The sequence below is a fragment of the Oceanobacter mangrovi genome, assembly GCF_019740315.1.
GTDB lineage: Bacteria > Pseudomonadota > Gammaproteobacteria > Pseudomonadales > Oceanobacteraceae > Oceanobacter > Oceanobacter mangrovi.
In genome coordinates this window covers 1-57671 of the sequence record NZ_JAHXZR010000001.1, presented here as the reverse complement: position 1 = coordinate 57671, position 57671 = coordinate 1, and the positions used below count along the sequence as shown (strand labels likewise).

47 protein-coding genes are annotated in these 57671 nt (G+C 55.4%); 27 read left to right on the top strand and 20 right to left on the bottom strand.

The genetic code is table 11. From position 1 onward, the window contains the following. Nucleotides 1-43: 43 nt before the first annotated feature. From ectA to K6123_RS00205, 7 genes are all read left to right on the top strand, one after another. Nucleotides 44-574 (top strand): diaminobutyrate acetyltransferase, encoded by a 531-nt coding sequence (gene ectA, locus K6123_RS00235; protein ID WP_221792970.1) that lies wholly within the window; start codon nt 44-46, stop codon nt 572-574. A 96-nt stretch (nt 575-670) separates the two neighbouring features. Further along, nucleotides 671-1936, top strand: coding sequence for a diaminobutyrate--2-oxoglutarate transaminase (ectB, locus tag K6123_RS00230; protein WP_221792969.1), 1266 nt, complete (start codon nt 671-673; stop codon nt 1934-1936). Between the two features lie 104 nt (nt 1937-2040). Next, nucleotides 2041-2439: an ectoine synthase gene (locus K6123_RS00225; protein WP_221792968.1), complete on the top strand. Its 399-nt coding sequence runs from the start codon at nt 2041-2043 to the stop codon at nt 2437-2439. 63 nt (nt 2440-2502) lie between these two features. Further along, nucleotides 2503-3963, top strand: a complete 1461-nt coding sequence (locus tag K6123_RS00220) for an aspartate kinase (protein WP_221792967.1) — start codon at nt 2503-2505, stop codon at nt 3961-3963. Further along, nucleotides 3939-4883 carry a TPR end-of-group domain-containing protein gene (locus K6123_RS00215; RefSeq protein ID WP_221792966.1) on the top strand — a complete coding sequence of 315 codons (945 nt, stop codon included), beginning with the start codon at nt 3939-3941 and terminating at the stop codon, nt 4881-4883. Before K6123_RS00220 ends, K6123_RS00215 begins: the two co-directional genes overlap by 25 nt. 182 nt (nt 4884-5065) lie before the next feature. Then, entirely contained in the window at nt 5066-8452 is a 3387-nt protein-coding gene (locus K6123_RS00210) for a hypothetical protein (RefSeq protein ID WP_221792965.1), read from the top strand. Nucleotides 8453-8529: 77 nt separating this feature from the next. Next, complete coding sequence (locus K6123_RS00205; RefSeq protein ID WP_221792964.1) at nt 8530-9633, top strand: hypothetical protein; 1104 nt, start codon at nt 8530-8532, stop codon at nt 9631-9633. A 10-nt stretch (nt 9634-9643) separates the two neighbouring features. Here K6123_RS00205 and K6123_RS00200 read toward each other — a convergent pair whose 3' ends face one another. Continuing rightward, a complete protein-coding gene (locus tag K6123_RS00200) occupies nt 9644-10618 on the bottom strand; it encodes a carbohydrate kinase family protein (RefSeq protein ID WP_221792963.1) in 975 nt (324 codons plus the stop codon). Between the two features lie 92 nt (nt 10619-10710). Between K6123_RS00200 and K6123_RS00195 the strand changes: the two genes are divergently transcribed. Both K6123_RS00195 and tal read left to right on the top strand, forming a co-directional pair. Beyond that, nucleotides 10711-12075, top strand: coding sequence for an ABC transporter substrate-binding protein (locus K6123_RS00195; protein WP_221792962.1), 1365 nt, complete (start codon nt 10711-10713; stop codon nt 12073-12075). A gap of 181 nt (nt 12076-12256) precedes the next feature. Next, nucleotides 12257-13207, top strand: a complete 951-nt coding sequence (gene tal / locus K6123_RS00190; protein ID WP_221792961.1) for a transaldolase — start codon at nt 12257-12259, stop codon at nt 13205-13207. A 54-nt stretch (nt 13208-13261) separates the two neighbouring features. Here tal and K6123_RS00185 read toward each other — a convergent pair whose 3' ends face one another. The 4 genes from K6123_RS00185 to K6123_RS00170 form a co-directional block, all read right to left on the bottom strand. After that, on the bottom strand, nt 13262-14386 hold the full coding sequence (locus K6123_RS00185) for a lipase family protein (protein ID WP_221792960.1): 1125 nt from the start codon (nt 14384-14386) through the stop codon (nt 13262-13264). Beyond that, nucleotides 14379-14783, bottom strand: coding sequence for a DUF6795 domain-containing protein (locus K6123_RS00180; protein ID WP_221792959.1), 405 nt, complete (start codon nt 14781-14783; stop codon nt 14379-14381). Before K6123_RS00180 ends, K6123_RS00185 begins: the two co-directional genes overlap by 8 nt. Nucleotides 14784-15222: 439 nt before the next feature. After that, complete coding sequence (locus K6123_RS00175; RefSeq protein WP_221792958.1) at nt 15223-15615, bottom strand: DUF6795 domain-containing protein; 393 nt, start codon at nt 15613-15615, stop codon at nt 15223-15225. Further along, the gene (locus K6123_RS00170) at nt 15612-16154 is read right to left on the bottom strand and encodes a DUF6795 domain-containing protein (protein ID WP_221792957.1); all 543 of its coding nucleotides are present in this window, start codon (nt 16152-16154) and stop codon (nt 15612-15614) included. The genes K6123_RS00175 and K6123_RS00170 overlap by 4 nt, the downstream gene beginning before the upstream one ends. Nucleotides 16155-16430: 276 nt before the next feature. Between K6123_RS00170 and aptA the strand changes: the two genes are divergently transcribed. The 5 genes from aptA (at nt 16431) to K6123_RS00145 (ending at nt 23340) form a co-directional block, all read left to right on the top strand. Continuing rightward, nucleotides 16431-17783: an omega-aminotransferase AptA gene (gene aptA, locus K6123_RS00165; protein WP_221792956.1), complete on the top strand. Its 1353-nt coding sequence runs from the start codon at nt 16431-16433 to the stop codon at nt 17781-17783. A 104-nt stretch (nt 17784-17887) separates the two neighbouring features. Further along, entirely contained in the window at nt 17888-19378 is a 1491-nt protein-coding gene (locus K6123_RS00160; protein ID WP_221792955.1) for a CoA-acylating methylmalonate-semialdehyde dehydrogenase, read from the top strand. A gap of 368 nt (nt 19379-19746) precedes the next feature. Next, on the top strand, nt 19747-20646 hold the full coding sequence (locus K6123_RS00155) for a LysR family transcriptional regulator (RefSeq protein WP_281423872.1): 900 nt from the start codon (nt 19747-19749) through the stop codon (nt 20644-20646). 93 nt (nt 20647-20739) lie between these two features. Next, on the top strand, nt 20740-22221 hold the full coding sequence (locus K6123_RS00150; protein WP_221792954.1) for an aldehyde dehydrogenase family protein: 1482 nt from the start codon (nt 20740-20742) through the stop codon (nt 22219-22221). Nucleotides 22222-22425: 204 nt separating this feature from the next. Beyond that, entirely contained in the window at nt 22426-23340 is a 915-nt protein-coding gene (locus tag K6123_RS00145) for a DMT family transporter (protein WP_221792953.1), read from the top strand. On the opposite strand, the gene K6123_RS00140 is transcribed toward K6123_RS00145, so the two are convergent. Then, on the bottom strand, nt 23337-24143 hold the full coding sequence (locus K6123_RS00140) for a class II glutamine amidotransferase (RefSeq protein WP_221792952.1): 807 nt from the start codon (nt 24141-24143) through the stop codon (nt 23337-23339). The two genes, K6123_RS00145 and K6123_RS00140, sit on opposite strands and share 4 nt — an antisense overlap. A 287-nt stretch (nt 24144-24430) precedes the next feature. Between K6123_RS00140 and sbmA the strand changes: the two genes are divergently transcribed. Further along, entirely contained in the window at nt 24431-25699 is a 1269-nt protein-coding gene (gene sbmA, locus K6123_RS00135; RefSeq protein WP_221792951.1) for a peptide antibiotic transporter SbmA, read from the top strand. A gap of 9 nt (nt 25700-25708) precedes the next feature. Here the strand turns inward: sbmA and K6123_RS00130 are convergent, their stop codons facing one another. Then, nucleotides 25709-26599: a LysR family transcriptional regulator gene (locus K6123_RS00130; protein WP_221792950.1), complete on the bottom strand. Its 891-nt coding sequence runs from the start codon at nt 26597-26599 to the stop codon at nt 25709-25711. Nucleotides 26600-26692: 93 nt separating this feature from the next. Here K6123_RS00130 and K6123_RS00125 point away from each other — a divergent pair, with 93 nt between their 5' ends. Then, nucleotides 26693-27625: a DMT family transporter gene (locus K6123_RS00125; protein WP_221792949.1), complete on the top strand. Its 933-nt coding sequence runs from the start codon at nt 26693-26695 to the stop codon at nt 27623-27625. A gap of 196 nt (nt 27626-27821) precedes the next feature. Next, nucleotides 27822-29246, top strand: a complete 1425-nt coding sequence (locus K6123_RS00120; protein ID WP_221792948.1) for a peptidoglycan DD-metalloendopeptidase family protein — start codon at nt 27822-27824, stop codon at nt 29244-29246. Here the strand turns inward: K6123_RS00120 and K6123_RS00115 are convergent. The 5 genes from K6123_RS00115 to glnE all read right to left on the bottom strand — a co-directional run bounded on the left by K6123_RS00115 (nt 29212) and on the right by glnE (nt 35641). Then, nucleotides 29212-29865 (bottom strand): ABC transporter ATP-binding protein, encoded by a 654-nt coding sequence (locus K6123_RS00115; RefSeq protein WP_221792947.1) that lies wholly within the window; start codon nt 29863-29865, stop codon nt 29212-29214. The two genes, K6123_RS00120 and K6123_RS00115, sit on opposite strands and share 35 nt — an antisense overlap. Continuing rightward, complete coding sequence (locus tag K6123_RS00110) at nt 29843-30655, bottom strand: ABC transporter permease (protein WP_246624584.1); 813 nt, start codon at nt 30653-30655, stop codon at nt 29843-29845. The genes K6123_RS00115 and K6123_RS00110 overlap by 23 nt, the downstream gene beginning before the upstream one ends. An 11-nt stretch (nt 30656-30666) precedes the next feature. Then, nucleotides 30667-31449 carry a molybdate ABC transporter substrate-binding protein gene (modA, locus tag K6123_RS00105; RefSeq protein ID WP_221792944.1) on the bottom strand — a complete coding sequence of 261 codons (783 nt, stop codon included), beginning with the start codon at nt 31447-31449 and terminating at the stop codon, nt 30667-30669. 232 nt (nt 31450-31681) lie between these two features. After that, nucleotides 31682-32611: a branched-chain amino acid transaminase gene (locus K6123_RS00100; RefSeq protein ID WP_221792942.1), complete on the bottom strand. Its 930-nt coding sequence runs from the start codon at nt 32609-32611 to the stop codon at nt 31682-31684. Nucleotides 32612-32659: 48 nt separating this feature from the next. After that, nucleotides 32660-35641 (bottom strand): bifunctional [glutamate--ammonia ligase]-adenylyl-L-tyrosine phosphorylase/[glutamate--ammonia-ligase] adenylyltransferase, encoded by a 2982-nt coding sequence (gene glnE, locus K6123_RS00095; protein ID WP_221792940.1) that lies wholly within the window; start codon nt 35639-35641, stop codon nt 32660-32662. 242 nt (nt 35642-35883) lie between these two features. On the opposite strand from glnE, the gene mrcB reads away from it, so the two are divergent. Then, the gene (mrcB, locus tag K6123_RS00090; protein ID WP_221792938.1) at nt 35884-38337 is read left to right on the top strand and encodes a penicillin-binding protein 1B; all 2454 of its coding nucleotides are present in this window, start codon (nt 35884-35886) and stop codon (nt 38335-38337) included. Beyond that, entirely contained in the window at nt 38325-38840 is a 516-nt protein-coding gene (locus K6123_RS00085; protein ID WP_221792936.1) for a tetratricopeptide repeat protein, read from the top strand. The genes mrcB and K6123_RS00085 overlap by 13 nt, the downstream gene beginning before the upstream one ends. 140 nt (nt 38841-38980) lie before the next feature. Here K6123_RS00085 and K6123_RS00080 read toward each other — a convergent pair whose 3' ends face one another. Continuing rightward, on the bottom strand, nt 38981-40627 hold the full coding sequence (locus tag K6123_RS00080) for an acyl-CoA synthetase (protein ID WP_221792934.1): 1647 nt from the start codon (nt 40625-40627) through the stop codon (nt 38981-38983). Between the two features lie 308 nt (nt 40628-40935). Between K6123_RS00080 and K6123_RS00075 the strand changes: the two genes are divergently transcribed. Together K6123_RS00075 and K6123_RS00070 are read left to right on the top strand one after the other, a co-directional pair. Beyond that, entirely contained in the window at nt 40936-43509 is a 2574-nt protein-coding gene (locus tag K6123_RS00075) for a cache domain-containing protein (RefSeq protein ID WP_221792932.1), read from the top strand. Between the two features lie 35 nt (nt 43510-43544). Continuing rightward, nucleotides 43545-44258: a response regulator transcription factor gene (locus tag K6123_RS00070; RefSeq protein ID WP_221792930.1), complete on the top strand. Its 714-nt coding sequence runs from the start codon at nt 43545-43547 to the stop codon at nt 44256-44258. A 13-nt stretch (nt 44259-44271) separates the two neighbouring features. Here the strand turns inward: K6123_RS00070 and K6123_RS23345 are convergent, their stop codons facing one another. The 5 genes from K6123_RS23345 to K6123_RS00045 all read right to left on the bottom strand — a co-directional run bounded on the left by K6123_RS23345 (nt 44272) and on the right by K6123_RS00045 (nt 50062). Further along, nucleotides 44272-45783 (bottom strand): methyl-accepting chemotaxis protein, encoded by a 1512-nt coding sequence (locus K6123_RS23345; RefSeq protein ID WP_221792928.1) that lies wholly within the window; start codon nt 45781-45783, stop codon nt 44272-44274. 55 nt (nt 45784-45838) lie between these two features. Continuing rightward, a complete protein-coding gene (locus K6123_RS00060; RefSeq protein ID WP_221792926.1) occupies nt 45839-46450 on the bottom strand; it encodes a hypothetical protein in 612 nt (203 codons plus the stop codon). Between the two features lie 29 nt (nt 46451-46479). After that, nucleotides 46480-47763 carry a glutamate-1-semialdehyde 2,1-aminomutase gene (gene hemL / locus K6123_RS00055; protein WP_221794368.1) on the bottom strand — a complete coding sequence of 428 codons (1284 nt, stop codon included), beginning with the start codon at nt 47761-47763 and terminating at the stop codon, nt 46480-46482. Between the two features lie 94 nt (nt 47764-47857). Beyond that, complete coding sequence (hemJ, locus tag K6123_RS00050) at nt 47858-48280, bottom strand: protoporphyrinogen oxidase HemJ (protein ID WP_221792924.1); 423 nt, start codon at nt 48278-48280, stop codon at nt 47858-47860. Between the two features lie 24 nt (nt 48281-48304). Next, nucleotides 48305-50062, bottom strand: coding sequence for a chloride channel protein (locus tag K6123_RS00045; RefSeq protein ID WP_221792923.1), 1758 nt, complete (start codon nt 50060-50062; stop codon nt 48305-48307). A gap of 167 nt (nt 50063-50229) precedes the next feature. Here K6123_RS00045 and argC point away from each other — a divergent pair, with 167 nt between their 5' ends. The 5 genes from argC to K6123_RS00020 are packed head-to-tail and all read left to right on the top strand — an operon-like array spanning nt 50230 to nt 53370. Further along, nucleotides 50230-51267 (top strand): N-acetyl-gamma-glutamyl-phosphate reductase, encoded by a 1038-nt coding sequence (argC, locus tag K6123_RS00040; protein ID WP_221792921.1) that lies wholly within the window; start codon nt 50230-50232, stop codon nt 51265-51267. 25 nt (nt 51268-51292) lie between these two features. After that, on the top strand, nt 51293-52030 hold the full coding sequence (locus K6123_RS00035; RefSeq protein ID WP_221792919.1) for a DUF6776 family protein: 738 nt from the start codon (nt 51293-51295) through the stop codon (nt 52028-52030). A gap of 9 nt (nt 52031-52039) precedes the next feature. Further along, nucleotides 52040-52459: a bactofilin family protein gene (locus K6123_RS00030; RefSeq protein WP_221792917.1), complete on the top strand. Its 420-nt coding sequence runs from the start codon at nt 52040-52042 to the stop codon at nt 52457-52459. A 57-nt stretch (nt 52460-52516) separates the two neighbouring features. Beyond that, nucleotides 52517-52861: an iron-sulfur cluster insertion protein ErpA gene (erpA, locus tag K6123_RS00025; RefSeq protein WP_221792915.1), complete on the top strand. Its 345-nt coding sequence runs from the start codon at nt 52517-52519 to the stop codon at nt 52859-52861. An 8-nt stretch (nt 52862-52869) separates the two neighbouring features. Further along, nucleotides 52870-53370 (top strand): hypothetical protein, encoded by a 501-nt coding sequence (locus K6123_RS00020; RefSeq protein ID WP_221792913.1) that lies wholly within the window; start codon nt 52870-52872, stop codon nt 53368-53370. 19 nt (nt 53371-53389) lie between these two features. Here K6123_RS00020 and K6123_RS00015 read toward each other — a convergent pair whose 3' ends face one another. Continuing rightward, nucleotides 53390-54496 (bottom strand): anhydro-N-acetylmuramic acid kinase, encoded by a 1107-nt coding sequence (locus tag K6123_RS00015; RefSeq protein WP_221792912.1) that lies wholly within the window; start codon nt 54494-54496, stop codon nt 53390-53392. After that, complete coding sequence (locus K6123_RS00010; protein WP_246624540.1) at nt 54493-55680, bottom strand: M23 family metallopeptidase; 1188 nt, start codon at nt 55678-55680, stop codon at nt 54493-54495. The genes K6123_RS00015 and K6123_RS00010 overlap by 4 nt, the downstream gene beginning before the upstream one ends. Before the next feature lie 216 nt (nt 55681-55896). Between K6123_RS00010 and tyrS the strand changes: the two genes are divergently transcribed. Beyond that, nucleotides 55897-57195, top strand: coding sequence for a tyrosine--tRNA ligase (tyrS, locus tag K6123_RS00005; protein WP_221794366.1), 1299 nt, complete (start codon nt 55897-55899; stop codon nt 57193-57195). Nucleotides 57196-57671: the final 476 nt, after the last annotated feature.

The following is a 57671-nucleotide window of genomic DNA, read 5'->3' as shown; positions in this document are numbered from 1 at the left end:
AAAAGCCTGTAAAACAGCTCCGGTACGCGGACCCATTAATAACATGACAGATTCAGACACGAGTTTGGTATCTGAAAATCTTACAGAACGAAAAGATTTTGTTTTCAGGAAACCATCATCAACCGATGGTTCTGCCGTTTTTTGGCTGATTGATCAATGTAAGCCTTTAGACGTCAATTCAATGTACTGCAATCTTCTGCAGTGTTCTCACTTTCGTGATACCGCCATTCTGGCGGAGCAAAATGGCCAGCTGGCCGGATTTGTATCTGGTTATCGGCTGCCTGAACGGCCGGAAGTCTTGTTTGTCTGGCAGCTGGCGGTCGCACCGTCTGCCCGTGGGCAGGGGCTGGCAAGCCAGATGCTGTTGCAGCTGCTGCAACGTCTGGGCGCTGACGTCCGTTATCTCCATACCAGTATCACTCCCTCCAATCTGGCTTCGTGGAACACCTTCCGCAAATTGGCCAGCAGCCTCGACACAGAGCTCAGCACCTCGGTGATGTTCGATCAGCAACAGCACTTTGGTGGCGCTCACGATAGCGAGGAATTACTGGAAATCGGCCCTTTCAGTCTCTGAAACCGATTGCTCCTGCGAGGGAATCCATCACCGGCTCCGTGAATGTCTTGCAAGGCTGCGAGAGCTGGACGAATAACCATTACGAGGAAAAAGCACATGGGTATTTTTAAAGAAATAGAGTCCAACGTTCGAGGTTATTGTCGGTCTTTTCCGGTGGTGTTCCGGGAGGCCCACAATGCCACGCTGATTGATGATGATGGCAAGCAGTACATCGACTTTCTTGGCGGTGCCGGCACGCTTAACTATGGCCACAACAATCCGGCCTTCAAGGATGCGCTGATCGACTATATCCAGCAGGACGGTGTGACCCACGGGCTGGATATGCACACAGAGGCCAAGCGTGATTTTCTGGAGACTTTCCAGCGCAATATCCTCAAGCCGCGCGGCCTCAGCTACAAGGTGCAGTTCACTGGCCCGACCGGCACCAATGCGGTGGAGGCGGCACTCAAGATCGCGCGTAAAAATACTGGCCGCCAGACCATTGTGTCGTTCACCAATGGCTTCCACGGCGTCACCCAGGGTGCTGCTGCCGTCACTGCCAACGGTTATTACAAACAGGCGATTGGTATGCCCCTGCCGGGCGTCCAGTTCATGCCTTACGACGGTTACCTGGGCGACTTCAATACGCTGGAGTATTTCGAAAAGGCGCTGCAGGACGGTTCTTCCGGTCTCGGTCATCCGGCTGCTGTGATTGTTGAATGTATTCAGGGTGAAGGTGGCCTCAACGTGGCTTCCAAAGCCTGGATGCAGGGCCTGCAGAAGCTCTGCCGCAAATACGACATGCTGCTGATTGTGGATGATATCCAGGCTGGCTGTGGCCGCTCCGGCACCTTCTTCAGCTTTGAGGAATTCGATATCCAGCCGGACATAGTCACGCTGTCGAAATCACTGGGTGGTTATGGCCTGCCAATGGCTGTGGTGCTGATGAAAGAGAAGTACGACACCTGGAAGCCGGGTGAACATAACGGCACTTTCCGCGGTAACAACCATGCTTTCGTGACCGCCCGTCGGGCGCTGGAAACCTACTGGGCCGATGACAGTTTCTCCCGTCAGGTCAAACACAAGGCAGAGCTGCTGAAGAAGCGTTTGAATGAAATCCGGGCGCGGGTCGGCGGCGATATCAAACATAAGGGGCGCGGCATTATGCAGGGGCTGGAATTCGCCAATGGCGAGGTCGCTGCCAGCATTACCGAACTGGCGTTCAAACGCGGCCTGGTGATTGAAACCAGTGGTTCTGACGATCAGGTGGTGAAAGTGCTGGCGCCGCTGACGATTGAAGAAGACAAGTTGCTGCGCGGCCTTGAAATCCTCCAGTCCTGCATCGAGGACGTCTTCGAAAGTCGTCTCTCCAAAGCGTCCTGAATCCGCAACGACTGGCCGCCTGAGCCTCTCAATCCCGTCGCGGGCCGGAATGGTCCGTGATTTCTGCACAATTTACTGATTTTCAACCACGTCGAGGTGACAAAATGATTGTTCGTACACTAAAAGATTGTGAAAATTCCAGCCGAAATATTGATGGCGGTACCTGGAAGAGCGTTCGTATGCTGCTGGCCGATGATCAGGTTGGTTTCTCTTTCCACATCACCACCATTTTCAAGGGCACCGAGACGCCGATCTGGTACAAAAACCACTTTGAGTCTGTCTATTGCATCAGCGGTTACGGCGAAATCGAAACCGTTAACGACGGTAAGGTTTATCCAATCGAGCCGGGTACCCTGTATATTCTGGACAAGCACGACCAACACCTGTTGCGCGCCACAACTGAAGACATGCAAATGGCCTGTGTCTTCAACCCTCCTCTGAATGGCAAGGAAATCCACGACGAAGATGGCGCCTACAAGCTGAATGATGAAGCGCTGGCCTGATCGCGGATAGTCCGGGCAGCTTTTGTTATCTCAGCCATCTAAATTTCAGGAGCAAGTGATCTCATGGCACACAGTGTCGAGAAAATCGGCGGAACGTCGATGAGCCAGTACCAACAGGTACTGAACAATATCTGGATGCGCCCACGGGCAGTGGGAGATCAGCCAGCAAGTTTGTATAACCGGATTTTTGTGGTGTCTGCCTACAGCGGCATTACCAACGGTTTGCTGGAGCACAAGAAAACCGGCGAAGCGGGCGTCTATGCGCTGTTTGCCGAGATGGACGAAAGCCGCCCGTGGCAGGGCAAGCTGCAGCAAGTGCTGCAGATGATGCTGGATAAAAACCTCGAGATGTTCGGCCCCGACGGCCTTAATAACGAGATGGTGCGCAAGCGTGCCGACCAGTTTATCGCCGAGCGTATCGAAGATGTGCGTGAATGTCTGGAGCACCTGGAAGCGGTTTGCAGCTTTGGCCACTTCTCGCTGGACGACCACCTGCATCGCGTACGGGAAATGCTCAGTGCCATGGGCGAAGCCCACAGTGCCTACAACTCCGTACTGCTGCTGCGTCAGAACGATGTGAACGCCCGTTTCATCGACTTGACCAACTGGCGTTCAGACAGTCAGCCAACTTTCGAAGACCATATTCTGAAAGCCTTTCAGGGCGTCGATCTGGCCAATGAAATGCCAATTGTGACCGGTTACACCCAGTGCCGTGAAGGCCTGATGCGTACCTACGATCGTGGCTACAGCGAAATTACTTTCAGCAAGATCGCCACCATGACGGACGCGGTTGAAGCGGTTATCCACAAGGAATTCCACCTCAGCACCGCCGACCCGATGCTGGTGGGCGCTGAAAACGTACGCACAATCGGCATGACCAACTTTGATGTTGCCGACCAGCTGGCCAACCTCGGGATGGAAGCGATTCACCCACGGGCTGCGGCAGGTCTGCGCAAGCAGAACATCCGTTTGATTGTGCGTAACACCTTTGAACCGGATCACCGGGGTACCGAAATCCGTCGTGACTATTGCAGTCAGGTGCCAAAAGTGGAAATCATCGCCGGCACCCGCAATGTCTGGGCACTGGAAGTGTTCGACCAGGACATGGTGGGCGACGTCGCCCATGGCCAGAAAATGGCGGATCTGGTGTTTGATGCCGGCATGGCCGTTCTGACCAAGGACTTCAACGCCAACACGGTTACCTACTACATCAAGGGTAACAAGCGACTGGTGAACAGCCTGATGGAGCGTCTGCAGCTGGCCTATCCGATGGCCGAAATCCGGCTCGAGAAACTGGCGCTGGTCAGTGCCATCGGCAGTGATATGAAGGTGCCGGGTCTGTTGCAGTCTGCGGCAGGTGCGCTGTCGGATGCGGGCGTCAACATTCACGCGGTGCACCAGGCGATGCGTCAGGTGGATATGATGTTCCTTGTCAGCGATTCTGACTATAGTGTGGCGGTGAAGGCACTTCACTCACGACTGGTCGAACAGGCAGAGGCATGGCAACAGCAGCAAACCGCGTAAAACCTTCTCGCCGAGCCCGTTTGGGCTCCGTTCTGGTAGCCGTCAGCCTCTGGCTGATGGCGACTCTGGCGGTCGCTGCCGACAGCAGTGACCGTGCTGCTGATGATCAGGCCAGCGCCGATGCCAAGGCCGAACAGACCATCACCCATTTGCAAGAGCCGCTCTATACCGCCTTTACCGAGCGCTACATTCTTGATGAAGTCAAAAACCTGCGGCAGATGTTGGCGGATACCCGGGTTGAGCTGACCGAAAAAATCGTTGATCGCGAAGTGCGGGTGTCTGACCGGGCACTGAGCTATGCCACCGATACCGTGACCTACTTCTTTTATCTGATCGCCGGTGCCTCGACCTTGTTGGTGCTGGTGGGCTGGAACTCGCTACGGGATATCAAGGAACGGGTGGGTGCCTACGCCAACGACGAAATCAAACGCATCACCGATTCCTACGAAGCCCGCCTCGACAAACTTGAGCGCGAGCTGCAAAGCAAATCCCGCCATATCGCGGCAGCGCAGGAAGAAATCGAGCTGACCAACGAGATCCACTCGTTGTGGCTCAAGGCGTCACAGGAAAACAGTCCACAAAGCAAGATTGCCATCTACGACCAGATTCTGGCGTTGCGGCCGGATGATGTCGAAGCGCTGACCTATAAAGCCGATGCCGCGCTGTTACTGGGGCAGGCGCAATGGGCCTGCAGTCTGGCCAACCGGGCACTGGATATTGATCCGGACAACAGCCACGCGCTTTATCAACGGGCCTGTGCCCATGCCGAATCCGGCTTTGTCGACGAAGCCCTGCGGGATCTCGAAGAGGCCATCGCCCGTTCGGAAACCCTGCGACTGCAAGCCAGCGAAGACCCCTCTTTCAGAGCGCTTGAACACAACGAGTTGTTCAACAGTCTGGTAACCCAGAACGTTCGTTGATTCAGAACATCTTTTCAGGTCTTTTCGTAAATTTCCCTCCTTTGGCTGATTGTGCTTCCTGACAATCGGCTTGCCTTTGGCTGTTTTTCAGCCATTATTTATTGCTCTTGTCGACATATCTTTAGGTTATTTGAGTACTAGATAACACAACAATCAGTATTGGTGGTGGGAGAGGGAAGCTTATGAACAAATTCGGTTTGAATCCTTTGGCATTGGCGTTAATGCTGGCTTTGGCTGGTTGTGGCGGCGGAGGTGGCGGCAGTAGCTCAGATTCTGGCGATAACACGGGTGGTGATACCACAGGAGGAGACACTTCTGGTGACGATACTCCCCGTAGCGTTAGCCTGACGGGTCTGGCGGTCAAAGGGATCCTGAAAAATGCTGATATCGCTGTCACCAGTCTGGATGGCCTGACCAGCTACGGCACCACGACCACAAATGCCACTGGCCAATATACTCTGGAAGGTATGGATATTCCGGCCGATGTGCCGATCAAGGTCACCATGACCACCAGCGCCAGTACTGAAGTTAAATGCGATGCGGCTGCTGGTTGTAACTGGAATGACATCCATTATGACTTTGGCATGTTCTACTTCTACAACAATCCTGACTTCAAATTGACCGCGATTCTGCCATCCTATGGTGAAGAAACTGCCAAAACCCTGATGGTGACGCCAGTGACTCACCTGGCAGCAGTCCGTACTGAAGCGGCCTACCCAAGCGGCGCCTCCGCTGCCGAAGTCACAGCCGTTGCCAAGGCAACAGCGACGTTGCTGGGCCTGGATAACATTGATATCGCCAACACTTCACCTGCAGATATTACTGACTCTGCTTCCGCAAGCGCCGACAACGACAGCAAAAAATACGGCGCCATTGTTGCAGCCATAGCGACCGTTGCTACCCAGAAAAATTCTGACATTGCCGATGTGGTAAACAGCCTGGCAGCAGACTACGAAGATGGTGGCGTAGTCAGTAACTCCAGCAGTGATGATACCGTTGACCTGGAAGACATTTTTGCCGGTGCTGGTGATGCTGCCACCACGGCGGGAACCAACCTCGGGGCGACTGGCTCGACCATTGCCGCTGAATATTATCTGGAAGAACTTGAAGCCGGACTGGCGGAAGAAGACGAAGAAGAAGTCGCTGAAATTGTGGTCGAAGACGACACCACAACAGAACTCACGGAAGCAGAGCTGAAGGCAGCCGCCGTTGCTGATGCCATTACTCTGCTTGAAGACCTCAATAACTGGAATGATGCGATTCTGGCGGTTGATGGCGATAGCCTGGTGACCGCGATGACTACCGAAGCGGATGAAACCCAGGCTTTGGTAGAAGCCATGCAGGACACAGCAGATATTTTCCGCGGCTTCCAGGAGCTGGTCGTGGAGAACGATGATATGGGCAATGCCGGTCCAGGCGTGCTGTTCCAGGCAACCAAGGCGATGCTGCAGGCTGCCTCAATGGGTGCCTATATCGTGCAGAACTATGAAAATATCCCCGCCACAGACAATGGCGACGGCACCTACAGCGTGACGGCAAGCGAGCTGCTGGATACTGGTGCTGACCTCAGTATTCTGGACTTCCTTGATGACGACGGTGATGGCCTGGTCGATACCGGTCTGGATGTTACCGCAACCTTCACAACGGCTACTCTGCTCACTGAAACCTATGTCGACTCGATCAGTTTCTCCGGTGAAGGCGTTGGTGCCACCATTGATGCCGGGTCGGAGATGACTGTCTCGGTAACAACAGCAGGCACCATGACCGCCAACATTACCGGCTTCAATATGACTGGTAAGGACAATGGAGAGGATTTCTCGGCAACGGGTGACATAACCGCCGTCTTCGGCACCCTGACAGCCATGCAGGCATTTATTGCTGACGAAGATATCGCTGGCATGGTGTCGCTGGATATTAATCTGACCAGCAGTCTTACCGGTATGTCTGCCCTGGCTGGTGACAGTGACTTTGCACAGGCCACCGCTGTACTGACCAGCAGCTTCAGTGCCAGCAGGGATTCAGACACCTCAACAGACCTCGCAGGCGAACTGGAGTTGGGGGTATCTCTTAACAATGACGCCGGTAACGGTGACAAGATTGAGGGTGCTTTTAGCGCCGGTATCGCCGGTTCTACTACAGACCTGAATTCGCTGGATGAACTCTTTACCATGGATTCCGGCTCCGTCTTGTTCAATGGCGCAGTACAAGCCACCGATTCAGACAGTAATGTGCTGACTTTTGAAGGTGATATTACGGCGTCGCCAATCGTAGTTAATGGTGAAGAAGCTGGTCTTAACGCCAGTCTGGATGGCGTTGCCAAATTGATGAAAGCCAGTGGTTACTACAACCTTTTCGATGGCTCACTGGGTCTTCGTCGTGAAGCTGTGCTGGATGCCAACGGTGAGATAATTGCAGGTGAGGATGGCGGCCCTGTCTATGTGACGAGTGAAGTCTCACTGGCCGGTGATCTGACCGTATCGAATGCCAGCGGAGAAAATACCGCACACTTGTCAGGCTATGCCGGTGCCAACAACCTGCAGGACGTTGCAGCGTTGGCCGGATTTGAAAACGATCCACAATCCATCGAAGAAGGCACTGTGATGGATACCATCACTTTCAGCGGAGCGGATGTCAGCTACAACGACGACAACACCGTTACTATCACTATCCAGAGTGATTACGATGAGACCTTCTCCAGCCTGTTGACCAACTTCGTTGACTACAACTGGACTGCTTATCTGGCTGCCGGCAGCAGTGTCGAAATGCCTTCCCCGGACGGTACGGTGGTGTCGCTGGATAACTGCCTTGATGATGGTAACGGCGGTGCCAACTGCGAAGTAATGGTCGATGGATCCTTTGCTGCGGATATTGCTCTCGCTACTGCCTCGGATGCTGATGATGCAACGGTATGGTGGAGTCAGGTTTCCAATTCTCTCAGCTACTACGAATATGCCTACGCATATATTGGTGTAATCGATCAGGACGGTGCTGAAGCCTGGGTATATGGTAATTCCTACATCTGGCTGGAGGACTTGTTGGCTGGGAATGAAATTACTCTGGATCTGGCAGTGGAATACAGCGATGTGCAAACCGAGAGTGTTGAAACCCGCATTCTGGACGCTGAAACTGCTGAGTCATACCTCGATTTCTCAGTGGCTCTGGAAGCTGATATAGCCGTGCCGGGAGTGGATACTGCCAGTATTCGTCTGGTCGGAGAGCGCAGTGGCATTGATGATGGTATTGGTCTGCTGCGTCTGAACTACGGTGAGCGTCAGGTGACCCTGAACATCGATACCGAAGAGCTGGAAGCAGCCAGTGTCACGAACCTGACCGTTACCAACGGTGATGTGACCATGGCAATCGCGGCAACCTGCGTTGGAGGCGATAATGACGGTGAGAAGATCACCCAGTGCACTGGTGATCTGGAGTTTGCCGGTACTATCAGTTCTGGTGGTTATCAGGTCGGCACGCTGGAAGTGCGTAACGGTATTCCGGTGTTTGTGTTTGATGACGGCAGTCAGTACAACCTGGTGGTAACACCTGAGTTTGTCGTCTCACTGGCGAACTAATCGGTAAGATCAGACAGGACCTGACAGGGAGCTTCGGCTCCCTGTTTTTTTGTTTGGTATATGGGCAGGGAGTATTTATGGGCGCATGGGCACGAGGAATTCAGCCGCTGTTGTTGGCGGGTATAACGGGGCTGTCAGGCTTGGCCTGGGCTCCGTCCTCACTGGCGGCCGACTGGCAGGTGGCGGTTGAACGGGACGTTTATGCCTGGGCCGGGCCAATGGCGGTGGCTGGCCTGATCGACAACTGGAGCGGTTCATTCGAAGATGGTGACGATGGCCTGCTGTGGCTGCAGGATAAAATCAGTGCGGGTTACGGCCCTGTCGTCGTCAGTTATGTACACCGTCATCATGCCGAATACGAGCTGTCGAACCAGCTCGCCAAAGGCTTCTATTATCAGGCCAATGGTATTCAACTGGAGCAGCCTTACAGCGTCACCGATCGGGTACGGGCACGGCATTACGAAGGCGAAGGCATTTCGCTGGCGTGGCAGTTTGAATCGGCGCTTCCGGGTCAGTGGTCGATCACACCATCTGTCACTCAATTGCAGCTGTATCGATTTTTGTGGGGCGAGGTCTCGGGCACTCTCAACTATCAGGACGACGATAACTGGGGCGGTGACCTGTACGTCGATTACGCCTACACCGAAGACAAGATTCCGCCAGCACGCACGCTGGATCAGCGTTCCTATGGCGACTTGTACAGTCTGGATCTGGCCCTGCACTGGGCCTGGCGGTCTTACCAGCTGGATTATCAGGGTTATAACCTGCTGGCTCGCATCGATTGGTCTGAGCTGCCGGTAACCTTTGGTTCAAAGAACTGGCAGTACATCGATGGCCAGCTGACCGCCGATGGCGACTTTCCAGTGATGCAGCGCGAAGGCGAGGTTTTCCGGGTGATGCGACCACCACGATTCCATCAGCTGCATCAGGCACTGGCATTAACCCCGGAACTGGATTTGACCCTCGACAGCTACCTTAACGGCATTCGCAACGGCCATGAAATGGGACTGGCCTGGCAGCCACACAGCATTCGCTGGCAGATCGGTTTTGAGCCGCGCGCCAAAGCCGTGCGACTGGCACTCCAGCATCGCTGGCTGCAGCTGGGGGTTTTGAGCGACAGCCTGGATATTTCCCAAAGTCAGCTGCTGGCCTTGCAGCTGGGGCTCGGCGTCCGTTTCTGAGATGGTGAACTCAAGGCCATTCTGCCAGCTGTTGCTGGTCTGGCATGGCAGCAAAAGCGCCATAATTCCCAGCGGCATAACCACCGCAGCGGGCAGCAAAAAATAATGCCTGCTGCAGGTCGGCTTGATTCTCACAAAACTGCGCCAGCTGATTCGAGCCAATATTCTGGCTGGCGAGCTGGAATAACAGCCCGCCCATAAAAGCATCACCGGCTGCGGTGCTATCAAGGGTGGCTACTTCTGGCGGCAACAGCTCAAAGGGCGGTTGGCCTCGCACAAAACACTGCAGTGGCTGGCTGCCGTCGGTCACGATCAACAAGCGGGTTTGACCTTGCCAGAGCTGATCCAACAGTCCGGTTTCGCTACCCGTTTGCTGCATCCACAGCCATTCTTCCCGACTCATCTTGACCAGCTGGGCACGGCTCAGGAATGGCCGAATACGCTCAATATCGGCTATTCCCGTCGGCCATAAGTTGTGCCTCAGATTGAAATCAAAACTCACTAGCCAGCCGGCTTGTGAAGCCAGCTCAACACCGGCCTGGGTCGCCTGGGTTATCTCCGGATGTGTGAGGGTATTGGAACAAAAATGCAGTATCCCGGTTTGTTCAAACCACTGCGGCTGCCACTCATCGACAGCAAACAGCAGGTCCGCCGAAGGATTGCGGTAAAAGCTGAAAGAGCGTTCGCCAGCCGCGTCCAGCGACACAAATGCCAGCGCGGTATTGGCGTCACTGGTGGATAACAAGCGGCTGGTATCAACACCTGCCTGCTGCATTTGTCGTTGGATAAAGTCGCCGAACATATCCGCTCCGACCTTGCCGACCATCTGTGACTGGCCACCCAGTCGGGCAATCGCCACCGCCACATTGGCGGGTGCGCCACCGGCAAACCGGCTGAAAGACTCGGGTGCATCGGCAGCATCGCCGGGCTGGCGATTCGACAACATATCGATCAGGGCTTCACCAAAACAGATAACAGGCAACATAAACAGCTTCCAAAGCAGGTAAGAGGGCAACTGGCCCGCAGAGCCTGACAATATCTTCTAGACTTGAATAAAAACAAGCGCAGGGGACTGCCATGTCGAAGTCGTGGGTTGCCATATTCAGCGGGTTGCTGACTCTCGCCGTTGCCAGAGCCGAGGCGGCAACCGAGCTGGTGGTGGCAACCGTGAACAACAGCCATATGATCGAGATGCAGAAGCTGTCTTCCTACTTCGAGGCGGCTCATCCGGATATCAAGCTGCGCTGGGTGGTAATGGAGGAAGGCGTACTGCGGCAGCGGGTGACCAACGACGTGGCTTCAGGTGCTGGTCAGTTTGATGTGATGACCATCGGCACCTATGAAGCACCGATCTGGGGTCAGCGCGGCTGGATCATCCCACTGCAGTTCAGCGCCAGCTACGACATTGATGACCTGTTGCCCTCGATCCGCTCGGCGCTGTCGGTGGGTGACCAGCTGGTGGCAGCGCCGTTTTACGGTGAAAGCTCACTGCTGATGTACCGCAAGGACTTGCTCGATGCGCAGGGCTTGCCAATGCCTGAGCGACCAAAGTGGCAATACATTGCGGAAGTGGCGAGCCGGATTCATGACCCCAAAAAAGGCATTTACGGTATTTGTTTGCGTGGCAAACCGGGCTGGGGCGACAACATGGCCCTGTTATCAACCATGGTGAATAGCTGGGGCGGCCAGTGGTTTGATATGAACTGGAAGCCCCAGATCACCAGCCCGCCCTGGCAGCAGGCGGTCAGTTTTTATGTTGAATTGATGAACCAGTACGGCCCGCCAAACGCGTCGGCCAACAGTTTTAATGAGCTGCTGGCGATGTTCAGTGGTGGCCAGTGTGGCATGTGGGTGGATGCCAGTATTGCAGCCTCTTATGTCAGTGATCCGCAACGTTCGCAAGTGGCGGATCAGGTAGCGTTTGCCCAGGCACCGACAGCGGTTACCGATAAGGGAGCCAATTGGCTGTGGTCCTGGGCACTGGCGATTCCGGCCTCCAGCCAGAAGCAGCAAGCAGCGATGGCCTTTGTGCAATGGGCAACGTCCCGGCTTTATATCCGGCTGGTGGGCGAAAAAGCCGGCTGGAGTCATATCCCCACTGGCACCCGCTATTCGACTTACAAGATTCCGGAATTCCTGCAGATTGCCCGTTTTGCCGAAGCCGAGCTGGAAGCCCTCAACAGCGCCAACCCGGACGACAGCACTTTGCCGCCATCGCCGTACCGGGGTGTTCAGATCGTTCCGATCCCGGAATTCCAGACCATAGGTATCGCCGTCGGCCAGCAAATCAGTGCTGCGCTGGCCGGTAAACGCAGCGTGGCGGAAGCACTGGCAACCGGCCAGCGTGCTGCCGAGCGGGAAATGATCCGGCGGGTATTTCAGCCCTACGTAGACAGCCTCAAGGCCAGTGCTGAAGCGGACGGCGATACAACATCGCAATAGTCTGCTTCTGATACGACGGGCAACGCGAAAACAAGACTTTGGAAAGCGGGCTGGCGGGATTCACCCGCTCGGGTGTCACAAGATTGCTCGATTTATGTTATTTAATACGAGGACTACGAGATTCGGGCGCGTTCCCTGACGGTGCGCGCCGCCGACACAAAGACGATAAAAAGGAATTCCCATGGCCAGCCTGCTCGAACAACTCAAACAATACAGCACCATCGTTGCCGACACCGGCGATCTCGCTGCGATCCAGAGCCTCAAGCCACAGGATGCCACCACCAATCCGTCACTGGTGTTAAAAGCCGTGCAGTCCGGCCAGTACGACGCCCTGGTCGACAGCTCATTACAAGCCGCCGTGGGCGACTCGCTGGCAGCCAAAATTGATGACGCCTGTGACCGCTTGTCCGTTGCTATGGGCGCCACCATTGTCCAGCACATTCCCGGCCGTATCTCTACCGAAGTTAATGCCCGGCTATCATTCGACACCAGCGCCAGCATTGAAAAAGCCCGTCGGCTGGTGGCCCTGTACGAAGAACAGGGCGTCGGCCGCGACCGTATCCTGATCAAACTGGCCGCCACCTGGGAAGGCATTCGCGCTGCTGAAGTGCTGGAACAAGAAGGCATCCAGTGCAACCTGACGCTGATCTTCAGCTTTGCCCAGGCGCGCGCCTGTGCCGAAGCCGGAGCCTTCCTGATCTCGCCCTTTGTGGGCCGGATTCTCGACTGGTACAAAAATGCCAACCCTGGCACCGACTACGCCCCGGCCGACGAACCTGGTGTCTTGTCTGTGGCTGGTATCTACCAGTACTTCAAACAGCACGGCTACGCCACCGTGGTCATGGGTGCCAGCTTCCGCAACAGCGGCGAAATCTGTGCGCTGGCCGGTTGTGACCGACTCACCATCAGCCCGGCCTTGCTGAACGAACTGGCCGATACCGAAGGCGAACTGAACCGCGCCCTGAGCTATGACGGCAGCATCAACGAACGCCCGGCCGCCATGACTGAAGCCGAATTCCGCTGGGACCTCAATATGGATGCCATGGCGACGGAAAAACTGGCCGAAGGGATTCGTGGTTTTGAGAAAGACCAGAAGATTCTGGAAGGGCTGTTGGCTGAGAAGCTGGGTTAATGCATCCTTCTTCTGGATGATTGATAGAAGCCGGGCGATGCCCGGCTTTTTGTATTACCTGTTTCTGTCCAAAGCTTCTTTAACCATGATGCTCATACGCTGCATCAGTTTTTCCAGGGCGTTTCTAATGAACTGGACAGATGTTTCCACCACCGTCATACCCAGCGCTTTAGCCAGTTTTTTAATCAACAGACTGGCATCCTCTGAGGCTTCTCCACCACTATTCAGGCCTTTATGGATAATAGATGCCATGACATCAAGGGCGGTGGCCGCAGAACTCACGAGAGAGTTAATTGGGTTTCCAATGATTCTATTGCAAAGATAAATAAACGAATAATAAAGCTTATTCCAAAAGTCGACACCGTTAAAATTGACTACTTTATCTTCTTTTAACCAGTATTTTATTTGCGGGTATAGTATAAGAGGAGCCGGTTGCCTTAAGGTCTTCCATGACCTATGGCTAGATACGGTTGTGACATAGTGCCTCATACCATGCCACTCTCCACCGATTTGATTACCAGTCGCTATGTAGCAAGGAAGCCCACTGGTCGGTGCGTGAAAGAATGGGAAAAGAGGGATCATGGGCACAACATCAGTACCGTGAACGACTCTGTTGATATTCTCCGGCAGCATGGAGACGGTGTGAGCCGTTGCAAATTCATAATGGCCCACTCTTGGAGCCCCAAAAGTGTACAAAATCGGTTTGATTTGGGTATTTGACTTAAACCAATCAGCAGCTAGTGTGGCAAGTGCTCCTCCAAGGCTATGTCCGATGCAGTGAACAGTATCGATGCCTTTCTGTGACCTTACAAAGGACTCTAACTGCCCGACCATACTATTGAACATAGAATTAAAGCCGGCATGTACATAGTGGCCGGTTGATGAAATTGAACAACCAATGTTGAGATTCGTGAGCCAGTCGCCAATACCACTGGTTATATTGGAAGTACCTCTGAATATTACTATCAAGTGGTTTCCATAAATATTACCGGCCCCTCTTGTAAATAAACCAAAAGGCGTTGTTTGACTGAGCGACCCCATTTCCAGCTTCCCTTCAGGAATGAATCGGTTCTTTGAAAATATTGGATTATTAATGAACCGTTGAGCTGCAAATTTATCCCCCTCTGTTAATTCGTAAACGTCCCTTGCGAGGGTCGCTGCTTCATTAGGGCTAAACATGGGGAACCTCCTGTTCCTTAAATGAAGTCATAATCAGGTTGTTTTCTACTGGCCATCCTTTTAATTCATCAGAGACGTCACAGGTTAGAAAAGGCCTTTTTTCACCAAACTCTGAGAATTCGTACGCACATTGTTTAACACCTCCCCAGATAACGTTTTCATCATGCGTGTAAAAAATTCTTTGGGGTATTGAAAAGTGAAACTCAATTATATATTCGTAGTCTTCCCACGCGGACTCAAAGCTGAAATATCCATTTTCATCCGTTGTTGTTTCCTCCCGGTGTATTTTATCAGACCATTCATACTGACGAATCACCTTCTCGTTCGCTAACGGAACACCATTTTTAAACAGTTGCCCATCAAATCCTGAAAAGGCACATATGGTTTCTTTTATCACAGGAGCTGTCCTTCCTCCAAATACAAGCCATGAAATAATTGGCCAAAATAATGGTATGACCCACAGTAGAATGACGAAGATGATGATGATGAATATTGTCATGGGCTGATTGTCGGCAGCAAGGGTATGTATTGCCGGGTAATATGTCTCAAACTGACAATTAGTTGCGAACCGAGCTGTTTATCTGTGAGCGAGTTCTCATCGATAACGTTGTGTATAGAGGAGTTGTATCAGGCTAAACGTTGTTTTCAGAACCTCCCCAGTAGAGAGGCTTTTGGAATAATCCCAATAGTCTTTCAGCATCCATCAGCGGCAGCAGCCGTACCAATATTTATTCCCGAGCATCATCGTCTGCTTCGGCAGGGTTCGCTTTGCGCTCTTCGCACGCAGAGTCGGCGATACTTGAAAAAATTGAGTCTGTTTTCAGAGACTCGCTAATCTATCCCTTGATTTTTCCATTTGAAAGCGATTGGTTTCCAGCTATATCCCATCTGGAAAGTGGCTCAGTGATTTCGAATACGACCAGACAACGATGATCGTTAAACTCTGAGAATTCGTGCTTTCTGAGTTTACCCCCTCCAAAAATGGGGATGAGTTCATCAGTAGTCCTTATTTCCTGAGGTACACAGAAATTAAATTCGATTCTATATTCGTAATTTTCCCAAGCAGACTCAAAGCTAAAATACCCATTCTCATCTGTTGTCGTTTCTTCCTGGTGTATTTCATCAGCCCATTCATACTGACGAATCACCTTCTCGTTCGCTAACGGAACGCCGTTTTTTAACAGTTGCCCATCAAAACCTGAAAAGGCACATATGGTTTCTTTTTTCACAGGAGCTGTCCTTCCTCAAAATACAAGCTACTGTTCTGGTTAACAAAACCGGACACCTTAAATGAAGTCATAATCAGGTTGTCTTTTACCGGCCATCTTTTTAATTCATCAGTGACGTCACTGGTTAGAAAAGGCCTTTTTCCACCAAACTCAGAGAATTCTTCCTTTCTTTGTTTCACACCACCCCAAATTACGTTTTCATCATTATTGTAAAAAATTCTTTGAGATACCGAAAAATAGTATTCAATTTTATATTCGTAATCTTCCCATACAGACTCGAAGCTGAAATATCCATTTTCATCTGTTGTCATTTCTTCCTGATGTATTTCATCAGCCCATTCATACTGACGAATCACCTTTTCATTCGCCAACGGTGTGCCATTTTTTAACAGTTGCCCATCAAATCCTGAAAAGGCACATATTGTTGATTTTATTACAGGAGATCCCCATCCACCGAATAGTAACCAGGAGAATATTGGCCAAAGTGCCACTAAAGCCAATAGAAAAAATCCACAGAGAACGATGCTTAATGTTGTCATGCACGGATTATCGATAGCCAGTGAAGTGATTGCCGGGAGGTATGCCTCAAATTGGGCATCAGCCGCGAAGCCAAGTCTCTCTGTGTGACCGGCTTCTCACTGATTAGAGTAGTGAACGCATGAGTCAGATTGCTCCTGAGGTGAGTCTTACAAAGTTTAGTAAACCTTTAACAAAGCTTGAGCATTTTCAAATTTATTCAACTTTTCCCCACTGCCAAACTGGCTGCAATTGACGATCAATGAGTGATCGCCCTTGTCTTCTTTTTGAGGTGTGTGATGTCAGATCAAGCGTCTTCTCAGGCAGCTTCTTTCCATGGTTTGTCCGCTGAACAGCTGGATGCTCACTGGATGCCGTTTACGGCCAACCGTCAGTTCAAGAAAGACCCGCGCATCATCACGGGTGCTGAAGGTCGTTATTATTTTGATGCCGAAGGTCGCAAGATTTTTGATGGTCTGTCTGGTCTCTGGACCTGTGGCGCTGGCCACAATCGCCCGGAAATCGCGGAAGCCGTTTACAAGCAGCTGCAGACGCTGGATTACGCCCCGGCGTTCCAGTTTGGTCAGCCGAAGTCATTTGAACTGGCGCACCGTATTCGTGGCCTGATGCCTGAAGGGCTGGACTATGTGTTCTTCACCGGTTCCGGTTCTGAAAGCGCCGACACCTCTCTGAAAATTGCCCAGGGTTACTGGAAGAAAAAAGGTCAGGCCTGCAAACGTTTGCTGATTGGCCGGGCCAAGGGTTACCACGGTGTGAACTACGGTGGTATTTCCGTTGGTGGTATTGGCGGTAACCGTGCCCTTTATGGTCAGGGTGTGCCGGTAGATCATCTGTCGCATACCTTGCGCAAGGATTTTGCCTTCACCAAAGGCATGCCGGAACAAGGCGCTGAGATGGCCGACGAGCTGCTGGAACTGATCGCCCTGCACGACGCTTCCAATATTGCCGCTGTGATTGTCGAGCCGGTATCCGGTTCTGCGGGTGTGATTCCACCACCGGTTGGCTACCTCAAGCGTCTGCGTGAAATCTGTACCGCCAACAACATCCTGTTGATCTTCGACGAAGTGATCACTGGTTTTGGCCGTATGGGTGCCATGACCGCGGCCGAACGCTTTGGCGTGACTCCGGATATTCTTAACGTCGCCAAGCAGATTACCAATGGCGCGATTCCAATGGGTGCGGTGATTACCAGTGGTGAGATCTACCAGACCTATATGGATAACGGTGGCCTGGAATACATGCTGGAACTGCCACACGGTTACACCTATTCCGCTCACCCGGTTGCTTGTGCGGCGGCGCTGGCGACACTGGATCTGCTTGAAAGCGAACAGCTGATCGATCGCTCCCGTGAAATGGCGCCGGTATTTGAACAGGCGTTGCATAGCCTCAAGGGCAGCCGTTACATCACGGATATTCGCAACTATGGCCTGGCTGGCGCGCTGCAAATTGAAGCGGCCCCGGGTGAACCCGCACTGCGTCCTTACCAGATTGCCATGAAGTGCTGGGAGAAGGGTTTCTACGTGCGTTACGGCGGCGACACCATCCAGCTGGGTCTGCCATTCACCGTTGAAGCGGATGAAATTGACCGTCTGGTGAACGCCCTTGGCGATTCACTGGCTGAGATTGGTTAAGCGAACAAACTGATCACGCCAACCACAAAAAATTATCCACAGCGGCGGCGGCAAGACAGAGCAACTGGCTGCTGCTGAACAGATTTGAATTCGAGGAGTTAACCATGAAGCTGATTGGTCATTTGATCGACGGTGAAATCATCACTGCTGGCGGCCGCGCCCAGGACGTTTATAACCCGTCCACTGGTGAAGTCAGCAAGCAGGTTGAACTGGCGACCGTTGCGACGGTAGAGCAGGCCATTGCCTCAGCGCAGACGGCCTTCCCTGAGTGGCGTAACACCCCACCGATCAAGCGTGCCCGTGTGATGTTCCGTTTCAAGGAGCTGCTGGAGCAAAACGCTGAAAAGATCTGCGAGATGATCGGTGAAGAACACGGCAAGATTTCTCACGATGCCATGGGCGAACTGCAACGCGGTATCGAAAACGTTGAATACGCCTGTGGTGTGCCGGAATTGCTGAAAGGCGAGTTCAGCCGTAATGCTGGCCCGGGCATCGACAGCTGGAGTGACTTCCAGCCGTTAGGTGTGGTTGCCGGTATTACCCCGTTTAATTTCCCGGCCATGGTGCCGATGTGGATGTTCCCGCTGGCGATTGCCTGCGGCAACACCTTTGTGCTCAAGCCATCCGAGCGCGATCCGTCCTCTACCTTGTACATCGCCCAGCTGCTGCTGGAAGCCGGTTTGCCAAAAGGCGTGCTGAACGTGGTCAACGGTGACAAGGAAGCGGTCGACACGCTGCTGAACGACAGCCGCATCAAGGCCGTCAGCTTTGTCGGTTCTACCCCGATTGCCGAATACATCTACAAAACTGCCAACGCCAATGGCAAGCGTTGTCAGGCTCTGGGTGGTGCCAAGAACCACGCCATCGTGATGCCAGACGCCGACATGGATAACACTGTAAATCAGCTGTTAGGTGCGGCGTTTGGTTCCTCTGGTGAGCGTTGCATGGCGCTGTCCGTGGCGGTGGCGGTCGGTGACGCTGCGGCTGATGCTCTGGTGTCGAAGCTGAAAGAAGCCATGAAAGGACTCAAAGTGGGTGCTTTCTGCGACAGCAGCAACGACTTCGGCCCGGTGATTACCCGTGCCCACGAGCAGAAAGTTTCCGGCTACATCAGCAGTGCGGAAGCCGATGGCGCGACTGTCGTAGTGGATGGCCGCAACCCGGTGGTTGAAGGTTATGCCGAAGGCTTCTTTGTTGGTGCAACCCTGATCGATAACGTCACGCCGGAAATGGAAAGCTACAAAGCCGAAATCTTTGGCCCGGTACTGCAGGTTGTGCGTGCCAAAAGCATGGACGAAGCCATGCAGCTGATCGACGATCATGAATACGGCAACGGCACCTGTATCTTCACCCGTGACGGTGAAGCTGCTCGTTACTTCAGCGATAACATCCAGGTGGGTATGGTCGGTATCAACGTACCGCTGCCAGTACCAGTTGCCTATCACTCGTTCGGTGGCTGGAAGCGCTCCCTGTTTGGTGACCTGCACGCCTACGGCCCGGATGGCGTACGTTTCTACACCAAACGCAAGACCATCACCCAGCGCTGGCCATCCAGCGGTGTACGTGAAGGCGTGAGCTTCTCGTTCCCGTCCTGACTGATGGGCGGGGCCCTCGTTGCGGTGTGCGCCGGAGCCTGGAGTTCGTAGGGTCGGGACATGTCCCGACAGCAGTGGTGGGGTTATTCGCAGCGGTTGTCCAGGCATGCCTGGACCCTACACAAGATTTATCAAATAGCCGTCGTAGGGTCGGGACATGTCCCGACAGCAGCGGAGAGATTATTCGCGGCCGTTGTCCAGGCATGCCTGGACCCTACGGAATAAATACCCCTGTATCACCGGGTTGGGCCGCAGCCAGTCCCCGACCCTACAAGACGACGAATGCTGTACCAGGCGATGCCCATTTTCTGGTTTTATGTTAATTAGATCGAACATAAAAGCAGGATAGTTATTGGGAGCCTCAACTGATGAAGGCCAAACACATGCTGGCGCAGGTAACCGACTTTGACCTCAAGCTGATCCGGTTATTCAAGACGGTGTCTGAATCCGGCGGTTTTGCCGCTGCAGAAAGTACCCTGGGGATCAGCCGTTCAGCCATCAGTTTGCATATGAGTGATCTGGAAAAACGCCTGGGTATGCGGCTGTGTCAGCGCGGCCGTGGTGGTTTTTCTCTCACCGACGAAGGTTTGCAGGTGTTGCAGGCGGCCGATGCCATGCTGGCAGCCATCGAGAACTTCCGTACCGATGTGAATGGCATCAACGAAGAACTTCGGGGTGAGCTGAACATCGGCATCATGAACAGCCTGGTGACCCAGTCGCAGATGCGGATTACCAATGCCCTCAGCCGCTTGCGCTCGAAAGGTGCCGGTGTGCGTATCAATATCAGCATGACTACGCCGAGTGAGATTGAGAAAGGCGTTCTGGATGGCCGCTTCCATGTCGGTGCGGTGCCGTTGATTACGCCGATTTCCGGTCTCGACTATCAGTCGTTATATGAAGAGCACAGCTTTTTATATTGCAGTGACCAGCACCCGCTGTATGAGTGGGCGGCGCAGGTGACGGCCACGGAACTGAAGCAGTTTGACGCCGTAGTACCTTCCTATCGCATGACGCCAGCGGCGATGGCCCAAAACCAACAGCTGCGCCTGAGCGCCACCGCTTCTGACCGGGAAGGCATCGCCTTTCTGGTATTAACCGGCAAATACATTGGCTATCTGCCCGATCATTACGCCAAGCAATGGATCGACAGCGGCCGCATGCGGGCAATCAATCCACAAGAATTCAGCCTGCAGGCCGAACTGGCGATGGTGACCCGTCAGGGCCGACGACCGAATCTGGTGCTGGAAACCTTCCTTGATGCTCTCTAATGGAGCAGCTTTGCCAGACAATCAGACGATTTCTGGCAGGTTGGCCCGGTTCGATACTTGCAGGGCTGAATAGCAGAATCAAGGAGTAACCAGATGCAGTCTTACACCCGTTTATACATCAACGGTACCTGGGTAGAGCCGGCCAAACACGGCACCTTTAAAACCATTAATCCCGCCGATGAAAGTGTCATCGCCGAGGTTGCAGCAGCCACCGCCGAAGACGTCGATCTGGCGGTTAAAGCGGCCCGTAACAAGTTTGATGACGACTCCTGGTCAGGCCTCAGCGGCGCTGAACGGGCAGTCTATTTGCGCCGTATCGCCGCGGGTATTCGCGCCAAGCTGGATTATCTGGCGGCGTTGGAAGTACGTGATAACGGCAAGCCTTTTGCGGAAGCCCAATGGGATATCGAAGACACTGCGGGCACCTTTGAAATGTACGCTGATCTGGCGGAACAGTTGGATCACAACGGCAGTACCGAGGTTGCCCTGCCTGACGAGCGTTTCAGCTCCGTGGCGATCAAGGAACCGGCCGGCGTGGCGGCGGCCATTATTCCGTGGAATTTCCCCATGCTGATGGCTGCCTGGAAAGTCGCCCCGGCGTTGGCCGCTGGTTGCACCATGGTACTGAAACCTTCTGAAGTAACCCCTCTGACGGCGCTGGAGCTGGCCAATATCGCCGACGAATCCGGCCTGCCTGCCGGGGTACTGAATGTGGTTAGCGGGCTTGGCCCGGATGCCGGTGCGCCACTGAGCGAACACCCGGATGTGGATAAGATCGCCTTTACCGGGAGTGTGCCGACCGGCAGTCGCATCATGCAGGCAGCGGCTCGTGATCTGAAAAACGTGTCACTGGAACTGGGTGGCAAGTCGCCGTTTATTATTTTTGATGATGCCGATATTGACGCCGCGGTGGAGTGGATTCTGTTCGGCATTTTCTGGAACAAGGGTGAGGTCTGCTCGGCGACTTCCAGAGTGCTGATTCAGGATGGCATCTACGACCGTCTGATGGCCCGGCTGCTGGAAGAAACCGCCAAAATCCGTATTGGCAACGGCATGGAAGAGGGTGTCCTGATGGGGCCGCTGGTCAACGCCAGTCAATACGACAAGGTCACTTCGATGATTATTCGGGGTGCCAGAGAAGGTGCCACGCTGCTGTATGGAGGCGAACGCCCGGCCGGTTTCGACAAGGGGTATTACCTGCAGCCAACCATCTTTGTTGATGTACCGGACGACTGTTCAGTCTGGACTGAGGAAATCTTTGGCCCGGTAGTCTGTATTCGCAAGTTCAGCGACGAAGGCGAGGCCATTCGGGTTTCCAATAATTCCCGTTTTGGTCTGGCCGGTGCGGTGATGTCGCAAGACATTGAGCGTTGCAACCGGGTGGCTCGCAAGCTGCGCGCCGGCATTGTCTGGATCAACTGCTCGCAGCCGACCTTCAGCCAGGCGCCCTGGGGTGGTTATAAGCACAGTGGCATTGGCCGCGAGCTGGGTATCTGGGGGCTTAACAATTATCTGGAAACCAAGCAAATCACCAGTTTCAACAGTGATGAACCCTGGGGCTGGTACCTCAAATAAGTGGTGAACGCTGGTCGTTAACAGGCTGTTGCTGGTAACAGCCTGTTTCCTCCAACACTCCGCCAGCAAGCTGCCCGTTTTCAGCCCTCAATACTATAATGGCGCGCTGGCGCCGCTTTCCTGCCTGGTTTTTCCTTTCTGCTTGTTTGATCGCCAGCACCTTTGCCGATTTTTCCTAATTTTCCGTTACAGGATCACAATCAGATGATGCAGCAGCGCGTCGGTGAACTCAGCATGGTGGGTGCCGCAGCCCTGTGGGGTTTGTTGCCAGTGGTTTCGAAACAGGCTTACGAGCAGGTGCCGGTACTCTTGTGTGCCGCGTTGAGCGCGCTGGCGGCAGCCTGCTTTTTTGCCTTGCTGCTGACGTTGCGGAGGGAATGGCACGAGCTGCTGTGTAAGCCAGCGCTGACCAGCTCGGTGATTTCCGCGCTGGGCATCGGTGTGGTGTTTTACGGCATGGTGTTCTGGGGGCAGTCGATGGTGCCAGCCAGTACGACCAGTGTGCTGCTGTTGATGGAGCTGTTCTTCTCGATGCTGTTGCTGCGCTGGATGGGGCATGAGCAGTTAAGTCGACGGCAGGTACAGGGCGCGGTGGTGATGGTGATTGGTGCTGTACTGGTATTGGCGCCCAAATCCCTCGGCGACTTTGGCCTCGGTGAGTTGGTGATTCTGCTGGCGGCCGCGGTACCGCCGCTGGCCAATGTGCATATGCAGCGAGCCCGTCAGCATGCCGGTGTCAGCAGCATTATGTTTACCCGCAGCTGCATCAGTTTTTCAATGCTGGCGCTGTTGGCCTGGCTATTTGAGTCGATGCCGAAGGGTGAGGATGTGCTGGCGGTCTGGCCCTGGATTCTGATCAACGGCGTGCTGATTCTGGGGGTTTCCAAAATGCTCTGGATCGAAGCCATTCGCCGTATCCCGATTTCCAAGGCTGTTGCGATGAACTCGATTGCGCCGCTGGTCACACTGGCGACAGCCAGCTGGTTGCTGGGTGAAACCGCCGACTGGTATCAATGGTTTGGCTGTGTGCCACTGAGCCTGGGGTGCTGGTTACTGGTATCGAACCGCAGACAACAAGCCATGCCAGTGGCGACAGCGGTTAGTAGTCGGCCGGATTAAAGCCGCTGGCCATTGTGATATTCAGGTACTTCGACCTGGCCACTGGCGATCACTTCGCCGAGTTGCCACAAGCGCCATTCTCCGCGTTGGTAGATATGCCACTGTTCGTCGCTGGTGAGTGGCTCGGTGGCGATGACGCTGACAACGTCGTTGGGGGTAGTTTCGGCCGCAAAATCGACCGCCACATCCGCGTCGGTCAGGCGCGCCGGGCCAAACGGCGCACGGCGGGTAATACTGGCCATTTTGGTGGTGCAGAAGGTGAACAACCAGTCGCCATTGCTCAACAAGCAGTTAAACACGCCTTGCTGGGCATATTCCTGCGCCAGCCGGGTGAGGGTGGCGGCCAGCTGTAACGGCATGGCGTCACGTGGCAGGTTCTGCCGCAGCTGGTTCATCAGATCACAGAAAATCTCTTCACTGTCGGTATCGCCGACGGCTTCATACATGCCGACATGACGGACAAAATGCGGTAGTTGGCCATTGTGGGCGAAGACCCAATAGCGGCCCCATAACTCGCGGGTGAATGGGTGGGTGTTGGCCAGATTGATCGAACCCACGTTAGCCTGGCGAATATGGCAGATCGCTGTTTTGCTTTTGATCGGCAGTTGCGACACAAAACCGGCAATCGCCGAGGTTGCGCAGGGCTCCGGGTCATGAAACAGGCGTACGCCCTTGCCTTCGTAAAACGCCACGCCCCAGCCGTCCTTGTGGGGGCCGGTTTGACCGCCGCGGCGAGTCAGGCCGGTAAAACTGAAGCAGAGGTCGGTGGGAGTATTGGCACTCATGCCAAGCAGTTCGCACATGGTCGGGTCCGGCGTTTGATTACAGAAGTTGTGAAAGTCTAGCCTGTTTGGCCCGCTTGCGGCAGCGACGGGTGTCATGGCGGTTGTTGATTCCGGGTTTATCCGGTGAGAAGGGATATCCACGTCGGCATGGCCGAACAGAGTCGCCGATCAGACGATTGGCGTTATTGCGCTGGCTGATGTGGCTTTTCACCAGTATAAACTTCTGGCTACCACAACCGCCCGGAACTCATGGACTGGCTGTGGTTCTGACGCTGGGTCCCGATCATCTACCTGAGATAGCTGCTGTGTTCGAATCCTTTTTTATCAAGCCGAAATGGTTTTTCCTCAGTTTTGCCGGCTGGGCGTTGTTGTGCGTGCTGGGCTGGTATTTTGCCTTGCAGGATGCCGGTGGCAGTTTGAGTCTGGGCAGTCTGTTCGGTTTTGAATTCCCGGCGGCGCTGGCGGAAGGAGCCGATGAGGCGGCGCAGGCAGCTTTTGCAGCAGCCAGTGACAGTGCCCAGAGCTTCTGGTTTTATCAATACATGACACTGGCCTATCTGCTGTTTATCGGCAGCTGGCTGTATATCGGCCGTGATAACAAGTGGAGTCGCTGGTCGGTGCTGGGGTCGGCGCTGATTGTGTTTATCACCTGGTATCAGGTGCAGGTCAGTGTGATGCTGAACGAGTGGTACGGTTCTTTTTATGACCTGATTCAGTCGACCCTGAGTAATCCTGGCAGCATTGAGATCAGTGAGTATTACGGCGAGCTGATGTCGGTGGGCATTATCATTATGGTGGCCGTTGCGGTGGCGGTATTTAACCGCTTTTTTGTCAGCCATTTTGTGTTTCGCTGGCGCCAGGCGATGAACGAACATTACACCGGCCGCTGGGCCGAAGTGCGTCATATTGAAGGGGCGTCGCAGCGGATTCAGGAAGACACCATGCGCTTTGCCACTATTATGGAAAATCTCGGCGTCAGCCTGCTGGAGTCGGTGATGACGCTGATCGCTTTCCTGCCGATTCTGTGGGGGCTGTCGTCCTACGTGACCAGTCTGCCGCTGATTGGTGAGGTGCCGCAGGCGCTGGTGTTTGTGGCGATTATCTGGTCGGTGTTTGGCACTCTGTTGCTGGCGCTGGCGGGTATCCGGTTGCCGGGGCTGGAATTCAACAACCAGAAGGTTGAAGCGGCCTATCGCAAGGAGCTGGTATTCGGTGAAGATCACCACGACCGTGCCCATCCGGCAACTCTGGCGGAACTCTTCTCTAACGTGCGGCAGAACTATTTCCGGTTGTACAAGAACTACCTCTATTTCAACGTGGTGCGTTATGGCTATCTGAATATCGGCCAGTTCGTACCGCTGATTGTGCTGGCGCCATCCATCATTGCCGGCGCCTTTACGTTGGGCATCATGCAGCGGATTCTGAATGCCTTTAATCAGGTTGAGGGTTCGTTCCAGTATCTGGTCAACTCTTGGACCACTATTGTCGAACTGCAGTCCATCTACAAACGCCTGCGGGCCTTCGAAAAAGAAACCAACACTGCCACCACGGCGGAACTGGCCGCGGTTCAATAAGCGGCAGGGTCAGCTGGCAAAGCGCTGTAACATAAAATCAATCAACAGCCTCACCCGGTGGGGCATGTTGTGGCGGTCCCGATAGAGTAACTGGCAGCTGCGTGGCTGGTTACTCCAGTCGGGCAGCAAACGCACCAGTTCGCCGGCTTCGATGAGCGGCTGGGCGTGGTAGTCCGGAATAAATCCTACCCCCAGGCCGTCTCGTACCGCGCGGGTGAGCACGGCAATATCATCCACTTCCATGCGGGCATTGGTCGCCGGATCAAAGGTATACAGCTCCCGGCTGCGATTATGTTGCAGTGGCCAGGTCGACATCGGATGGCACATCAACAATGGCAAGCGCGCCAGTTCTGACGGGTGTTCAATTTTTTCCAGTGGCAGCCTGGCGGGGCCACAAATCATAAAACGGAAGTCTGTCAGATGGCGGCCAATCCAGTGGCCAGCGGTGTGTTCTCCGACCCGGAAGGCGATATCTATGGCAGCCTCTTCAAGATCAATATGCTGGTTCGATAGCCGCAGGTCGAGGTTGATGTCCGGGTACTGCTGCAGAAAGGCGTTGAAGTGCGGCGTCAGCACATGGCTGCCAAAGTTAACCGGTGCAGCTACCCGAATCCGTCCACAGGCCTTGTGTTTGTCCTGATAGAGGCTGATGGCGACTTCATTCAATTCATCGAACAGGTGGCAGCAACGGTCGAAGTATTGTTGGCCGGTCAGGGTCATCTGCACCTTGTGGGCGTCACGGTTGAGCAAACGTAACTGCAGATCCTGCTCCAGCTTGGCAATACGCCGACTGAGCGTTGAATGGGGAATACCCAGAACCTCGGATGCTTGTTTAAAACTGCCTGAGCGCACCACGGCGCAGAAGCAACGCATGTCATCGAGTGAATAGTTAAATTTCATATTCGGAATCTTTGGTTTTGAAATCACGTATTTATGCCGGATATGAAATCAATACACTGGTACCGCTCAATCATCAAGTTGCGGGAGAAATTTATGAGCCGCTCAGCCAATACCAATGCCGTAATCGCATTAGTGTTCTGTGCCTTTTTCTGGGGAGCCAGCTTCCCGGTCGGTAAACATGCACTGAGTGAGATGCACGCAGTGACTGTGGTGTTATGGCGTTTTGTCATTGCCGCTGTGTGTCTGCTGGCTTATGCCCGCTGGATGAACATCCGAATGCCACATCTGAACGGCCGCCAGTGGTGGTGGGTGATTGGGGTTTCTGTGATTGGTGTGGGTGGTATTAACCTGGGTCTGTTCACCGGCCTTGAGCACACGGCCGCCAATAACGGTGCGTTGATCATGGCCCTGAGTCCGTTGGTAACCGCGCTGATTGGCTGTCTGGCCCATCGGCAGCTGCCATCAGTGGCGCAGTTTTTCAGTCTGGTGGTGTGTCTGGCTGGCGTGCTGCTGGTGCTGACCAATGGCGAGCTGCAGCGCTTGTTAGGCTTCCAGTTTAACCAGGGCGATCAGATGATTTTTGGCGGTATGCTGTGCTGGAGCCTGTATACCTTCCTGACCCAGAGCATCAGCAAATGGATGCCGATGATTCCCTATACCATTGTCGGCATGTTTGCCGGTATCGCGGTGATGCTGCTGCTGGCGTTCTCCGATCCCCAGATTCAACTGTTGGCAGAGCTGCATACAGCCAGTGCCGAAGTTCTGGCTGACGTGCTGTTTATCGGGCTGTTTGGGACTGTCGGCGGCTATCTGCTGTGGATTTCCGGCGTTAAACAACTGGGGGCGGCGACCGCCTCGCTGTTCTTTAACTTTGTACCGGTGTTTTCGGCTCTGACGGCCTTCCTGTTTGGACAGGATGTGACGGCTTTACAGCTGGCGGGGATGGCGATTGTGATCGCTGGTTTGCTGTTGCCACGATTGGCGGGCTACTTTCAGAATCGTTCAGCACTGGCGGCAGCCAGATAAGCTTTCAGGCTGAGCCAGGGACTGAGTGCGGTATTGTGAGCAATGTTGTGCAGATTGTCGTGAAGTTTGCCGGGAACCGGTGGTTTGCGACATTCAGCCCCATTCCGAAGGGAACCAACCACAGTTACACTCCACTAATCAGGCTTGTTTTGCCCAGTGCAACGGGCGTTTTGTGTAAGTAGTACGAGTGTGAGTTGTGAATAGCCGTGTTTCGGGCAGTGTTGTTGCCGCAAATTCTTCTGCTGCTGTAGCAGCTTCCCGCCCAGGTTCTTTTCCCTGGCCATTTTTAATTTTGATCGGGCTGGCCGGAGCTGCCAGTTTTGGCTGGTGGCAGGGCCGTCTGGCTCATCTGGCAAGCGTCGCTTCGAGCGTGCCAGTCGGTATGGCTGTCAGCGCAGCAGCCAGTAGTACCCCGCTGGTATTGGTCTTGCCACAACCAAGTGCACAACTGCCGCTGCTGGACGACAGTGCCTTGCAGCCGTTGCGAGCAACTCCGCCGCCACCGCCGCCGCCAGTGATCAGGCATTACCGGATTCAGCCCGGCGATACCCTCGAAAAGATTTTCCTCCACTTCAATATTCCGCTGGCCGACCTGCACGATGTCTTGCAGGCCGACGAAGCCTATCTGGTGCTGGATGTGATTCAGCCCGACAGCGAATTGAGTTTTGAGTTTGATCCAGACGGGGTGGTGTTCCAGTCGTTGTCGCTGCAACCAAAAGTGAACCAGACAGTGACCTACCAGCGCTCGGAGCAGGGCTTTGTCTACAGCGAAGTGGTGATTCCAACCCAGTGGAACCAGCATGTGGTGCGGGCAGACATCAGCCACAGCCTCTATGGCACTATTCTGGAAACCGGATTGTCTGATCGCGATGCGATGGAAATCACCCACTTGCTGGGCAACAAGGTTAACTTCCAGCGCGACTTGCGACCCGGCGACACCTTTGACGCGGTGGTCAGCGACGAATATATGGGCGATCAGGCCACCGGCGAACGGCGGCTGGATGCCATCAAGCTCAATGTGCGTGGTACTGACTATGTCGCCATCCTGTTTGAAGATGGCAACTATTACGATGAACAGGGCAATAGCCTGACGCCAGCCTTACTGCGCTATCCAACCAGCAAACATTACCGGGTCAGTTCACCGTTTGATCCGAAACGCTTCCATCCGGTTACCCACCGATTTGCGCCGCATAACGGCGTTGATTTCGCCACCCCGTCGGGTACTGCAGTACTGGCGACCGGTGATGGCGTGGTCACCCGGGTTGCCAATCATCCTTATGCCGGGCTGTATGTGGTGATTGATAACGATGGCCCGTTCAGTACTCGCTTCCTGCATCTGGGCAAGGTGCTGGTGCACAAGGGGCAGCGCATCAAACGCGGCCAGAAGATCGCCTTGTCGGGGAATTCTGGCCGTACCACAGGCCCGCATCTGCATTACGAACTGCACATCAACAACCGACCGGTGAATCCACTGACGGCCAAAATTCCAACCCTCGTGTCGGTAGCCGCAAAAGATCGTGGCAGCTTTGATGAACTGGTTGGCCAGTACATGCCGCAACTGGCACGTCAGGATGTCAGTGATCCACTCAATCCGCCGGGACTGCTGGATCATCGTGGCTGAGTAGCTGGCCGCCAGCCATGTTGTAAACACGATCCGCCAATGCCTGTGCTTCCAGTGGATCGTGGGTGACCAGTATCAGTGTCATGCCAAGCTGGCGACGCAGCTGATCGAGTTCCTGCCACAAGGCTTGCTTATTGGCGGGGTCCAGGCTTGAAAAGGGTTCATCCAGCAGCATCAGGCCGGGTTGTCTGGCGAGGCAACGGGCGAGGGCAACCCGTTGACGTTCACCACCAGACAGTTGCGTTGGCCAGCGCTCCGCCAGATGCTCGGCTCGTGCCTGAATCAGCGCCTGGCGGATGCGTTCACGTTTGTTGATGCCCTTGGGGCAGCCAAACAACAGCGCCAGCCACAGATTGCGTTTGACCGATAAATGCGGGAACAGATGCAGATCCTGACTCAAATAAGCCAGACCTCGCTGATGCGGGGACTGTTTGCTGATGTCCTGATGATCAAAATACAGCTTGCCGGAAGCGGGCAGCAAACCGGCAATGACTTTTAACAGCGTGCTTTTGCCGGAGCCTGATGGCCCCAGAATGGCGACCGCCTGACCGCTGTCAACGTGCAGTGACAGGCCGGCAAGAATCCGGCAGCCAATGTTATCGAGCCGGATGTGGGTCATGTTGAATCTCGATCGTCCGGCGCCGGGCCAATAAACGGGTCAGCAGTAACAGCACAAACGCCATTACCAACAATATGGCGGCACTGGCGACTGCCAGCCCGGTTTCGCCACTGGAAATGTTCAGGAACACCGACATTGGCAGGGTTTCAGTTTTCATACGGGTGGCACCTGCCAGCATCAGGGTCGCGCCAAATTCTCCCAATGCCCTGGCCCAACCGAGTACCGCTGCTGCCGCCAGACCGCGCCCCGCCATTGGCACCTCAACCAGCAGAAAACTCCATAGCGGCGGAAGCCCCAGCGTCCAGGCCATACGGGCGTAATCGGCATCGACTTCAGCAAAGGCAGCGCGTGCAGTACGGACAATAATTGAAGCCGCTACATATATCTGGGCCAGCAAGATGCCGGTCGTGGAGAACAGTATTTCGATGCCCCATTGCGCCAGTTGGCTGCCCAGCGTGCCGCGATGGCCGAGCAGAAACAGCAAGCCAACACCAGCAACCAGTGGCGGTGTTACCAGCGGAATATCCAACAGGGTTTCCAGCCAGACCTTGCCAGCGAACTGCTGACGCGCCATCAGCCAGGCAGCCGGAACTCCAAGGCAAAGCGCGATCAACAGTGACAGCAATGAGGTTTGCAAACTCAGCAGGGTAGCGAAGCGGGTTTCCTCAGACAGTAGCGCTTGTTGCAGCGACTGCCATGGCAAGTGTAATAACAATGACGCCAGTGCTCCCAGAATCAGCAGCGCAATCAGCACCAGCGGCAATGCAAAGCACCACACCAGCAGACGCATTGACACCGGAATTATTCCGCTGTCAGGGCATTGGCCGGAGCGGCCAGAAATCCCAGCGAGGTAAATACGGCCAGGCTATCCGGGCGGCTGAGCCAATCGACAAAGCGGGTCGCGGCAGCTTGATCCTTGCTGGCTGCCAGCACTCCAGCAGCGACCACTTCCGGTTGATACCAGCTGGCGGGCAGTTCGATCATGCGAATAGTATCGGCATTGAGTACTGCATCGGTACGGCCGATGATGGCGGCATCCACGTCGCCTTGCTTGAGATACATGGCCAGCTGCTTGACGGTTGCAGCCCGCATTATTGTGTTGGCTCGGACGGCAGCGCCGACGCCAGAGGCATCCAGAATCGTCTCTGCGGTGCGGCCCAGTGCCATGGCTTGTGGATCGCCGAGGCCGACCCGGATACCGGGTTTGGTGAGATCTTCAAAACGGCGGATATCGTTGGCCTTGTCCTTGTAGACGCCCAGCACCGGCGTGTGTGAAACCAGTGGCAGGATATGGTCAACCTCTGTCCCCAGCTTGCTGAAATACATCATTGAGCCGGGAATAAACACATCTCCCTGACCCGATGCCTGGTAACGCGCGAGGATCTGGCCAGAGCCTCCATATTCGACCAGCAGGGTGTCGCCGGTTTGCTGCTGATACTGGCTGGCCAGCTTCTCGATGGCCGGGCGTAAGCCAGCTCCGGCATAGATTTTCAATTCCGCTGCCAGGCTGGCACTGCTGGCTATCAGGGCCAGGCCAGCAATCAGCAGCCGTTTGCTCATGGTTCCGATGTTTTTCTTTCGCATGATCTTGTCTCGCTATATATCTATGTATATAACGAATAGCACAACGCTAGCTGGAAAAGAATAATCCCATACAAAGTAAAAGGTTTTAGATTGGCAAAGAGGAACAATCTCTGGTTTTACAGGAGAGAGGGGGCCAGCAGCCTAAAAAACAAAACCCCGGCAGACGTGCGTCTGGCGGGGTTTTTTATCAGTCTGCCTGTTAACTGGGCAGTCTGCGAATGGAGCTGGCTAATTATTTAACGAGTGTCAGCCACTCTGGTTTGTAGCTGCCCTTGCCGGTAACGGTTTCGAAGTACAGGGTCTGCAGCTTCTCGGTTACCGGACCACGGCTGCCAGCACCGATCTGACGACCGTCCAGCATGCGGATTGGCAGTACTTCAGCGGCAGTACCGGTGAAGAAGGCTTCGTCTGCAATGTAGACTTCGTCACGGGTGATACGCTTCTCGCGAACTTCGTAGCCCAGTGACTTGGCCATCTCGATGATGGTACGACGGGTGATGCCGTCCAGACAGGCGGTCAGTTCCGGGGTGTAGATCACGCCGTCACGTACCAGGAAGAAGTTCTCACCGGAACCTTCGGCTACATAGCCTTCCGGATCCAGCAGCAGGGCTTCTTCACAACCACTGTCGATTGCTTCACGCAGCGCCAGCATGGAGTTCATGTAGTTACCGTTGGCCTTCGCCTTACACATGGTGATGTTCACATGGTGGCGAGTGTAGCTGGAGGTACGGATCTTGATGCCCTGGGTTTTGGCGGCTTCGCCCATATAGGCAGGCCAGTCCCAGGCAGCAACCATGACGTGTACCTGCAGGTTTTCGGCGCGCAGGCCCATGCCTTCAGAACCGAAGAACACCATCGGGCGCAGGTAGGCACTGTCGAGGTTGTTTTCGCGAACGGCGGCACGTTGTGCTTCGTTCACTTCTTCCTTGCTGAATGGCATTTTCATACCCAGGATGTGGGCAGAGTTAAACAGGCGGTCGGTGTGCTCCTTGAGGCGGAAGATGGCAGCGCCATCATCTGTCTTGTAAGCGCGGACACCTTCAAACACGCCCATGCCGTAGTGCAGGGTATGCGTCAACACGTGGACTTTGGCCTCGCGCCAATCGACCAGCTGGCCATCCAGCCAAATCAGACCATCGCGATCAGACATTGAAGGTAACATAGAGACCTCGCTCAAAAATTCGTTTCAGTGTGTTCAATACAGAAGGTTTCAATCCAGGGCTTCTTGCAGCCACCGTTGCCAGAGCTCAGTCACACTCTTGCGACGAACGTCAAAACCAAGGCGTTTCATGGTTGCCTGTTCCAGGATCAGGTTGGCGTTTTGCAGCGCGCGCCGGTGAGTTTCGGCTCGGTAGGACAGGTAGGTTTCCTGTAATGTCTTCCGATCTTGTGGATCGAGCAGACCGACTGTTTCAAACGAATCCAACAATCGCATGTTGTCGGTGACCGCCAACAATTCCGGGTACTGGTGTGCCCAGGCCAGAACCCCGTATTGAACCAGAAACTCAATGTCAACAATACCCCCGGCATCGTGTTTCAGGTGGAATTTTTCCGCTGATTTCTCTTCTGCACCCAGATTTTCCCGCATTTTGCGGCGCATGGAACGGACTTCTTCCTGTAGTTCACCTATGTCGCGTTGTTTGGTCAGGGTCTGGCTGCGAATCTGGCGGAATTGCTGGGCCAGATCTGCAGCACCACAGAGCACCCGTGCACGCACCAGCGCCTGATGTTCCCAGGTCCAGGCGTGGTTGGTCTGGTATTCCTCAAAGGCTTTCATGGTCGCGACGATCATGCCGGAGTTGCCGGATGGTCGCAGCCGCATGTCGACTTCGTAGAGCTCGCCATTACGGGTGGTGGTGGTGAGGATGTGGATCATCCGCTGGCCCATGCGAGTGTAGAAAACATTGTTGTCGATGCTGCGCTGGCTGGCATCGGGATCGGCCAGTGTCGACCCCATGGCGTAACCGGTAGAGAGGAACACCAGATCGAGGTCGGAGCTGTAGCTCAGCTCCAGTCCGCCGACCTTGCCGTAGCCAACCACCAGAAACTCCGGCAGGGTAACCGGGTCGCCTTCCCGGGTTGATGGGTAGCCGTACTTGCTGACCATTTGTTGCCATGACAGCTGCATTACACATTCGAGGGTGACTTCGGCCAGCCAGGTGAGGTAGTCAGACACCTTCATCAGTGACAAGGCACCGGTCACTTCCGATGCGGCTGCGTGCAGCCGGTGGGCATGGTTGAACTGACGCAGCTGTTCCATCTGCTGTTCGAGGTCGTCTTCGGCAATCCGCAGCAGCGTCATGCGCAATTCTTCTTCCAGCTCCTGACGGCTCGGCAAGCGATAGAGGTTGCCGGGGTTGAGTAATTCGTCGAGCAGCAGCGGGGCGGTGGTGATGTATTTGGCCACCCACTCCGAGGCACAACAGAGCTTGATCAGCTGGGTGCGGGCAACCGGGTTTTCTTTCAGCAGCACCAGATAGGAGGTTCGCCGTAATACGGCTTCCAGCAGTGGAATCACCCGTTTCAGTGTCGCCAGCGGTGCCGGGCAGGTCGCCAGCTCCTCCAGCAGCAACGGCATCAGGGCTTCCAGGCGCTCGTGGCCAATCGCCTGCATGCTGGCGACGGCACGGGATTCGCGCAGGTTGCTGATCAGTTCGGCGAACTCATCGCTGAGCATGTCGGGCTGGCTGTCGGCCAGTCGCAGGCGTACGTCGTCCGCCAGATCGCCGTGCCAGAGGTCGAGCCAGGTGTGATCCTGTTGTTCGGCCTGCTGGTCTTCGTCCTGGCTGCGGACGATTTCGGCGAAGTGGCTTTTGACAGCTGCGCGGTGCTGGTCGAGCTGGTCGATAAAGCCTTGCCAGTTGTCAAAGCCCATTGCCATGGCGATGCGGGCCTGCTCCTGTTCGTCGTGCGGCAGCAGTTGGGTTTGTTCATCATTGAGCGCCTGCAACGCATGTTCGACGTCGCGCAGGAACAGGTAACCGGCTTTTAACTCAGCGGCGGCATCGGCGGGCAAATAACCGGCCTGGTAGAGAATGTCGATCATTGGCACCAGCTCGCGCTGCTGCAGCTGTTTCTCCTGACCACCCCGAATCAGCTGGAAGGCCTGAATGGTAAATTCCACTTCACGGATGCCACCGGGGCCGAGCTTGATATTGTGGTCGAGGCCGCGACGACGGACTTCCGCATTGATCATGGCTTTCATCGAACGCAGCGACTCAAAGGCGCTGTAGTCGATGTACACCCGATAGGTAAACGGCCGCAGAATCGCCAGCAGTTCCTGTGCGACCGGCGACTGCTCGCCGTTCATAATACGTGCCTTGACCATGGCGTAGCGTTCCCAGTCGCGGCCCTGGCTCTGGTAATACTCCTCCATCGAATCGAAGTTCATCGCCAGCGGGCCACTCTGACCGTAGGGCCGCAGGCGCATATCGGTACGGAACACAAAGCCGTCGATGGTCTGTTTATCCAGCGCAGCAATCAGCTTTTGCCCCAGCTTGACGAAAAACTCCTGATTGCTGATGTCTTTTTTGCCACTGCTGTCGCCGCTGGTATTGCCGGATTCCGGGTAGGTGAAAATCAGGTCGATGTCGGAGCTGAGGTTGAGTTCGTAGGCACCGAGTTTACCCATACCGAGCACCAGCAAATGCTGCACGGTTTTCGACTGTTTGCCGATTGGCTGGCCGTGGCGACGGGCCAGCTGCTGGTGGAAATAGTTAACTGACTGACAGACCGTTTCGTCGGCCAGATCCGACACCGCGCGGGTGGTGGTGAGGGTGTCGGCAAGTCGTAACAGGTCGCGCCAGATGATCTGCACCATGGCGCGGCGGCGTAATACTCGCAACGCCTTGAGCCAGCTGTCTTCGTCTGGAGCTGTGTCGGTCTGGTTGGCTGCTGAGGGGAGCGCAGAATAGTCACAACCCGTCAGCTGGTTGAGTTGGCTATGAATGGCAGCACGCGGTAATGGCTGGCTGATCTGGTCACTGCTGATCAGCTGGCTGAAATAGTCGGCATCCCGTGGCAGGGCATCGACAACGTATTGGCTGATCAACAATACCTGCTGCAATTTGCCTTGCTGCTCCGCCGCCAGCCCCTGCCAGAACAGTGGCCAGTCAAGCCCAAAGCGTGCACCGGTATCGGTCAGTTGCTGCTGAATGCTGTCCCAGCGTGGTTGCAGGATTGGCTGTATCACGTCCGTTTCCTCTGGTGGTGCTGTGGTTGTGGCGCTTTGGTGTTGTTATCGGTCTAGTGTAACCCGTCGGGCTTTGTCAGCAATGACCGGTGCGGGATTGTGGGCGGATTAGCCCCGTAGATTTATCGGCCTGTGGTCAATTGGGCAGAACGTCAGTGGCACTCACTGCTAGACTTCCGGTCGAACCCAGCCAAGCGCCCGTGGCGTATCACTTTTAAACGGACTCCAGAACAGCACTGATCATGGCGGATTCCCCAAAGCCGAACAGCGGCAAAGCTGCAGCCAGAAAACCGGCTCCCCGAAAAACAGCGAGTAAAACCGCAGCCGACAAGCAAGCTTCCGCTGCCAAAAAACCAGCGGCAAAAAAAACGACTGCCAAAGCCACCGCGAAGAAAAGCCCACCGAAGCCTCCGTCTTCCTCTAGCGGCAACGGTCACAGTCAGACAGGCTGGCTGCGGCGTTGCTGGAGTGTTTGCTGGAAGCTGGGGCTTATTGCGGCGGTGGCGCTGGGCGTCTGGATGGTGTTTCTCGATGCCCAGGTTCAAAAGCAGTTCGACGGTAAAAAGTGGACGCTGCCTGCACGGGTGTATGCCCGTCCGCTGATGTTATATCCGGGCAAGCTGCTGCCACCACAACAGCTCGAAGCCGAGTTGCAATGGACCGATTACCAACCGCGTGCCTCGCTGAGCATGCCAGGCAGCTATGTGCACAAAGGCGACAGCTGGCGCATTCATCGCCGTGCCGTGAATTTCTGGGACGGTCGTGAGGATTCGGCACTGATCGAATTACGGCTGGCCGATAACCGGGTGCAACGACTGTTCGTTAACGGCGAAGAACAACCACTGATACGGCTCGAACCCCAGTATGTTGGCGGCATTTTCCCGGCTCATAACGAAGACCGTGAACTGGTTACCCTGCAGCAGGTTCCCCCCCAGCTGGTAGCAGCGCTGGTCGCGACGGAAGACAAGGATTTCTTCCAGCACTTTGGCATTTCACTGCGCGGTATTGCTCGCGCCATGATTGCCAACGTCAAGGCCGGTGGCGTGGTGCAGGGTGGCTCAACCCTGACTCAGCAGCTGGTGAAAAACTTCTTCCTCAGTCAGGAACGTACGCTGACCCGCAAGGCGCAGGAAGCGCTGATGGCGATACTGCTGGAGCTGCATTATTCCAAGCAGCAAATCCTGCAGGCCTACCTCAACGAAGTATATCTGGGTCAGGCCGGTCGCCGTGCGATTCATGGCGTTGGGCTGGCGGCGCGGTTTTATTTTGGCAAGTCGGTGGAAGAGCTGAATCTGGCCGAAGTCGCCACCATTGTCGGGCTGGTCAAAGGGGCTTCCTATTACAACCCCAAACGCCATCCGCAGCGGGCGCTGGAGCGGCGCAATCTGGTATTGGAGCTGATGCGCGACCAGCAGCTGATATCGCAGGCCGAGTTCCTCAAAGCCAGTAATATGCCGATGCTGACGGCCGACAGCAGCCGCGCCAGCCAGCGCGAATATCCGGCGTTTCTGGAGCTGGTACGGCAGCAGCTGCGGCAGGATTACCGCTCTGAAGACCTTGAAACCGAAGGGCTGAACATCTTTACCACGCTCGATCCCTGGATGCAGCACGCACTTGAAAGCCAGGCGGACAAACAGCTGGCGACGCTCGAAAACAGCCGCGCTGAACTCAAGGGCAAGCTCGAAACCGCCGCGGTATTTACCAGTGTTGATGGTGCTGAAGTGCGCGCCATGATTGGCGGTCGCGACGTTGATTTCTTTGGATATAACCGGGCGCTGGATGCCCGCCGCTCGATTGGCTCGCTGGCCAAGCCGGTGGTGTATCTGACCGCCTTGCGCAGCGGCCGTTATAACTGGGCCAGTGTGCTGGACGACAGTCCGGTACAGGTTGCCGGTGAAGACGGCCAGCTGTGGCAGCCGCAGAACTACGATGGCAAAAGCCACGGCAATGTATTGATGATCGACGCGCTGGCGCATTCCTATAACCAGGCAACGGCCCGACTGGGCATGCGGGTCGGGCTGGAAGCCGTAGCGAAAACCTTCGCCCAGCTGGGGCTGAAGCGCACCGTGCCGCCTTATCCATCCGTGTTGTTGGGGTCGCAGGAACTGTCACCATTTGAAGTCGCCGGGGTTTACCAGACCATTGCTGCGCGTGGCTTCCAGATGCCACTGCGGGCAGTCGAAGCGGTAACCACGTCGCAAGGTACCACGCTGTCGTCCTATGCTATTCAAGGCAAACAGACAGTACCGGCAGAGCAGCTCGACTGGCTGCGTTATGGTCTTGAACAGGTGGTTGAGGAAGGCACTGCGCGGCGTCTGAAACAAAGCTTTAATGGCCCGTTGGCAGGCAAGACTGGTACCAGTGACCAGCAGCGAGATGCCTGGTTCGCCGGCTTTGATGATCGTTATCTGGGAGTGGTCTGGGTTGGCCGCGACGACAACCAGCCAATGCCGCTGGCGGGCAGCTCCGGTGCCTTGCCAATCTGGCAGGCGGTGATGCAGGAAGTGGGTGTTGAAGCCCTGCAACCGACCGGTTTGCCGCAAGTCGCGGTGGATGCCAATGGCCAAATCCTGCAGGATGGTTGCTCTGGCCGCATGTTGCCGTGGCCTGCCAGCGTGCAGCGCCCGGAGGCAGTTCCCTGTCGCGGCACTCATCAAAAAGAGGGTAAACGAGGATGGTTGGATTGGCTGTTTTGACATCAGCGCCTGCTGCTACTGATTCAGGCAAGCCATGGCTGAAACTGCTGCTGACGTCGAGCTTGCTGGTGGCGCTGGCAGGCTGTAGTTCCGTGGCGATGGTGGGCAATGGTAATAACGCTGACAGTGCGGATCTGCCGACCATCAGCGATGGCCAGCTGGCGCGACTTGATGAAGGCAGCCATCACCCGGCGGTGCAGGCGCTGCTGCAGCGGGCAGAAGCTGCCCGCCAGCAGGGTAACTGGTCGAAGGTGATGAGTTATCTCGATCAGGCGCGGCAGATTCAGCCGCGTAATGCGGCTATCTATTACCGTCAGGGCTGGGCCAACCTGCAAATGCATCAACCGGCGGCGGCAGAACAGCTGTTACAGCGCGGTCTGTTGTACAGTCAGGATGACCAGTTATCGAATCGGATTCGGGCCTTGTTGGCCGATGCCATGGAGCAGCAGGGCCGTTTGCAGGACGCCCGGCAAATGCGGGCGCAGATGCGCGGCGCTTCCTGAACCGGTCATTTCCCGGGGCTAAAAAAAGGGCCGCTACTTCAGTGAAGCAGCGGCCCGAAAGGGTTCATGGTAAGAACCCATAGGGAATGGAGTGGGTCATTCCACCATCTCAGAAACCGTCATCTCAGAAATCAGTCATCTCAGGAGTCAGCCGTTTCAGGAATCGCGTTGTCCTTGGCCCACTGGCGCAGGACAAACTTCTGTACCTTGCCGGTGGAGGTGCGCGGCAGGGCGCTGAACATCACTCGCTTCGGTGCCTTGAAGTGAGCCATGTTGTCGCGGCAATAGGCGATGATGTCTTTTTCGGTCAGCTGTGAGCCTGCAACCAGTTTGACGATGGCGCAGGGCACTTCGCCCCATTTTTCGTCAGGTCGGGCGACCACCGCTGCGTCTTCAATTTCCGGGTGACGGAACAGCGCTTCTTCGACCTCGATCGAGGAGATGTTTTCACCACCGGAAATAATGATGTCCTTGGAGCGGTCCTTGATCTCGACGTAGCCATCCGGGTGCCAGACTGCCAGGTCACCGGAGTGGAACCAGCCGCCATCAAAGGATTTTTCGGTGGTGTGCGGGTTTTTCAGGTAACCCTTCATGACGATGTTGCCACGCATCACAATTTCACCGATTTCCTGACCGTTACGGGCCACTGGCTGCATGGTGGTGGGGTTCACCACCATCAAACCTTCCTGCATCGCAACCCGTACGCCCTGACGGGCCTTAAGGCTGGCGCGGTCCTTGATATCGAGTTCGTCCCACTGGTCTTTCCAGGCAGAAACCACACAGGGGCCATAGGTTTCTGTGAGGCCATAAACCTGGGTCACGTCGAAGCCGAGTTCTTCCATTTTCTGAATCACGGACGCTGGTGGTGGCGCGCCAGCGGTCATGACCTTGACCTTGTGGTTGAGGCCTTCACGCAGGGCCGGATCCACCCCGGCGATCATGCTCAGCACGATTGGCGCACCACACAGGTGATCGGCTTTCTCAGATACGATCAGCTTGACGATGTCGTCACCACGTACGGCCCGCAAACACACGCTGGTACCGGCAATCGCTGCCATGGTCCAGGGGAAACACCAGCCGTTGCAGTGGAACATCGGCAGCGTCCACAGGTAGGTCGCGTGGTTTGGCATGTTCCAGCTGAGGGCATTGGAAGCGGCATTCAAATAGGCACCACGATGGTGGTAAACCACCCCTTTGGGGTCGCCGGTGGTGCCAGAGGTATAGTTCAGCGAAATGGCCTGCCACTCGTCAGACGGCAGGTGGAAGGGGGCGTCGGCCTGACCTTCGGCCAGCAGGGCTTCATAGTCCAGCTGACCCAATGATTTGCCATCGGCAGCGAGGGCGTCATGGATATCTACAACGACTGGCGGCTCATGCAGCATGTGCAGGGCTTTCTCCACCACTGGCGACAGTTCGCGGTCCGTCAGCAGAATTTTGGTTTCGGCGTGCTGCAGGATAAAGGCAATCGCCGGGGCATCGAGCCGGGTGTTGATGGAGTTCAGTGTCGCGCCGCTCATTGGGACACCAAAATGCGCTTCAAAGTGCGCCGGGGTATTGGGAGCAATGATGGACACAGTATCGCCCTGACCAATACCACGCTGATTCAGTGCACTGGCCAGCTGGCGGCAGCGGTTCCAGGTATCAGCCCAGGTCTGGCGCAGCTCACCGTGTACCAGGGCAATTTTTTCCGGGTACACAAAAGCTGTGCGTTCAAGATACGAAATCGGTGTCAGTGGCGCATAGTTGGCGGTCACTGCATCAAGATTCTGTTCGTAGATATTTTGCATTGGGCTTCCCTCAGGTACGTCCTTGGAGCGTGCTATTGGAGTCTGATACTGCGCTGCAATTACCCCGGCCGGTGGCCAGTTGTGTTGAAAAACTGGTCGGCGGGATTGGCAGGCAGCTAGCGCAGGATGGCTCCGCGGGAAAGCTCTGGTTACCAATGTGGGTCATATACGCCCGGCCTCAGGGTCGTTATTGTTATTACTACGGAGTCGTTGTCGACAGCGGTCGACAATTCCGTATGAGTAGAGAGTAGGCAAAGAGTTTTGCCCGACTTTTTCGCAAATGTATCGAACTGTTACAGTGGCCCGAGATGCCTGAGACCAAAGCAGAACAACCTGTTGGCACCTTTTTTTCCGCGACGCGTTGGTTGCGGCGGCCAGGCCGTCTGTCGCGCCAGTTATCGCTGCTGATTCGCGGCATTCTGGTGGCGGTATTTATCTTTGTTTACGCCTACACAGTGCCGATGATCAAACAGAAAGTGTTTGAAATTGAGCGCAATTCGGCTCGTTTGGCCCTCAATAACACCTATGAAATTGCCAATCGTATGTACGCCGGGGTCGAGCAGTATCGGCAGCAGGCACTGGAAAACCGCAAGGACAGTCTGCAAATGGCGGTGGATCTGGCCGAGTCGCTGATTCGATCGCATGTTCAGGAAGCGATGCGGCGCGGCCTGTCAGCCGCTGAGGGGCGTCAGATCGCGATGGAATACCTGCGTAATTCCAGCTTTGATGATCACGACTACATCTGGGTGGTGGACTACAACCTCGGGGTGCTGGCACATCCGGACCCGAAATATCGTCAGGCTGGTGATGCTGCCTCCCTCAGTGACACTGAAATCAGCACGCTGCAGACGCTGGTGGGTCAGGCCCGTCGCGAAGGTTCCGGTTTTTACAGTTATCGCTGGCCACGCTTGCAGGCCAGCAGTGGCAGCGACAGCAAGGTTTCCTGGGTTAAGGATTTCCCTGAATGGGGGCTGGTGATTGGCTCTGGCGTGTATCTGTCAGATCTCGAACAACAGGTTGAACAGCGCCGTCAGCAAGCACTGCAGGATTTGCGGCAGGCGCTGCAGCAGACTCATATTGCCCGTACCGGCTATTTGTACGTGTTCGACAGCTCCGGCTACATGCTGATTCACCCCAACGGTAACCTCGACGGCATTCGGTTTATTCGACATGAAAACCCGCTCACCGGCCAGCCGATCTACAAGGAATTGATTGCTGCGGCTGACTCGGGCAAGGAGCTGCATTACCGCTGGGACAAGCCCGATGATCCCGGCAATTACGCCTACGAAAAACTGTCGCTGGTGCGTTATATGGACGGTTTTGACTGGTATATCTGTTCGTCGGTGTATCTCGATGAACTGCAATCGAGTTCCGAACTGCTCAGTACCCGCATCATGGTGTTGGCGGCCATCACCATGCTGGCGACACTGCTGATTTCCAACTTTTTTGTGAATCGTATTGCACGGCCGTTAGAGCAGCTGGCGGGCACTGCCTTGCGGGTTCGCAGTGGGGATCTGTCGGCCCGTACCGGCATTCAGCGCGATGACGAAATCGGCATTCTGGCATCCGGTTTTGACGCCATGGTTGAACGGCTGGAAGACAATATCGACACCCTGGATGCGGAAGTGCGTCAGCGTACCCAGCAGTTGCTGGAGTCCCACAATCAGGCCCAGCGCATGAGTGCGGTGGGCCAGCTGGCCGGAGGCCTGGCGCATGATTTCAACAATCTGTTGTCGATTGTGCAGGGTAATCTGGTGATCGCCCGCGAGCGTTTTGGGGATAACCCGGAACTGGATGCTCTGTTGGCGCCAGCCGAACGAGCGGCCCGTCGCAGCGCCGATATTACCCACCGGCTGTTAGCCTTTGCCCGCCAGCAGCCGTTACAGGCAGCGCCGGTGCGGGTCGACAGTCTGTTGCAGGGAACGGTTGAGCTGCTGTCCAGTTCGTTTACCAGCCGGCATCAACTCAGTTATCAGCCGGATCCCTCGCTGCAGGGCTGTTTGGCGCGGCTGGACCCCGGCTTGCTGGAAAATGCGTTGGTCAATCTGGGGTTGAATGCCCGTGATGCCATGCCCAACGGTGGTTTACTGAAGCTGAGTGCCGGGGTCATCGACTGGCCCGCCCAGCTGCCGACGGCCGAGACAGAACCGCTGCTGCAGTCGCTGGCGTTTGACGAAACCGTACCAGACGGTCGTTACCTGCTGATTGAGTGTCGCGACACCGGCGATGGTTTCAGTGATGAGGCTTTGGCGAAAGCCTTTGAGCCTTTTTTCACCACCAAACCGGGCCAGCTGAATTCCGGTCTGGGGTTGTCGATGGTGTTTGGTTTTGTGAAGCAGTCCGGTGGTTATCTGGCACTGGCCAATCAGACTGGCGGTGGTGCCGCGGTGGTGCTGCTATTGCCGGTGTGTGCGATGACTGACCCGGCAGCCGTGGTTGAAAGCCATCGCGATACGGCTGTGACTTCGGCAAGCCATGAGTTTGCCGGTCAGCTGTTCCTGTTGGTGGATGATGATCCGGATGTGCGGGAAGTAGTGCGCCAGCAATTGTCGGCATTGGATATTCACGTACTGGAGGCGTCAGACGCCGAGGAAGCCTTACAGTTGGCAGAAACCCTGCGGCAGAGTGGCAGTGAGCTGGCTGGTGTGGTGTCGGACGTGATGATGCCCGGTGATATCAAGGGCATAGAACTGGCCCAGCGCTTGCGCCAGCAAATGCCCGGACTATTGATTCTGCTGGTGAGCGGTTATGCTTTCGGCGCCGACGAAGATGCTGACAACTCCGGGGTTGTTGGCTGGCCACTGCTGCGCAAACCGTTTGACCGCCAGCAACTGGCGCAGGCCCTGCGGCAGGCCAACCAGGCAATGGAAAGCAATCAATAACCGATAACAATATTATCAGGACCGGAGATGTCGATATGAAAGGCCCAGCGTTGATCTATGTAGTCGAGGATGACGCCGATATAGCCCAGTTGGTGTGCCGGGAGCTGCAGCGTTACAGCCACCGGGTACAGGCCTTTCGTTCCGGCAGTCAGCTGGTGGCGGCGTTGCAAAGCCGGGCACCGGACATGTGTATCATCGATCTCGGGTTACCGGATATGGACGGCCTTGGACTGGTACGGGATCTGACCGACCGGCAGGACATCGGGGTGATGATTCTGTCTGGCCGTGACAGCTTGCCTGATCGGGTGTTAGGGCTGGAGCTCGGAGCCGATGATTACCTCAGCAAACCCTTTGATCCGCGTGAGCTGGTAGCTCGTACCAACAGTATCCTGCGGCGGGTACAACGGCCGGAAGCGGTGCGGCTGGTGGCCGATGATGACAGCCCGAGGGTGGCACATTTTGCTGACTGGCAGTTTGATATGGCGACCCTGCAGCTACAGCATGACGATGGTCGTCAGCTGGAGCTGAGCCCGGGCGAAGCCAAGCTGTTGCAACAGCTGCTGTTACGACCCCGGCAGATTCTCAGTCGCGAGGCGCTGATGGCAGGCAAAGACGATGGTTTTGACCGCAGCATCGACGTGCGGATGTCGCGTATCCGCAAGAAAATTGAGGAAGACCCCAAGTCTCCCCGCATCGTCAAAACCATCTATGGTATGGGTTATATGCTGACGGTCGACGTCAGCTGGTAAACGCTCTTACAGCTCACTGACGGGTGTGAAAGTGAGCCAGCAAACCGTGCAATTCGGTTGATGCGTGACTGACGCTACCGGCCAGTTCGCTGGATTCATTACTCTGTTGGGCAGCGTCTTCACTGACCGCCCGAATAGCCTCCAGATTCTTGCTGACTTCACTGATCGCCATGCTCTGTTCGCTGATCGCGCGCGCGATCTGCTGGCTGGTGAGGTGAATATTGGCGACGTGGTTGCTGACACTGTCGAGCTGTTCGCGGGTACGGCTGATCTGTTCAACACTGCTTTGGACGCCGGTCTGACTGGCCTGCATGGTGGCGACGGCTTCGGCCGAGCCTTTCTGCAACCGTTCGATCATGCGGCGAATCTCTTCGGTACTTTCCTGGGTACGTGATGCCAGTGTGCGGACTTCATCTGCCACCACGGCAAAGCCTCGTCCCTGCTCTCCAGCCCGCGCCGCTTCAATAGCGGCGTTGAGGGCCAGCAAGTTGGTCTGTTCGGCGATTGACTGAATCACCGCCAGCACAGAACCAATGTTGCCGGTTTCGCGGTCCAGATTCATGATCACATCGTGGGCCTTGCTCATGCTGTCAGCCAGTTTGTGAATGCTGTCGGTGGCGCTGGCAATCACTTTGGCACCATCATTGGAAAGCGATTGCGCCTGTTGTGATTCGGCTGCCGCTGCTTCGGCATGGGCGCTGATGTCCTGCATCGAGACGGTCAGCTCGTTGGTGGCGGTAGCGATCTGGTCCGTTTGCCGCTGCTGGTTACGGGTGCCTTCGGCGACCTGCGACGACAGTCGGGCCAGACGGTGGCCGGAGTCCTTGCTGGTTTCGGAAAGAATGTCGGCCTTGTTGACCAGTTCATTGACCTCCTCGAAGAATTCCATGAACTGGCGGGTAATTTCATGGCGGCTTTGGCTACTGCGGATATCCAGATTAATCCGACCGTTGTGATCAAGCTGGCTGCCAATATGCGACAGCTCCAGCCCTTGCTGGAAACTGATCCGGTTGCGCTCGGTCAGGAATACCAGTGCACCGGCTTCAACCACCACAAACAGCGCATGCAGCATGACCAGCTGGAAGCCGCTCAGTCCCAGGCTGGTACTGCTATCCGGAAATACCCAGACCGGGTTACCCGCTTCCTGCAGCAGGTTAAAGGCCAGGTGATGAACGGCAATCACGACTGCCGCAACAATAATCGGCAGGCTGTCGCGGTAGGTCATCAGTAACGCCAGCGAGACAAAAATGCCAAAGTGAATCTCGATCAGACCATGGGCCTGATGGATATGCAGGGCGGCGAACACCATCAGCGCGGCAGCATAGGTTGAGCGTGCCAGTTTGCTGGCAGGCGCCAGCTGGCCAATTATCACAGGGACCAGCACACTGGGTAAGCCGATCACCAGCGCGGCGGTCCAGCTGTCGTACCAGTTGGCCAACAGCAGGGATACGATAAACAGGGCACCACAGCAAACCGCAAAAAAACGGTCGGCCTGGCGATAGTGAAGGTCGGCACCGGTGGACATAGCGCTTGACTCCTCGGTCAGAATTGCTCGCTTTGTCCACCAGTATAGGCAGGGGTTATCGGCTCGATAGCGCGATTCGATAAGATTCCGGCTGACTTATGTACAGGGCAATGGTGGCGGCAAACAGCAGTGCCAGCGGGCTAAAAGCTGGCTGCAGTTGCAGCAGGGCAATCAGCGCCAACCAGATCAAACCTGGCAGCAAGCGTTGCAGCAACAGCTCTTTGGTCTTCAGAGCCTGAGCAACCGGCCGCCACCATGCCAGTGCGATCACCAGCAGTCCGCCCAGCAGGCTTACCAGCAGCACACTGTCCAGCGCATTGGCCCGCCGCGCCAGTTCAAACACTACGCACCAGCCAAGCAGAATCCGGCCCCAGATCTGGCGAGTCCAGTGATAACCAAAGCGCTCCGCCAGCTGGGTCGAAACCAGCATCGGCAAGGCCGCGTACAGACCCAGCTGGGTCATGATCAGGCGGCCACCCTCGACGGCTTCGCCACTGGCCATGGCGGCCAGCAATTCACTGACGGCGGTGCCGAGCAGTATCAGACCGGCGGCAAAACGACCGGCCGCACTGCCAGGCCATTGGTTGCCTTTGGTTGCCGGGCGGTTATGCCAGCTGATCAGCGCTGCGCTGATCAGTAGCCCGCAGGCGAACAGCAGTTCTGTCATGTCGTTTTTCCGTTACACCGTACTTGCTATCAGAGCGTCGCCATCACCAGATCGGCTGCCGCGATGGTGAAGTCGATATCTTCTTCCGTGTGTGCCAGCGACATAAAGCCTGCTTCAAACGCGGATGGTGCCAGGTAAACACCTTGCTCCAGCATGCCGTGGAAGAATTTGCCAAAGCGGGCGGCGTCACACTGGTCTGCGACCTGGCGGAAGTTTTCGACCTTGTCGAGTTCGGTGAAGAAAATGCCGAACATGGAACCGGCCTTGTTGTAGGTGAACGGCACACCGTGTTTGTCGGCGGCGGCCTTGAAGCCAGCCATCATCTGATCAACCCGGGCGGTCAGCTGTTCGTAAACACCGTCGCGCTGGATTTCTTTCAGCATTGCCAGACCTGCGGCCATCGCCAGCGGGTTACCAGACAGGGTACCGGCCTGATATACAGGGCCCAGTGGCGCCAGGTGCTCCATGATGGCACGCTTGCCGCCGAAGGCACCGACTGGCAGGCCACCACCGATCACCTTGCCCAGACAGGTCATGTCCGGAACGATGTCGTAATACGCCTGGGCACCGCCCAGCGCGACGCGGAAGCCACTCATCACTTCATCGAAAATCAGTACGATGCCGTGGACGTCACACAGCTCGCGCAGACCCTGCAGGAAGGATTTGGTTGGCGGAATGCAGTTCATGTTGCCAGCCACCGGCTCGACGATCACGCAGGCAATCTGGTCGCCGATCTGGGCGAAACATTCGCGCACGTTGTCGAGGTCGTTGTAGTTCAGGGTGATAGTGTGTTCGGCGACACTGGCCGGAACGCCTGGAGAGGTCGGTACCCCCAGGGTCATCATGCCGGAACCGGCTTTAACCAGCAGGGAGTCGGAGTGACCGTGGTAACAACCTTCGAATTTCACCATCTTGTCACGGCCGGTATAACCACGGGCCAGACGAATCGCACTCATGGTGGCTTCAGTCCCGGAGTTCACCATCCGCACCATGTCCATCGACGGGATCAGTTTGCAGACTTCGTCAGCCATGTCGCCTTCGATCGCGGTTGGCGCGCCAAAGCTCAGGCCCAGCTCCATACGATCACGGATGGCGTCGAGAATTTCCGGGGCGCTGTGGCCCAGAATCATCGGACCCCAGGAACCGACGTAATCGACATAACGGTTGCCATCAACATCAAATACGTGGGCTCCGGTCGCGCGTTCGAAGAAGATCGGTGTACCACCGACGCCCTTGAAGGCACGAACCGGTGAGTTTACACCGCCGGGAATGTGTTGCTGGGCGGTTTCAAACAGGGCCTGGGATTTGGAAATGTCGTAGCTCATCGGGTTCTCTCTTGTGAATCTATTTGTCTCCGCAGCGTGCGGTAACGCAGCGGTCAAAAACATGTGTCTGGCGCCTGACTGCTCAGAACGGTCGTACCACCACCAGGATCACGACGCCGATCAGAATAAAGACCGGCACTTCGTTGAACCAGCGGAACCAGACATGGCTGTGGCTGTTTTGATCATCCTTGAACTGGCGGTTCAGTTTGCCGCAGTACAGGTGATAGCCAACCAGCAGGGCAACCAGCGTCAGCTTGGCGTGCATCCAGCCGGATTTCAGGTAGTAGTCCGGGTTAAAGCTGATCAGCCAAAGACCCAGAGCGATCACCACCATCATGGCTGGCCACATAATGCCGCGGTAGAGTTTGCGCTCCATAATCTTGAAACGTTCGCGGGAAGCCTGGTCGTCTGCCATGGCGTGATAAACGTATAGCCGTGGCAGATAGAAAATACCGGCGAACCAGGTGATTACGGCAATGATGTGGAAGGCTTTAACCCAAAGCATGTGTTGGTCCTGTGCTGTAAACGGCTAGCGGATAACCTGCGGCCGATAACGATAGTGGCGTTCGATCATGGCGTTGGAGACCAGCCCGAGACAAGGGCCCTGGCCTTTACGTGCGTCCGGCTCGCGACGATACACTGCCAGCCATTCCAAGTCATTGGCTTGCATGCGTTCGAGAGCGTGCTGAAGGTTGGATCTGAGCGTAATGGCGCGCACAGAATGGCGTTCGCCGGGAATCTTCAGCAGGTCAATCCGGGTTTCTGGATGGCTGTCGTCACTGGCATCAATTAACTGGATGGCTTCTGACAAGGCCGCTGCCGACAGGATCAGCTGTTCGGATTCGATCAACAGCCAGTCAACGTGTTGCTCAATCAACTCGCGGGCGCCATTGAGGGATATCTGTTTGTCGGTGGTGGCGACTGAGCGGGTCAACGCTTCCGCTACCCAGGTGCTGAGCAGCATTTGCTGTACCGGGTGTGGCGTTTGATAGAGATCGTTCTGGCCCAGCTGGGCCCGGAAAATCGACGGCTGTTTGAATATTTCGCTGGCGACCAGCGTGGCGATCACAATCGCCAGCATGCTCGGCATAATGATATTGGGGTTGCCGGTCAGTTCCAGCAGGGCGACCAACGCCGCCAGCGGTGCCCGCAATACAGCGCCCATCATGGCGCCCATGCCTAGCATGACGTAGAAACCGGTTTCGGCCGGATAATCGGGCAACCAGATGTTCGACAGCCGTCCCATAATCGCTCCGACCATGGCGCCCATAAACAGCGTTGGGCCAATCAGTCCGGCGGGAAAACCGACCCCGGCGGCCCAGGCAGCCAGTACCACCTTGCCGAGTAACAGGCCGATAAACAGCCCCAGGCTGACATGACCCACCAGCGCTTCGTTAACCGTGTCGTAGCCAATGCCCATCACACCGGGCACCCACCAGGAAATGGCAGCGGTGGCCAGTGTCAAACCGCCCCACCGGGCTGCCAGCGGCCATTTGCCAATGCGCTGGAAGCGTTTCATCAACAGGATAAAACCGGCCGCCAACAAACCACAGGCCAGCCCGAGAGCAATCACATAGGGCAATTCCCACAGCGATGCCATTGCCAGCGGTGGCACGTCAAAGGCGGTGGCTGAACCAAACACCGCCTGGCTGATTACGGCACCAGCCACCGAAGCCAGAATAATAGGAATAAAGCCGCGCAGGTTGTATTCCAGCAACACCACTTCCATGGCAAAGATCACGCCCGCCATCGGCGTGTTGAAGGAAGCGGCGATAGCGCTGGCAACCCCGGCGCCGGCGAGAATCCGCAAGCGGTGATGGGCCACCCCGGCCGTTACACCGAGCTGGCTGGCAGCACCGGCACCCAGGTGAATCGCCGGGCCTTCACGGCCAACACTGTGGCCACTCAGCAAGGCCACTGCCGCCGCCAGCCATTGCAGCAGGATGTTAGTGAATGGCAGATAGCCCTGATGGCGTTCCATGCGGATCAGCACATGGGTCACGCCAACACTGCGTTGCTCTGGTTTCAGGGGCTGGAATATCAGGATCAGCAGTGCTCCACCGGCTACCAACAGACCGGCACGGAACCACTGCGTCAGGGCTTCGTAGTCGTCGGCGCTGCTCATCGGCAAGAGGATTTCCAGCGGCCATTCAATCGCCAGCCGGAACAGGGTGATCATCAGCGCCGCAGCAATACCGGCAGCCAATGCCAGTAACGCCAGACCCAGTTGATTATCGGATAGCACCAGCTGTTGCAGGCCATGCTGGAACCTGAGTTTGAACGACAAGCGACTCCCCTGTTTACAGTGGCAGAAATCAGTCTGGCCAACCCACGACAATCCGCGCTGGATGTGTCGCAAGTGGTATGAATAGGGGCCAGAAACGGTATTATAAGCGCCTTCGGGACGAGCTTGCCCCCGTTGTTGGCAGCTAATGGTGAAACAGAGGTGTTGATGTGATCAAGGTTGGTATTGTTGGCGGAACTGGTTACACAGGTGTTGAGTTGTTGCGCATCCTGGTAAATCACCCGGAAGTTCAACTGCATGTGATCACCTCGCGAAGTGAAGAAGGTATGCCGGTGGCGGATATGTATCCCAACCTGCGCGGCCATACCGATCTGAAATTCACCGCACCGGATATTAATACGCTGGGCGAATGTGACGTGGTGTTCTTTGCCACCCCACACGGCGTTGCCCACTCACTGGCTGCTGAAATTCTCGCTACCGGTACCCGCGTGATCGACCTGTCCGCTGACTTCCGTATCGCCGATGCGGATGAGTGGGAAAAATGGTACGGCCAGCCTCACGGCGCGCGCGAATTGCTGCCGGAAGCGGTTTATGGTCTGCCGGAATTGAAGCGTGAAGAAATCCGTAACGCCCGTCTGATTGCTGTGCCTGGCTGTTACCCGACTTCGGTACAGCTGGGTTTCCTGCCGCTGCTGGAACAAGGTCTGCTGCCGGATCAAACCCTCATCGCCGACTGTAAATCCGGTGTTTCCGGTGCTGGCCGTGGTGCCAAGGTTGGTTCGCTGCTGTGTGAAACCAGCGAATCCATGATGGCTTATGCCGTTGCCGGTCATCGTCACCTGCCGGAAATTCGTCAGGGTCTGGGCTGGATGGCTGGCAAGCCGGTCGGCCTGACCTTTGTGCCACACCTGACGCCAATGATTCGCGGCATTCACTCAACCCTGTATGCCTTTGCACCGGATCTGCCAGCTGAGCTGGATTTACAGGCGCTGTATGAACAACGTTATGCCAACGAACCCTTTGTTGATGTGATGCCAGCTGGCAGTCATCCTGCGACCCGTTCCGTGAAAGGCAGCAACATGTGCCGGATTGCGGTACATCGTCACGCCGAAACCGGCCAGATTATTGTACTGTCGGTGATCGATAACCTGGTCAAGGGCGCTTCCGGTCAGGCTGTTCAGAACATGAACCTGATGTTTGGTTTTGCTGAAAACGCCGGTCTTAACATCGTCGCCCTGATGCCATAAGCATCGCTGGTAGTAAGGAATTTTCATGGCTTTGCAAAAAGGCTCGGTGGTCAAGGGTAGCCCGCAAGATGAACTGGTTATTATCAGTCATCGGCGCGGTTACGCTTCGCGCGGCCGTTTTATGCGTTTCATGTTGTTGTTGCTGGTGGCTGGAGCAACCTTCGCTGCGACCTGGTTTTATCATCTCGAATCGGTGCGGACACTGCAGACCGAACGTGATCAGCTGGCGCAGGCACTGAATAGCAGTGCTTCCAGTATCGACTCGCTCAGTCAGAAAGTGGGCGTGCTCGAAAAAGGTGGCGAAGTAGACCGTCAGGCGGCCGATACTGTGCGCGGTTCGATTCGTTCGCTGGAAGACCAGGTGGTCAACCTCGAAGAAGAAGTATCGTTTTACAAAAGCATCATGGATCCGGCTGCCATCGAGAAAGGGCTGAAAATCCATAATCTGGACATCAGCCGACTTGATGACGGCTCGTTCCAGTATCGCCTGATGCTGACCCAGGTGGCAGACAACGCGAATGCTATCAGTGGTCAGGTGACATTGACGCTGGTGGGCCGGGATGACAAGGGTGAAGCCGCCATTCCGCTTAATGGCGATACCGTTGCCGGTAACAGCAGTGAATTCCGTTTTCGTTATTTTCAGGAGCTGGCTGGCAATGTCCGTCTGCCAGCGAACTTTCAACCTGTGCGCGTAGAAGTGATCGCCGAGGCCACCGGCCGCAAGGCGCGCCGGGTTGAAGCTCTTTTCGATTGGCCACAGTAAGGAACCGCCATGTTCAGTGCAAAAGACAAAAGCTCCAACGTGCAGTATGACACGCTGATTTCCGCCAAAACCGAGATCACGGGTGACGTACGTTTTTCCGGTGGCCTGCATGTGGATGGCGTCATCAAGGGTAACCTGCTGGCTGAAGCCGGTGGCAGTGCAGTGCTGCGCATCAGCAACAAAGGCCGGGTTGAAGGTGAGATCAAGGCGCCCAATATCATCATCAATGGTGAAGTCAGTGGTGATGTGCATGCCTTTGAATACATCGAACTGGCGAAGGACGCCCGTGTCACTGGCGATGTCTATTACAAGGCCATGGAAATGGTGCTGGGTGCCTGTGTTAACGGCCAGCTGAAGCATGTGGATGCGGCTGACAAGACGGCCAAACTGAAGCCGGTACAGTCTGTACCAGAAGCAAAAGTTGACTGAATTAGTCAGGTAAAGACATAATTTGATCAGTTTAATCAGGATAACCGCCAAAATATTATGACTGTCGTTGCTGCTGACCCTATTTCCCTCACCCCTGCTGCTGAGGAAAAAATCCGCGAGCTGCTGATCGAAGAGGCCGATGACGAACTCTGTCTGCGGGTTTTCGTGACGGGCGGCGGCTGCTCCGGCTTTCAGTACGGCTTCACCTTTGATGATGAAGCGGCTGAAGACGACAGTCTGATTGAGAAAGATGGCGTGCGGGTGCTGATCGACTCCCTCAGCTACAGCTATCTGGTGGGCTCTATGATCGATTATCAGGAAGGTCTTGAAGGCTCCCGCTTTGTTGTGACCAATCCGTCTGCCACGTCCACTTGTGGCTGTGGCTCATCCTTTTCTATCTGATTCGCGTTATGCCGTTGCCTCGGTTGGCTTTGTTCCGACAGGTCTTGTGCTCACTGCTGATCCTGACGGCAAGTCATGGCGTGCTGGCCGCAGCCGAGGTAATTGCAGATCCCCTCGACGGCTCTTCGGTACTTGAACCCGCCACGCTCGATAACCACTTTCAGGCCGCGATTGAACTGCACTCAGCCGACGAGCTGCGGCGGCTGCTGTCACGGGCTGAGCAACTGGTGGTCGACAATAACGGTTATAGCCGTCGTCAGCCGGTGACCTTTGTGTTGACTGGTGCGGAAATCCGGCTGTTTACTCCTTCCAACTACCAGGCCAACCGCGAGCTGATCGATCTCGCCGCCCGGCTGGACGCTTTTGAAATCGTTGATCTGAAGGTCTGTGAAAGTTGGATGGCCAGCCATGGTCTCAGTCGCCGGGACTTGCCTGCCTTTATCGACTTTGTTTCTGATGGCCCGCAGGAAGTGCAGCGGCTGGAAACGTCAGGCTACGTTTATTTCTAGATCGCAGTACATGGCCGTCTCAGGCTGGATAAATCGCTCCCAGAATCCGCTCTCCGCGAGCACCGGTCACGGTTGCCAGATTGCCGCTCAGGTTCATCAGGGTACGACTGGCGAGCCAGCCAAAGGCAGCGGCTTCGACCCATTGCGGATGAATGCCACGACTGGCGGTTGTGCCCAGCTGATGAGCTGGCAGTACTCTGCTCAGGCGTTGCATCAAGTCGCCGTTAAACGCGCCACCACCACACACCAGTAACTCTCCGGCTGCATGGCCATAATCCTGTACTGCGCGGGCAATGCTACGGGCTGTGAATTCACTCAGGGTTGCGAGGCTGTCGGCCGGGTTCAACCGAGCCATATCGTCGTGCAGTCGCTTGAGGGTAAAGAGTTCGCGGCCGGTGCTTTTCGGTGGCAGTTGGCTGAAGTAGGGATGCTGCAGCCAGCGTTCCAGCAGGTCTTCACAGGCATTACCCTGGCTGGCCAGTTGGCCGTTGGCATCGTAGCCCTGCTGCAGATAAACCTGGCAGTACTCGTCCATCAGGGCGTTACCGGGGCCGCAGTCAAAGCCGATAGTCCGGCTATCTGCCAGAACGGTCAGGTTGGCGATACCACCGATGTTTAACACCATGCAGGGTTGGTCTGCACTGGCAAACACCTGTTGATGAAAAGCTGGCACCAGTGGCGCTCCCTGGCCGCCTGCAGCGACATCCCGACGGCGGAAGTCTGCTACGCAGCAAATACCGGTGTGCTCGGCAATCCAGGCGGGATCGCCGATTTGCCAGGTTTTGACTTCCGGGGTAGTCAGATGACGCAGGGTATGGCCGTGGCTGCCAACTGCCACAATATCCGTGGCAGCAAGCTGTTGTTGCGCCAGTAGCTGCTGGACGACAGCCACAGATCGACGGGCAATAAACCGATCCAGCGCCAGTATCTCGTCGACGGCTAAGGCGTCAGCGATAGCCGCTTCCCGGAGCTGGCGTTTTTCATCTGCGCTGTAATCAATACTGCACTGCGCCTGCGTCTGAATCCGGTTTTGCTGAACTTCAATCAGCACTGCATCGATGCCGTCAGCACTGGTTCCTGACATCAGGCCGATATACAAGCCGTCCTGGCTTGCAGAACGGTTCATGGCCTGGCTCCAGAGAGGTTGCCATCAAGCCAGGTTTCCATTGCCTTGGCACGGGTCAGGAAGGCTGGCTTGTCTGCCGAAGAGATCGATTGGGCCTGCGGGAAGGCAAACTTGAGAGAATCCCGGAAGACGCCATCAACGCGGAATTCATAATGCAAATGGGGGCCGGTAGCGGCGCCGGTAGAGCCAACGTAACCGATCACCTGGCCTTGCTTGACGTAGCGGCCGGATTTTACGGAACGGTTGAACGCATTGAGGTGAGCGTAACGGGTTTCATAACGGGCGTTATGCTTGATGATAATCAGATTGCCATAGGTACCCTTGCGACTGGCGTAAATGACCTTGCCGTCACCAACGGCTTTCACCGGTGTGCCGGTTGGCGCAGCATAGTCGGTACCTTTGTGGGCACGGATGGTGTTGTAGATAGGGTGTTTGCGCTGCAGGTTGAAACGGGAGCTGATGCGGAAGAAATCGATCGGGTTGCGGAGGAATTCTTTCCGCATGCTGATGCCATCGGGTGTGTAGTAGTTGGCATTGCCGTTTTTGTCTTCATAGCGCACGGCGGTAATTTCCCGGCCCTGGTTAACAAAGCGGGCGACCTGAATATCGCCATTACCGATTTTTTCGCCATCCAGAAAGATCTCGTCATAGATCAGGCTGAAAGAGTCTCCCTTGCGGATATCCATGGCGAAGTCGATATCCCAGCCGAAGATACCAGCCAATTCAATCAGGGTTGATTCCGGTACACCGGCGCGTTCGCCATCGAGAAACAGCGAGTTGTCGATTGTGGCGCTGGCGAAGCGGGGGACACGCTCTGCGTCTCGTTCGATCAGTTGATAGCTGAGGCCCCCTTCGGCAGATCGCTCGAGAGTATGTTTGGCCAACGGCGAGATGGGTAATTCGATAGCGGTGATGCGGTTTTCCCAGTCGGTGGTCCAGCGGATCTGTTGGCCGGGGTAGAGGCGGATGGCATCTTTGGGGGCTACGGAGGCAATTTCGATGACGTCGACGGCAGAGAGGTTGTTGCGGGTAAACAGGGTCGACAAGCTGTCTCCGGAACGAACCTTGTCGGAGTGCCACTGCACGCTTTCGGTCACGTCGCCATCGCTGGGCGTTGCGGGTAGTGGAACGGTAAGACTGGTGACTTGCTGCTGTTCAGCCACTGGCCATAAGAGGGCAAACAAAACCAGTAAAACAAGAACAACGGCCCCCGCGATATGCGTAGCGGGGAAATACTGTAGCGGACTGCTAGCCTGTGACATCGTGGACGTAATTTCCTGAACTTCAATGGGCCTATAGGTGCATATTAGCGGCTGTGGGGATTTTAACCAGCGTGCTTGATTTTGCACATCGATCAGGTATGTTCGGTGGCCCTATTTAACATACATACCATTCCCGCCATGACAGCTGCATTGATCGAAGATTTGAAAGCGCGCGGCTTGCTGAATCAGGCAACCGCGGATCAGGAACTTATTGACCATCTCGAAAGCGGGATGCGCACCCTTTATTGCGGCTTCGATCCGACAGCTGACAGTCTGCATATCGGTAGCCTGGTACCGCTGTTGATGCTGAAGCGTTTCCAGCTGGCTGGCCACAAGCCCTTTGCTCTGGTCGGTGGTGCAACCGGACTGATTGGTGATCCGAGCTTCAAGGCCCAGGAACGCAAGCTGAATGGGCCGGACGTGGTGGCTGGCTGGGTGGATAAACTGAAAGCCCAGGTGAGTCAGTTTATTGATTTCGAGTGTGGTGATAACAGCGCGACCGTAGTTAACAACCTCGACTGGGTTGGCAACATGAGTGTGCTCGACTTCCTGCGGGATGTTGGCAAACACTTCAGTGTTAACAACATGATCCAGAAAGAGTCAGTTAAACAGCGTATTGAACGTGAAGGCTCTGGTATCTCATTTACCGAATTCACCTACATGTTGTTGCAGTCTTACGACTTTGCTGAATTGGCTGAGCGCGATAACTGCTCCTTGCAGATCGGTGGCTCTGATCAGTGGGGCAATATTGTTGGTGGTGTTGACCTTGCCCGGCGCATGTATGGTAAGCAGGTGTTTGGTCTGACCATGCCGTTGGTGACCAAGGCTGACGGTACCAAGTTTGGTAAAACCGAAAGTGGCACCATCTGGCTGGATGCCTCCAAAACCTCTCCTTATGCCTTCTATCAGTTTTGGCTCAACACCGCGGACGCTGATGCCTACAAGTTCCTGCGTTACTTCACTTTCCTGCCGGTTGAACAGATTGCTGCAATTGAAGCCGCAGACGCCGAGATCCAGGGGCGTAAAACAGTACAGCCGATTCTGGCTGAAGAAGTTACCCGTCTTGTCCATGGTGACGAAGCGTTGGCATCAGCCAAGCGTATTACCGAAGCGCTGTTCAATGGTGATATCTCCCTGCTGAGTGAAGCGGAGCTTGAACAGATCAAGCTGGACGGCTTGCCTTCCAGTGATCTGGATGTGGCCGCCATTGGTGAAACCCCACTGACTACACTCTTTACCGACGCAGGTATGGTCAAAGCTGGTCGTGAAGTAAAGGATGCGCTCGGACGTAATGCGGTGTTCGTTAATGATGAAGCCAAAGGTGCAGATGACAACATGAAAGCTTCCGAATGCTTTGCCATTGAGAAGGCTCTGTTTGGCCGTTTCTTCCTGGTGAAATTGGGCAAGAAGAAGTATCACCTGTTCGAAGTTAAATAATTTTTAAAAAAGGTATTGACGCAGGAGTCGGCATCCTTATAATGCGCGGCTCCTGAGTTGAGACGCCGCAAGGCTCTGAAAACAAAAGGAAAAAGGGGTTGACACTCTCGAGAAAGTCTCTAGAATGCGCGCTCCTGGCTTGATCGGAATTGCTTCAAACGAAGCCTCTGAAAAAGTTGAAAAAAGTGGTTGACATCGAAAACAAAGTGTTTAGAATGCGCAACCCGCTTCGAGGTAAAACGAGAAGCGCGCTCTTTAACAAAGAATTTAGACAATTACGTGTGGGTGCTTGCTGAGACGATTTGTAGTCACAAATTATCAAGTAAGAACTCGTCGATAATTCATTTATGTGAATGTTAACAGTTTTATTCTTGAGCAAGATTTAGATTGGATATTCCACCAATCGAAACTTTTTAAACTGAAGAGTTTGATCATGGCTCAGATTGAACGCTGGCGGCAGGCTTAACACATGCAAG

Excerpts from the sequence above, each read along its gene's own strand:
- K6123_RS00015 (WP_221792912.1), bottom strand. The coding sequence starts at position 54,496 with ATGAACCGTTCTGCAAGCCAGGACGGCTTGTATATCGGCCTGATGTCA.
- K6123_RS00185 (WP_221792960.1), bottom strand. The coding sequence starts at position 14,386 with ATGTTTAGCCCTAATGAAGCAGCGACCCTCGCAAGGGACGTTTACGAA.
- K6123_RS00020 (WP_221792913.1), top strand. The coding sequence starts at position 52,870 with ATGCCGTTGCCTCGGTTGGCTTTGTTCCGACAGGTCTTGTGCTCACTG.
- K6123_RS00210 (WP_221792965.1), top strand. The coding sequence starts at position 5,066 with ATGAACAAATTCGGTTTGAATCCTTTGGCATTGGCGTTAATGCTGGCT.
- tal (WP_221792961.1), top strand. The coding sequence starts at position 12,257 with ATGGCCAGCCTGCTCGAACAACTCAAACAATACAGCACCATCGTTGCC.
- K6123_RS00140 (WP_221792952.1), bottom strand. The coding sequence starts at position 24,143 with ATGTGCGAACTGCTTGGCATGAGTGCCAATACTCCCACCGACCTCTGC.
- hemJ (WP_221792924.1), bottom strand. The coding sequence starts at position 48,280 with ATGCTTTGGGTTAAAGCCTTCCACATCATTGCCGTAATCACCTGGTTC.
- K6123_RS00205 (WP_221792964.1), top strand. The coding sequence starts at position 8,530 with ATGGGCGCATGGGCACGAGGAATTCAGCCGCTGTTGTTGGCGGGTATA.
- K6123_RS00035 (WP_221792919.1), top strand. The coding sequence starts at position 51,293 with ATGGCTTTGCAAAAAGGCTCGGTGGTCAAGGGTAGCCCGCAAGATGAA.
- K6123_RS23345 (WP_221792928.1), bottom strand. The coding sequence starts at position 45,783 with ATGTCCACCGGTGCCGACCTTCACTATCGCCAGGCCGACCGTTTTTTT.
- K6123_RS00030 (WP_221792917.1), top strand. The coding sequence starts at position 52,040 with ATGTTCAGTGCAAAAGACAAAAGCTCCAACGTGCAGTATGACACGCTG.
- K6123_RS00115 (WP_221792947.1), bottom strand. The coding sequence starts at position 29,865 with ATGACCCACATCCGGCTCGATAACATTGGCTGCCGGATTCTTGCCGGC.
- K6123_RS00145 (WP_221792953.1), top strand. The coding sequence starts at position 22,426 with ATGATGCAGCAGCGCGTCGGTGAACTCAGCATGGTGGGTGCCGCAGCC.
- tyrS (WP_221794366.1), top strand. The coding sequence starts at position 55,897 with ATGACAGCTGCATTGATCGAAGATTTGAAAGCGCGCGGCTTGCTGAAT.
- K6123_RS00130 (WP_221792950.1), bottom strand. The coding sequence starts at position 26,599 with ATGAAATTTAACTATTCACTCGATGACATGCGTTGCTTCTGCGCCGTG.
- K6123_RS00060 (WP_221792926.1), bottom strand. The coding sequence starts at position 46,450 with ATGACAGAACTGCTGTTCGCCTGCGGGCTACTGATCAGCGCAGCGCTG.
- aptA (WP_221792956.1), top strand. The coding sequence starts at position 16,431 with ATGTCAGATCAAGCGTCTTCTCAGGCAGCTTCTTTCCATGGTTTGTCC.
- K6123_RS00220 (WP_221792967.1), top strand. The coding sequence starts at position 2,503 with ATGGCACACAGTGTCGAGAAAATCGGCGGAACGTCGATGAGCCAGTAC.
- K6123_RS00075 (WP_221792932.1), top strand. The coding sequence starts at position 40,936 with ATGCCTGAGACCAAAGCAGAACAACCTGTTGGCACCTTTTTTTCCGCG.
- K6123_RS00100 (WP_221792942.1), bottom strand. The coding sequence starts at position 32,611 with ATGTTACCTTCAATGTCTGATCGCGATGGTCTGATTTGGCTGGATGGC.
- K6123_RS00125 (WP_221792949.1), top strand. The coding sequence starts at position 26,693 with ATGAGCCGCTCAGCCAATACCAATGCCGTAATCGCATTAGTGTTCTGT.
- ectA (WP_221792970.1), top strand. The coding sequence starts at position 44 with ATGACAGATTCAGACACGAGTTTGGTATCTGAAAATCTTACAGAACGA.
- K6123_RS00225 (WP_221792968.1), top strand. The coding sequence starts at position 2,041 with ATGATTGTTCGTACACTAAAAGATTGTGAAAATTCCAGCCGAAATATT.
- K6123_RS00200 (WP_221792963.1), bottom strand. The coding sequence starts at position 10,618 with ATGTTGCCTGTTATCTGTTTTGGTGAAGCCCTGATCGATATGTTGTCG.
- ectB (WP_221792969.1), top strand. The coding sequence starts at position 671 with ATGGGTATTTTTAAAGAAATAGAGTCCAACGTTCGAGGTTATTGTCGG.
- K6123_RS00070 (WP_221792930.1), top strand. The coding sequence starts at position 43,545 with ATGAAAGGCCCAGCGTTGATCTATGTAGTCGAGGATGACGCCGATATA.
- mrcB (WP_221792938.1), top strand. The coding sequence starts at position 35,884 with ATGGCGGATTCCCCAAAGCCGAACAGCGGCAAAGCTGCAGCCAGAAAA.
- K6123_RS00080 (WP_221792934.1), bottom strand. The coding sequence starts at position 40,627 with ATGCAAAATATCTACGAACAGAATCTTGATGCAGTGACCGCCAACTAT.
- K6123_RS00150 (WP_221792954.1), top strand. The coding sequence starts at position 20,740 with ATGCAGTCTTACACCCGTTTATACATCAACGGTACCTGGGTAGAGCCG.
- modA (WP_221792944.1), bottom strand. The coding sequence starts at position 31,449 with ATGCGAAAGAAAAACATCGGAACCATGAGCAAACGGCTGCTGATTGCT.
- K6123_RS00215 (WP_221792966.1), top strand. The coding sequence starts at position 3,939 with ATGGCAACAGCAGCAAACCGCGTAAAACCTTCTCGCCGAGCCCGTTTG.
- K6123_RS00195 (WP_221792962.1), top strand. The coding sequence starts at position 10,711 with ATGTCGAAGTCGTGGGTTGCCATATTCAGCGGGTTGCTGACTCTCGCC.
- K6123_RS00160 (WP_221792955.1), top strand. The coding sequence starts at position 17,888 with ATGAAGCTGATTGGTCATTTGATCGACGGTGAAATCATCACTGCTGGC.
- K6123_RS00170 (WP_221792957.1), bottom strand. The coding sequence starts at position 16,154 with ATGACAACATTAAGCATCGTTCTCTGTGGATTTTTTCTATTGGCTTTA.
- K6123_RS00110 (WP_246624584.1), bottom strand. The coding sequence starts at position 30,655 with ATGCGTCTGCTGGTGTGGTGCTTTGCATTGCCGCTGGTGCTGATTGCG.
- erpA (WP_221792915.1), top strand. The coding sequence starts at position 52,517 with ATGACTGTCGTTGCTGCTGACCCTATTTCCCTCACCCCTGCTGCTGAG.
- K6123_RS00155 (WP_281423872.1), top strand. The coding sequence starts at position 19,747 with ATGAAGGCCAAACACATGCTGGCGCAGGTAACCGACTTTGACCTCAAG.